The sequence below is a fragment of the Paenalcaligenes sp. Me131 genome (assembly GCF_050487225.1).
Taxonomy (GTDB): domain Bacteria; phylum Pseudomonadota; class Gammaproteobacteria; order Burkholderiales; family Burkholderiaceae_B; genus Paenalcaligenes.
Genome location: NZ_JBKQGY010000005.1, coordinates 1 through 57,251, shown reverse-complemented (window position 1 = coordinate 57,251; position 57,251 = coordinate 1). Strand labels below are relative to the sequence as shown.

Sequence of the window (57,251 nt, the reverse complement as noted above, 5' to 3'; positions counted from 1 at the left end):
AGCGGGCGGAGTTACGGCCAATGGCGGTAAAGATAGAAAGGATAAATCCAAAAAACAGCGATAGCGCAAGTAGCCACAAGGTGACAGCTAGGCCGGACCATTGCCCGTGATTGCTATACAGGTACGCGCGCCAAAATTCGTCAATCACCGTTACCATAGTTCTGCCTTTTTAATGCCCACAGAATAACGACGATTCAGAAGGTAAAACACACTGTTCGACAGGGTGGTCAACGCAAGGTAGATCAAGCCTGTGATGGAAATGAACAGGAACATGTGGAAGGTCACATTACCCGCATTTTGGGCGACTTTTACCAAGTCATTCAGCCCAATAAGTGAGACCAAGGCGGTGGCTTTGAGCAGCACCAGCCAGTTGTTTTCTAAGCCAGGTAGAGCGTGACGCATCATCTGTGGAAAGAGGATGCGGCTAAATACTTGCCAACGCGACATACCATAGGCGATACCGGCCTCTAGTTGCCCGCGTGGCACAGCCATGAAAGCCCCTCTAAAGGTTTCGGTAAAGTAGGCGCCGTAGATGAAGCCTAGCGTGGCCACACCTGCACTGAAAGGCTCAATATCTATATAGGGTAAAGATAGAGCGTCTGTCAGATCGTTAAGGTAGAGTTGTAGGCTGAAGAAAATCAGCAATAACAGAACCAGATCGGGAATGCCACGAATGACGGTGGTATAGACTGCTGCGCCAAAACGCAAAAGGCGGCTAGGTGCAAATAGCTTGCAACTTGCCGCGCACAGTCCAAGCACTAGTGAAACCGCCAAAGACAGAACGGCTAATTGGATGGTTTCCAGTGTGCCTGCCAGCAACTGGGGACCATAGCCCATCAGGAACATAAAAAAGATCGCGCTAAGTACGAAGCAACCATTGTTGCCTCGTACGGGTTAAGAAAGAGTAGGGTTACGGTTGTGTGCTTGGTAGCTCAACGTTACCGGGTTCAAAGTACTTTGCAGTAATGGCAGCAAGTGTACCATCAGCTTGCATGTCGAGGATGGCTTGATCTACTGCATCTTTTAGCTTTTTATTGCCTTTACGCACACCAATAGCGATGGGTTCGTTAAGGATGGCGCTATCTTTAACGGTGTCGCCCATTAGGGTGAAGTTAGCCCCTTCGGGCTTGGTCAAGAAGCCTTGCACGGCATTAGGTGCTTCTTGGAAAGAGGCATCAATACGACCAGAAGCCAAGTCAATATAAGCGTTGGTGTAGCTTGGGTAAGCCACGACTTCTACCCCGTTGGGAGCCCATTCTTTACGTGCGTGGGCTTCCATGGTGGTGCCTTGCTGTACCCCAATGCGTAGGCCTTTCAGCGAATCGGCCGTGGGTTCTAATGTTTTGTCTTTGTTGGCAACCAGACGAGAGGCTACGACGTACAGCGGTGCGCTGAAATCAATGACTTTACGACGAGCGTCGGTGGCAGTCATGGTGGAGTGTGCCAAGTCAAATTTGCGAGCTTGCAAACCAGGGATCAAACTGTCAAAGGATTGATCAACCCATACGCACTCGGCTTGTAGGCGCTTACAGATTTCGTTACCGATCTCGATGTTGTAGCCCACAATTTCGCCAGAGGGATTCAGGTATTCAAACGGGGGGTAGCCCGCTTCGGTAGCGATACGGATTTCGGTAAAATCCTGCGCCGCTGCGGTAGCAGTCGCAGTGCTAAAAATAGCCAGAGCCAGAAAGCGCAGCAAATTCTTTTTCAAGATGCTCTCCTTGTGGGAATAAGCAGTAATAGTCTTAGGATGTAGTAGAAATCATAGCGGTAAGGCTATGTCTGCCAACACGTATAAACCCTGTATTTTACAAGAGGTTATAGAACCGGTTGGCAGAAATTGGTGCTGCACTTTAGTGAGGCAGTGTAGGCTCGCAAGTAGGCTCAATCGCAAACTGTGAGCAGCAGGCGTTAACCACTTGCATCACTTCATCTAAGTCGTCTGTCAGCGTGATCAAGTCTAGGTCGCCGGGGGAGATTAGCTTGTTGCCCAACAGGTGTTCACGTACCCAATCAAGTAGGCCACTCCAGAACGCGGTACCTACGAGTACAATGGGTGCTGCGGGCAGTTTACGTGTTTGTACTAGCGTAATAACTTCAAACAACTCATCCAAGGTGCCAAAACCACCTGGCAACGCAATATAGGCGGAGCTGTGCATGAAGAATGTCGCTTTTCTAGATACAAAGTATTCGAATTGCAGACTGTGTGTTTGGTAAGGATTATTGCTGGTCTCACGTGGTAGGCGTATGTTAAGACCAACGCTGCGACCGCCTGCTTCATAGGCGCCTTTATTGGCGGCTTCCATAATACCTGGGCCACCACCAGCGATCAGCATTAGACCGGCTTCAGCTAAGCGCTTGCCAAGCTCACATGCCATTTCATAATATTTATTGTCGGAAGGGATGCGAGCACTACCGAATACACTGATCCCAAAGCCTACTTCCTGTAGTGTTTCTGCGGCGTTTTTTAGTTCTGCTGATATAACGGGAATCTGCTCTGTGGCGGGTAAATGAACATTTTTAGTGTCAGACATGAAACAAACCTTATTATTAGTTGATGGATCCAGCTATCTGTACAGGGCATTCCATGCCATGCCGGATCTGCGTAACGCTCGAGGTGAGCCAACTGGTGCTCTCTACGGCGTCATCGCGATGATGCGTAAAATTTTGCAGGACTATGAGCCAGATTATATGGCCTGCGTGTTTGATGCTAAAGGTAAAACCTTTAGGGATGATCTATTTAGCGACTATAAAGCTAACCGACCATCCATGCCAACAGATCTGGCGCAGCAAATTGAGCCCATTCACCGTGCCGTGCGCGCATTGGGCTGGCCAGTTATTTGCGTGCCGGGCGTAGAGGCAGACGATATCATTGGCACACTGTCGGTGCAAGCATCTGCACAAGGTATTCATAGCGTTATTTCCACAGGCGACAAAGACTTGGCGCAGTTGGTGAATCCTCATGTTGAGCTCATTAACACCATGAATAATGAGCGTCAGGACATACAAGGAGTGATTGATCGCTATGGTGTACGGCCTGAGCAAATTATCGATTATTTGATGTTGATTGGTGACACCGCAGATAACATTCCGGGTGTACCTAAAGTCGGTCCTAAGACGGCAGCGAAGTGGTTAAATGAATATCAAACCTTAGATACGCTGATTCAACATGCTGACGAGATTAAAGGTGTAGCAGGACAGAACTTGCGCGACTTTATTCCTAGCTTCGACATGACTCGCAAACTGGTCACCGTGAAGCTGGATTGCGATTTGGGTGAGTTGCATGCGTCGTTAGATCAGTTGCGCCCCTTGCCGCTTGATAAAGACACGTTGTTGGATATTTACGAAGATTACGGTTTCAGAACGTGGTTGCGTGAGCTAACAGGTGACGCCACACGCATACCCGCCCAAGACGGCAGAGTCGCGCCACGCAAAGCGGCTACTGAGGTGCCTGCCACCGAGCAAGTCGAGTTGGTATTTCCTGAGGCGCCCGCAACCGTGCAGTATGAAACGGTGACAAACGAAGCAGCGTTGCAACGCTGGGTAGCCAAAATAGAAAAAGCTGAACTGACAGCATTGGATACCGAAACGACATCGTTGGATCCTATGCAGGCCAGATTGGTAGGGTTGTCGCTATCGGTACAGCCCGGTGAGGCGTGTTATATCCCTGTAGGGCATCAAGGTTGCGAGGTGATAGAGCAGCTTAGCCCTGAGGTGGTGCTGAGCGCGTTGAAACCCTGGTTAGAGTCTGAGAAGCACGCCAAGATTTTGCATCATGCTAAGTATGATGCGCATGTGTTGGCGACCGCAGGTATCAACCTGCGCGGTATCGCTGAAGACAGTATGTTGCAGGCCTATGTGCTGGATTCTCATTTGCGTGTCAACATGGATGATGTGGCACAGCGTTGGCTGAATGTACAAACTACGCCCTATGAAAGCATTTGCGGTAAAGGAGCCAAGCAAATTGCGTTTGCTGATGTGGCTCTCGATGTAGCCACAGCTTATGCGTGTGAAGATGCGGATATCACGTTGCGTTTGCATCAGGTGATGCGTCCCTTGATTGCTGCACACAAGGGGTTGGAAGATACCTATCAGTTAGAGCTGGCAACGTCCATCGTACTGACTACCATCGAAGCCAATGGCGTAGCCATCAACGCGGATGTGCTACACAAACAAAGCCACGAATTAGGTCAGCGTTTGTTAGAACTGGAAGCAGAAGCGTACGAATTGGCTGGTCAGCCTTTCAATATGAACTCACCTAAACAAGTGGGCGAGATTCTGTTCGACAAGCTGGGTATACCGGTTGTGAAGAAAACAGCCAGCGGTGCGCCGTCTACTGACGAGGGTGTGCTAACCGAGCTAGCCAATGACTACCCGTTGCCTAAGCTGATGCTTGAGCACCGTGGCATTGCCAAACTCAAGTCTACGTATACCGATAAGCTGCCCAAAATGGTGAACCCACGTACGCATCGCGTACACACCCGTTATGCGCAGGCAGCGGTAGTGACAGGGCGCTTGGCTTCGTCTGACCCTAACTTGCAAAATATCCCTGTGCGCACAGCCGAGGGGCGTAAGGTACGTGATGCCTTTATTTCGTCCTTAGGTAAGGTGGTGTCGGCTGACTATTCGCAGATTGAACTGCGTATCATGGCACACGTTTCTGGCGATAAAAACCTGCAACAGGTATTTATAGACGGTGGTGACGTGCACCGAGCAACTGCCGCCGAGATTTTCAGTGTCACACCCGAAGAAGTCACACCAGACCAACGTTATGCCGCTAAAGCCATTAACTTTGGTTTGATTTACGGCATGGGTGAGTTTGGTTTGGCCAACAACTTGGGTATTACCCGAGCAGCGGCTAAAGCCTATATTGATCGTTACTTCAACCGCTATCCCGGTGTGGCGCAGTACATGGAGAGCATCAAAGAGCAGGCTAAAGAGCAAGGCTATGTAGAAACGGTATTTGGGCGCAGATTGTCATTTCCTGAGCTGAAAACAGCTAAAGGTCCGCGTATGGCAGGTGCGTTACGCGCTGCTATTAATGCTCCTATGCAAGGTACAGCGGCAGACTTGATCAAGAAAGCCATGGTGGCGGTACAGAATTGGTTAGATCAAGAGCAGCTTAAAACCTTGATGGTGATGCAGGTACACGATGAGTTGGTATTTGATGTGCCTTTGGACGAAGTTGAGCGTTTGAAGGCCGCATTGCCAGACTTGATGTGCGGTATTGCGACCCTAGATATACCGCTAGTAGCCGAAGTAGGTGAGGGTGATAACTGGGGGCAAGCGCACTAAGGGAGTGTGACTGTAGTGATAGGCGTAGTACTTGCCATAAAAAAACGCCCGATGATGTCATCGGGCGTTTTTTGTTCAGGCTTAGGCCTGCGTGGGGCGTAGAAAATAGGGTTGCCACATTGTAGTGTGGCAGCCCTACCTGCATTATTGGCCTTGTTGCAGTGCTCGGATACGATCTTCAATAGGTGGGTGAGAGGCAAACAACGCCGCAATGCTTGCGCCGCCAGAAATACCAGAAGCCTCAAAGCTTTTTGGTAATTCACCCGCCTCTACGTTCCCCAAGCGAGCCAAGGCGCGAATCATAGGGGTGCGAGAACCTAGCAAGGAAGCAGAGCCAGCGTCGGCACGGTACTCTCGGCGTCTAGAGAACCAGGCCACAATGATAGAGGCCAAAATGCCGAAAATGATCTCACAGACTATAGAAGCAGCGTAATAGCCCATGCCTAGGCCGCGTTCGTTTTTCATGATGACGCGGTCTACAAAGTAGCCTACTAAACGAGCAAAGAAGATCACAAAGGTGTTCACTACGCCTTGGATTAAGGTCAGTGTCACCATATCGCCATTGGCAATGTGCGCCACCTCGTGGCCCAATACCGCCATGACCTCTTCTTCGTTCATGCTTTGCAGCAGACCTGTAGAAACAGCGACCAAAGAGTCATTTTTAAAGGCACCCGTAGCAAAGGCATTAGGAGCACCATCGTAGATGGCTACTTCAGGTCTACCAATGCCGGCGCGATCAGCCAGTTGGTGGACGGTGTCTACCAACCAGGCTTCTTGGGCATTACGTGGTGCGTGGGGATCAATCACGTGTGCACCCGTGCTGCGCTTTGCCATCCATTTACTGGTAAGCAACGAGATGATGGCTCCGGTAAAACCGATAATGGCAGAGAACACCAGTAAGGCAGTAGGGTCTAGACCTTCAGCGGTCAGGAATCGGCCTATGCCTAGTACGTTCATAGCGATGCTAAGAACCAGCATAACAGCCAAGTTGGTAGCTAGAAAAAGCAGAATACGAGTCATGGTTGATTACCGTGATGATCAGAAAAAATGGATAGACTGCTGCAGCACAGCGAAAGTCTTGATGTGGTTATTTTGCGAGAGTAACACCACATCCTAGTAGTTTACTGTGTTATATGCGGGTGAAGACTGCTATTGCAAGACAGGGGGAGTATAGTTTTAATCTTTGACTATTTTCCCTTCCAGCGGATTTCTGCATGCAATCGTTATGGATGTTGGTGGCCAGTTTCATGTTTGCCATCATGGGGGCAGGTATCAAGATCTCTGCCGAATATGATGCAAGCCTGGCACAAATTGTGTTGTTTAGGGGCTTGCCGTCTGTAATCTGTATTTTTGCGTGGGCGCAGTGGCGTCAACGTAGCTTACGACCAGTAAGCTGGAAAGCGCATATTCTCCGTAATTTGTTTGGCGTGACCTCCATGTGGGCAGGTTTCTTCGCGCTGACCAATCTAAGCTTATCCACAGCCGTTAGTTTGAACTATACCGGGCCGTTGTTTATCGGTATCTGGATGGTGTTCTTGGGCGGTATGCGCCGCGATTTTGTGCGGGTGTTTGCTGTGCTTCTGGGCTTTATTGGTGTGATTGCTGTATTGCGTCCCAGTATCAGTGAAGATCAGTGGTTTGCGGCGGCTGTGGGCCTAAGCTCAGGCGCGTGCTCTGCCGTAGCGATGATGCAGATTCGTCAGCTAGGCAAAATGGGTGAATCGGAGTGGCGCACTGTTTTTTGGTTCTCGGTCTTTGTCTGTGTTTCCAGCATAGGCGGGTTAGGCATACATGGTTGGCATGAACTGCCTTGGCAAGGATGGTTGGCGCTCTTGTGTGTTGGGGTGGCTGGCCTGGGCGGGCAGTTAGCGATGACACGAGCCTTTGGAGCGGGGTCTCCGCTGTTGTCGGCAGCACTGCAATACTCCACAATTATTTTTGCGTCATTACTCAGTATTGTGATCTGGAGCGATATACCAGATCTGCTAGCATGGCTGGGTATGGCGTTGGTGATTGCATCAGGGATGTTGTCATCGTGGCGTACCTACACAGAATCCAAATTGTTGCGTGGTGAGACGGCAGCAAAAAGTAAGTAAGGGAAGGAGTGGCTATGTATACCTATTTGATTAGCGCAGCAGAGCTAGAGCAAGAGCACCGTTCTGATTGGTTAGTATTTGATGTACGCCATGATTTGATGAATCCGCAGGCTGGGCGTAGTGCGTATCTGCAAGGGCATATTCCGGGTGCTAGATTTTTGGATAATGACTCAGACTTAGTTGGCAAACTTACCGGTAAAAATGGCAGACACCCGTTACCTGAGCGCGACAAGTTTGCCGACTTGATGCGTCAGCAAGGCTTAGAAAGTCAGACTCAGGTCGTGATCTACGATGCAGGTAATAGCATGTTTGCGGCGCGCTTGTGGTGGATGTTGCGCTGGTTGGGGCACGAAAAAGTCGCCATTTTGGATGGTGGTTGGCAAGCGTGGGTAGCCGAAAACGGTAAAGTGGAGACCGACGTATCGCAAGCTAGCGCTGAGCCGAGTCAGTGGGAAGAAAGTGCTAATCCCGATATGCCTACTGTTCAAGCTGCAGAGATATTGACCAACATAGAGCAGCCGCATTTTGTGGTGGTGGATGCACGTGCCGGTGAACGGTTTAGGGGCGAGGTAGAGCCTATAGATCCGGTGGCTGGCCATATTCCCGGCGCTATAAATAGGCCAAACAGTGCCAACCTACAAGCGGATGGTCGTTTTAAGCCTGTATTGGCATTGCGTGCAGAGTTCGCCTCGTTGTTGGCTGGTCGTCCTGCTGATCAAGTGGTGCATCAGTGTGGTTCTGGTATTACGGCATGTCATAACCTGTTTGCGATGGAATTGGCAGGGATGAACGGCTCTAAGCTGTATCCAGGTTCGTGGAGTGAGTGGGTTAGTGATCCATCCAGACCGGTGGCGGTAGGTGACGCCTAAGAGCAGAAGCGTTAGCACCCCAAAAAGCCTGATCTCGTAGGAGTTCAGGCTTTTTTTATGGCTGGCAGTGGTGCTGTGTTAGCGCTAGTAACTGCTCTGGAAGTGGCCTGTGCTGTGCGTAGAATGAAGGTTAAAGATGAGGGTACACCCCTAAAACCCTCTAGATTTAGCGCAGAGTAGTTACCCTTTAGGCATATGCCGTTAAAATGGCGAGGTTTGCCATGAATAAGGCAGGTTGGCTGGGGCGGTCAGACCGTCAAGCCTCAAAGGAAAATGCGATGAGTGATACACAAAACACAGATGCTGCGGGTGCACCGCTACCGGAAGATTACGAAGGGGCATTAGCCGAGTTGGAACAGTTGGTTCAACATTTGGAAAGTGGCGCGTTATCGCTAGAGCAATCCATTAACGCGTATCAGCGTGGTGTGGAGTTGGCTAAGGTTTGTCAGCAGCGCTTAGAAAAAGCGGAACAACAGGTAAAAGTGCTGCAGGGACAACTGCTCAAACCCCTTGGCGATAACGGCATAGAGGATTGATATGGGTGTAGAGAAAAGTGTAGGTGACGAGTGGTTGCAAGAGCGCGTGCAGCATATGGAGCAAGTGCTGGCAAGCATGTTGCCCGCCGAGGACGTAAAGCCTCAGCGTTTGCATCAAGCTATGCGTTATGCCGTTTTAGGCGGTGGTAAGCGTGTACGCGCTGCCTTGGTCTACGCGGCGGGTGAGGCAGTGTTGCAAGGCGCAGCCCCCACTGCTGCACAAGAAAAAGCCTTAGATCTGGCAGCTGCAGCCGTAGAGCTAATTCATGCATACTCGTTGGTGCATGATGATTTGCCCTGCATGGATGACGATACCTTGCGCCGTGGCCGTCCTACCGTACACGTGCAGTTTGATGAGGCCACCGCTATGTTGGCGGGCGATGCACTGCAACCGCTGGCGTTTGAGTTGCTAGCATCCATGCCAGTTGCGCCAGCACTGACCGTGCAGGCCGTAACGCTGTTGGCCAAAGCGGCTGGTTCGTTGGGTATGGCTGGCGGTCAAGCGATTGACTGTGAGAGCGTAGGCGTAGCGCTGACGTTAGAGCAACTGCAAGAAATGCATAGGCTGAAAACGGGCGCCATGCTGAAAACCAGCATTTTATTGGGTGGTATTGTCGCTGGGGCCAGTTCTACGCAACGCCAGATGCTAAATGATTACGGTAGTGCCATGGGCTTGGGTTTTCAGGTGATGGATGACATCCTTGATGTCACTGCTGATACTCAGACGCTGGGTAAAACAGCGGGTAAAGACGCCGAAGATAATAAGCCTACCTATGTGTCTATCATGGGGCTGGAAGAGGCCAAAGCCTTCTTGGCTTCCCTGCACGAGCAATCACGTATGGCGATTAGAGCGCTAGGTAATGGTGGTCAATATCTGAGCTATATGGCAGATTACATTGTTGGGCGGGCGTATTGATTGTTGAAAACGGGCGGCTGTGCTGCTCGCTATTTACGTCTACAATGATCAATTACCTGCAATTTGTATCAAGGCTTGCATAAGTCTTCGTACTGGATCAGTATTTTTTTATGACTACCGTTTCACTTGAACAAATTCAGTCCCCTAAGGATTTACGTGCTCTAAGCCGGGGTGATCTGGACACGCTGACGGCAGAGCTTCGTCAGTTTATCTTGCACTCTGTGTCGCGCACGGGCGGCCACTTGTCGTCCAACTTAGGAACCGTAGAACTGACGGTAGCCTTGCACTATGTATTCAATACGCCACATGACCGCATTGTGTGGGATGTGGGCCATCAGTCTTATGCGCACAAAATTCTGACTGGCCGACGTGAGCAGATGAGTGGTCTGCGTCAGGCGGATGGCATATCCGGTTTTCCTAAGCGTAGCGAATCTGAGTACGACGATTTCGGTACGGCGCACTCATCCACGTCTATTTCTGCTGTGCTAGGCATGGCGGTGGCATCTCGTAACCAAGGCATTTCGCGTCAACATATCGCGGTGATTGGTGATGGTGCGATGACGGCAGGGATGGCGTTCGAGGCATTGAACAACGCGGGTGTAACGCCTGGTGTGAATGTGCTGGTGATATTGAATGACAACGATATGTCGATTTCGCCACCTGTGGGGGCGTTGAATCGTTATTTTGCTCGTTTGATGTCTGGCCGTTTTTATGCGGCAGCTAAACATATGGGCAAAGCCGTGTTGCAACACGTGCCGCCTGTACTAGAGTTAGCGCGACGCTTTGAAGGGCATGCGAAAAGCGTCTTGGCGCCCGCTACCCTGTTTGAAGAGCTGGGGTTTAACTATATTGGCCCTATAGATGGCCATGATCTGGATTCGTTGATTCCTACCCTAGAAAACCTGCAAGAGCGCGGTGGTCTGCAGTTCTTACATGTGGTGACTCGAAAAGGGCAGGGGTACAAGTTGGCCGAAGCTGACCCTGTGCTGTATCACGGCCCAGGTAAGTTCGATCCAAAAGTCGGTATACGTCAAGGCAAAGCACCTAGCTCGCCAACGTACACTCAAGTATTTGGTAAATGGCTCTGTGACATGGCCGCTCACGATAAACGTTTGTACGGTATTACACCGGCCATGCGTGAGGGCAGCGGCATGGTAGAGTTTGAGTCACGTTTTCCTGAGCGCTATTTTGATGTGGGTATTGCAGAGCAGCATGCTGTGACGTTTGCTGCGGGTATAGCCTGTGAGAAGCAAAAGCCCGTCGTGGCGATTTATTCCACCTTTTTGCAGCGTGGCTACGATCAACTGATACATGATGTGGCGTTGCAAGACTTGGATGTGACCTTTGCTTTGGACCGTGCGGGCCTAGTGGGGGCGGATGGCGCTACCCATGCGGGTAATTACGACATCGCCTTTTTGCGATGTGTGCCCAACATGGTGATTGCGACACCTTCCGACGAGAATGAAACCCGTCTACTGTTAAACAGTTGCTATTTGCATGAAGGCCCATCTTCTGTTCGCTACCCTCGTGGCACGGGGGTAGGGGCAGCAGTTAGTGAGAGTTTGGAAGGCGTAGAAATCGGTAAGGCAGTGGTACGTCGACAAGGTAAAAATACAGCTATTTTGGTGTTTGGTACGTTGTTGCCAGCAGCCATGCAAGCTGCCGAGGCCTGTGATGCTACGGTAGTGGATATGCGCTTTGTGAAACCCTTGGATGAGGCCTTGTTGCTACAACTGGCGCCTGATCACACGCATTTTGTCACTGTTGAAGATGCCGCCATCATGGGTGGTGCGGGTAGTGCTGTAGGTGAATTCTTCGCCAGTCAGCGCTTGGTACGGCCTATGTTGCACTTGGGATACCCTGACGTATTTATTGACCATGGTGATCAGAAAGTCTTGCATGCGCAGTTGGGCTTGGATGCCGCCGGCATTCAGCAGTCTGTGAACACCTTTGTGGAAAATAAATAGCCTAATTCTTAGCTGTGCTCTCTTATACGCCTGATGATAGTGGGGTTATAGTGAGAGCGCAGCGTGTATCTATTTCATAATTAAAGCATTACGATTTTCTCAGCTATGTCCAGATGGGCATATTTGGACAATTATCATGACGAGTATTACTAAAACGGCTGGAACAATGCCGGACGTGCAAAGCAGTGTGGACACCCGCCACGTTGCCATTCAAAAGGTTGGTGTGCGCGGTGTGCGTTACCCCTTATTTGTGCAAATGGCAGGCGATGCTGCACCTACCGTGGGCGAGTGGGAACTAACCGTTGCGTTGCCGCCTGAAGAAAAAGGCACGCACATGTCCAGATTCATGGAGCTGTTGGAAAAATACCGCCAGACTCCAATTTCTTCGACGCTGTACTGTCAGATCGCTGCAGAAATGCTAGATCTCTTGAAAGCCGAAGCAGGCGAAATGACCGTTTCTTTCCCTTACTTCATCAACAAGGCTGCCCCCGTATCTGGCGTGCAAAGCTTGTTGGATTACGAGTTGGGTTGGTCTGCGAGTGTGATGCGTACTGCCGATGGCGGCGTCGATACCGAGTTTGAGCTCAGCGTATTGGTGCCAGTAACCAGCTTGTGCCCATGCTCCAAAGCAATTTCTAAATACGGTGCGCATAACCAGCGCTCCCACGTTACCGTTAATTTGGTATTGGAAGACCCTGCGGCGATAGATATCAATGCGCTGATCCAACAAGTGGAAGAGCAAGCCTCTTGCCAGTTGTGGGGGTTGTTGAAGCGTACGGATGAAAAATACGTGACTGAACAAGCCTACGAAAACCCCAAGTTTGTAGAAGACTTGGTGCGTGATGTAGCCGTGTTGGTACGTGATATGCCATCGGTATTGAACTACCGCATCGAGGCAGAAAACTTCGAGTCCATCCATAACCACTCAGCCTATGCTGTGGTGGAAGGCTAACGCGACTCAGCATTTATTTGCGATAAGGCTTGTGTAGACGCCTTATCGCGAGGTAGAATACTTGGTTTCTTGCTCACCTAGCTGTATAGGGTGGGCTGTCGTGTCTGAAAACGTTTTTTCAGGCGATATCCACAAGGAGTTGTTTCATGCGTCACTACGAAGTAGTGTTTATTGTGCACCCCGACCAAAGCGAGCAAGTGCCCGCCATGGTTGAGCGCTATCAGGCGATCATCACTTCCGAAGGCGGTAAAATCCACCGTCACGAAGACTGGGGTCGTCGCCAATTGGCTTACCCTATCCAGAAACTGGTCAAGGCTCACTACGTTTGCCTGAACATCGAAATCGGCCAGAGCACTTTGGATGAACTAGAGCACTCGTTCCGTTACAACGATGCTATTCTGCGTTACCTGATCGCCAAAACTGATGATGCTCCTGAAGGCGCATCCGTCATGATGAAGTCCGTAGAGCGTGAAGACAGCCGTCGCGCTAGCGCCGACAGCCAAGCTGACGACGAGGACGAAGTTGACGAGCAGGACGAAGAAGTCTCCGAGTCCTAATTAGGTTCCAACAGCGTACGTGAATCACCTGTCATTTACAGCTGTTGTTGCAAGTCCCGGGGAGCTACGTTACACCCCAGCAGGATTACCAGCGATAGAGCTGACATTGCAACACCAGTCTGAAGTAATGGAAGCCGGTCTTAAACGCCGTCTTGATTTTCAGGTTGATGCCGTGGCGCTTGGTGATACAGCCTTGTTGCTAGTCGATGTACCGTTAGGGGCAACACTAGAAATTACAGGTTTTATCGCCCCGTTGCGAAAAGCGTCGGTAAGAATGATTGTGCACATACAAGATGTACGAATTCTTTATCCAGGCAGCGCAGCGGTTGTTGTGTAAGTCAAGGTGCGGGTTGTACCGCACGAAATAAATTTCCGGCTAACCCGGAACAATACAGAGGTATATCATGGCTTTTGGTCGTAAAGGCGGCAAAGATAAACGCCGCAGATTTGGTCAGCAGAATCCGTTGTTCAAACGTCGTAAATTCTGCCGCTTCACAGTAGCTGAAGTTAAAGAAATCGATTACAAAGATTTGGACACATTGCGTGATTTCATCCAAGAAAACGGCAAGATCATTCCTGCACGTTTGACTGGTACTAAGGCTCATTATCAGCGTCAGCTTGACACCGCTATTAAGCGTGCTCGCTTCTTGGCGTTGTTGCCATACACCGATAATCACAAATAATTCGGGAGCTAAGTCATGCAAATTATTCTGCTAGAGAAAGTTGTAAATTTGGGCGATTTGGGCGACGTAGTACGTGTACGCAACGGTTACGCTCGTAACTTCTTGCTGCCACGTAAAATGGCCCGTCGTGCTACTGACAGTGCTATCCAAGAATTCGAAGCACGTCGTGCTGAATTGGAAAAAGCACAAGCCGACCGTCTGGCTACTGCTCAAACAGTAGGCGCTAAATTGGCTGAGCACAGTGTGAAACTGACTCAAAAAGCTGGCGTTGATGGTCGTTTGTTTGGTTCCGTGACAAACATGGACATCGCTGGTGCGCTGGTAGCTTCTGGCTTCGCAGACATCGTGCGCTCGCAAATTCGTTTGGCTGATGGCCCACTGAAAGCAGTTGGTGAGTACACCGTTGCTGTGGTTCTGCACCCAGACGTAGTTGTTGATTTGACCGTTATCGTTGAAGGCGATATCGACTAATCAGCACGCAGACATGGTACATTTTATATTGGTGTACCACGTGTGAAAAAAGCCGGCACCTAGCCGGCTTTTTCTTTTGCTTTTCATGGGGTTTAGCGTTGGCTGAAGACATTCCTAATACGGATACTAAACTAGATTATTTGCGTGTTCCGCCGCATTCCATCGAGGCCGAGCAATCGGTATTGGGTGGTTTGTTATTGGACAATGCAGCCTGGGATCGTATCGCTGATATTTTGGTAGACGAAGACTTTTACCGTTTCGATCACCGTATTATTTGGCAGCATATTACGCGTCTCATTGGCTTGGGTAGACCTGCCGACGTGGTGACCGTATATGAATCGTTATCCACAGCCGGAAAAGCAGAAGAGGTAGGTGGTCTACAGTATTTAAACGCGCTGGCGCACAACACGCCATCGGCCGCGAATATTCGTCGCTATGCCGAGATCGTGCGCGAACGCTCCATGTTGCGTAAGCTGGTAACAGTAGCGGATGAAATTTCGTCGGCAGCTTTTAACCCGCAAGGTAAAGAAGCACGCCAAATTCTGGATGATGCCGAATCGCGCGTCTTCCAAATTGCCCAAGAAGGTTCCAGAGGTAGTGCTGGTTTTCTAGAAATTCAGCCCTTGCTGACTCAGGTAGTAGAGCGTATTGACGAACTCTATCACCGTGAAGGCGATTCCGAAATCACGGGTATTCCCACGGGTTTTGTAGACTTAGACCGCATGACATCAGGCCTGCAAGCAGGTGACTTGGTGATTGTAGCAGGGCGTCCTTCCATGGGTAAAACCTCGCTCTCCATGAATATCGGTGAGCACGTAGCGATTGAGCAAGGCTTGCCTGTTGCCGTGTTCTCCATGGAGATGGGGGCCGTACAGTTGGCGATGCGTATGGTGGGTTCTGTGGGCTTGCTGGATCAGCACCGTATGCGTACGGGTAAGCTGGTGGCCGAAGATTGGCCTAAGCTCACGCACGCTGTACAGAAAGTACAAGAAGCACAGATTTATATTGATGAAACCCCCGGTTTGTCGGGGATGGAAGTGCGTGCACGCGCACGACGCTTGGCCAGACAGTGCGGCAAGCTGGGTTTAATCATCATCGATTACTTGCAGTTGATGTCAGGTAATTCCGGTAGTGAAAACCGTGCAACAGAGATTTCAGAGATCAGTCGATCCCTAAAAGGTTTGGCTAAAGAGCTAGATTGCCCGTTGATTGCGCTGTCACAGTTGAACCGAAGTCTGGAGCAACGCCCCAACAAACGTCCGGTAATGAGTGACTTGCGTGAATCAGGTGCTATTGAGCAGGATGCGGACTTGATTCTGTTTATTTACCGTGACGAGGTGTACAACCCCGATTCACCCGATAAGGGCACGGCAGAGCTGATTATTGGTAAGCAGCGTAATGGTCCTATTGGAACCGTGCGTGTCGCCTTCCAAGGGGCCAGTACGCGCTTTCTTAACTACACTAGTGGTAACGCCTACGTCGATAACGAATAAGGCGTATCAAGCGACTGGTGCTGCGCTCATGCGCAGTGCCATGTCAAAAGCTTCACGCAAGGATGAGGGGTCTGCAATCCCTTTACCTGCGATATCAAAAGCGGTGCCGTGGTCTACACTGGTACGCACAAAGGGCAGACCTACGGTCACGTTAACCCCTTCATCCACACCCAAATACTTCACTGGGATCAGGCCTTGATCGTGGTATTGAGCAACCACCACATCAAACTCCCCTTTACGAGCACGCATGAAGATGGTGTCACCCGGCCATGGGCCAGTGACTTGCATGCCTTCAGCGCAGGCCGCTTGTATGGCAGGTGTAATCACCTGCTGCTCTTCCTGACCAAACTTCCCGTCTTCCCCGGCATGAGGGTTTAAACCTGCCACAGCAATGCGTGGAACGGCAATGCCGGCTTGCTTACAGGCTAGGTGTGCTAAACGTATAGCGCGTAGCTCAGCGTCAAAGGTGATATGACGAGGTACGTCGGCCAGTGCCATATGTATGGTGACTAACAATACGCGTAGTTCGTGATTGGCGAGCATCATGGCAAAGTCTTGGGTGTTTGATCGCTCGGCCAAAATTTCGGTATGGCCAGGGGCATCAATGCCACCGGCTTGCATGGCTTTTTTGTGTAAAGGAGCCGTCACAATGCCGCGTATACGCCCAGCTTGTGCATCATCAATGGCGTGGCACAGGTATTCGTATGCGCCACGTCCAGCTTGCGCATTGATTTCACCAAAGGGGAGGTCAGCGGGTAGGGCTTGCCAGCGATTGCGTACGGCAATGGTGTGTTCAGGTATGGCTTGGTCTGCAGGCAAGGTGTCAGCGTCGACGATAGTAACGTGCTGCGCTACGCCTAATGCTTTGGCTGCACGACGCAAAATGCCGCTATCGCCATACACCACAGTAGGGTGAGGAAGCCCTTGGTGTATCAGGGACACAATCAGTTCGGGGCCAATGCCAGCAGCGTCACCCATGGTGATGCCCAAGGGAAGTGAGCTAAGGTCAGTCATAGTGCAAAAAACAAAAAAGCCCCGGCGTGATGCCGGGGCGGGATTGGGACGTTAGAGTGCGTCGTTGGCGTAATCGGCCAGTCTGGAGCGTTCGCCTCGTTGTAGGGTGATATGACCAGAATGTGGCCAGCCCATAAAACGATCTACCACGTAGGTCAGACCAGAGCTACCTTCGGTGAGGTATGGCGTATCGATTTGCGACAAGTTACCCAAGCAAACGATTTTGGTACCTGGGCCCGCACGGGTTACCAGTGTTTTCATTTGTTTGGGGGTTAAGTTCTGCGCTTCATCAATAATCAGGAATTTATTGAGGAAAGTACGACCACGCATAAAGCTCATGGATTTGATTTGAATCTTAGAGCGAATCAATTCCATGGTGCTATTACGACTGTTCTCGGTAGAGCTGTTGTTTGAACCACCTTTTTGGTTGTTAGAGCCAAGGTGCAGCACTTCCAAGTTATCTTCCAGCGCACCCATCCACGGCGCCATTTTCTCTTCTTCGGTTCCGGGCAAGAAACCAATATCATCACCTACGGGCACCGTGGCTCGCGTGATAATAATGTCGCTATACAAGCGAGTTTCTAGCGTTTGCGTTAGAGCAGTGGCAATTGCGAGCAAGGTTTTACCTGTACCAGCAGGGCCGAGTAATGACACAAAATCACAGTCAGGGTTCATGAGCAGATTCAGTGCGAAGTTTTGCTCACGGTTACGTGCGGTAATGCCCCAGACATTGTTTTTGTGATGGCTGTAATCACGGATAGTCGCTAATACAGCGGTGCTGGTAGTTACTTCTTTTACCTGTGCATACAGCGGTTGCTCGCCTTCGGTATACACGAATTCGTTAACGTGCAGCTGATTGCAGATTGGGCCGTGGATGCGGTAATAGGTCGCGCCGGCTTGCTGCCATGACTCCAGCTTCTTGCCATGCTTGCGCCAGAAGTCGTCGGGCAGGGCGCGAGCGCCTTCGTACAGCAGGTCAGAGTCATCTAATACTTGGTCGTGCAGGTAATCTTCAGCCAGCAGACCCAATGACTTGGCCTTTAGGCGCATGTTGATGTCTTTAGACACCATCACCACATCTTTATCGGTGATAGTCTGCTTCAACGCACTGACTACATTCAAGATGAGGTTGTCAGCTTTACCCAGTGGCAGCTTGACGTTTAAGTCGGCATCCATGGCTTCGGTTTGGAAAAACAACAGCCCTTTGGCTTCGATGTTTCCTAACGCGTTTAGCGGCAAACCATGATCTAGTGTGTTATCGCCCACTAAGCCATCAAGGTTGCGGCTCACCTGCCGTGCATTACGAGCGACCTCAGACATGCCTTTTTTCTGATGGTCTAGCTCTTCTAGCACCATCATGGGCAAGTAGATATCGTGCTCTTCAAACTTAAATAGTGAGTTCGAGTCGTGCAGTAAGACGTTGGTATCCAGCACAAACAGTTTATGTGCTTGGTTACGTTTGCTGCTGCGAATCGGTTTTTTCGCTGCGCTAGTAGGCGGTGTGCTGCGACGTTCAGTGCGCTTCGCCGGTGCAGGGGTTGTGGTCTGAACCTCGGCTGTTGCCACAGCTGAGGGTTGAGAAACCGGAACTGAAGGGGCGGCCACTGACGCTGGTTTGGGGGCTGGAGCTGCTTTCTTGGCAGCGCTAGCTGTTTTTTTACTAGAGTTGGTAGCACGGACGCTTTGTGCATCCAGAGTGCTACCGAGGCGTTTGGGCAGCGGAGGTAGAGGCATGTATTCAGTGCTCCTGACTGAGTCAGTCCAAGTAGAACAGTCTGCTTAGGACTAAAGTTGTTGGGCGGCTTCTAGTACATTTTGAACATGGCCGGGGACGCGCAGACCACGCCATTCCTGTACCAGTTTGCCTTCGGCATTCACTAAAAAAGTACTGCGTTCAATACCACGTACCTGTTTACCGTACATGTTTTTCATTTTCATGACAGCAAATAATTCACACAGTGTTTCATCGGGGTCACTGATTAATGCAAAAGGTAGCATCTGTTTCTCGATGAAACGTTCGTGCGAGCTCATGCTGTCGCGTGACACGCCAATAATGCGTACACCCAGCTTTTCAAAATCAGCACTAGCGTCTCTAAAGCCTTGCGCTTCTGTGGTGCAACCAGGTGTGTTGTCGCGTGGGTAAAAATACAGCACATAGGCATGGCCTTTCAGCGAGTCTGCAGAAATAGTGCCTTGTGTGCTTTCAGCGGTAAAAGCGGGGATGGGTTGGCCAACAGCCAAGGTAGTCATAGGTGCTCCTTAGAGTAGTAAGGCGGCCACAACCCTGCGGCCTTCAGACATCAAAATATTGTAGGTACGAGCGGCAGCGGGCGTATCCATAACTTCCACGCCTATGCGTAAACGCAGTAACTCTACGGTAAGCGAAGGGTGTAGCATTTGTTGACGCAGTCCAGTGCCCACCAGTAATACTTCGGGGGCATCATCGGGCAGAGTTTGTGGCGCACCTTCTAAGAACGCCATCGGGTCTTGCTTAACGTTATCAAGGCCTGCCAGCATGCGCAGCGTATCTGGCGTAATCTGACTGACTGATGTGATGGCCAAGGGCTGTACAGCACCTTCAGGCATAAACCAGATGCTTTGGTGATGTTTTTCGCGGTTGATTTCCACGTAATCATCGCCATAAGCGGTAATCGTATTTAGGTGAGGATTGTTTTCTTTTTGCAATAGCACAGCGCATCTCCAGAGAACAATTATGATCATAGCGCAAACTAGGGTGTTGCCAATATTTTGCAGATGTTTTCCTCTTTGCCAGCGATAGATTAAACTTGTTGGTTTAGCACGTATTCCTTCTAGGCTTTTGTTGATCTCAAGGACGATCATGACCAGTTTTCCCCGTATTGAACGCTTACCGCCCTATGTATTTAACATCACTGGCGAATTGAAAATGGCGGCGCGCCGTCGCGGTGAGGATATTATCGATATGTCGATGGGGAACCCCGATGGGGCCACACCACAGCATATTGTGGATAAGCTGGTTGAAGCAGCCGCCCGTCCAGACACTCACGGCTACTCTGTTTCCCGCGGTATTCCTCGTTTGCGTAAGGCAATCTCTGATTGGTACGGCCGTCGTTACGACGTGCAAATCGACCCAGATGATGAAGCCATCGTGACTATTGGCTCCAAAGAAGGTTTGGCTCACTTGATGCTGGCTACGCTAGATCAAGGTGACACCGTTTTGGTTCCTAACCCTAGCTACCCTATCCATATTTATGGTGCGGTGATTGCGGGTGCCAATATTCGTTCCGTTCCCGTTATTCCTGGTACAGACTTCTTTGAAGAAGTAGAACGTGCGGTTCGCGAAACTATTCCTAAGCCAAAAATGATGATTTTGGGCTTCCCAAGCAACCCTACCGCGCAATGTGTGGACTTGTCCTTCTTTGAGCGTATTGTGGCTTTGGCGAAAGAACACAACATTTTGGTGGTGCACGATTTGGCCTATGCCGATATCACGTTTGACGGCTATGAAGCGCCTTCCATCATGCAAGTAGAAGGTGCTCGTGATGTAGCGGTGGAGTTCTTCACCATGAGTAAAAGCTACAACATGGCAGGCTGGCGTATTGGTTTCATGGTAGGGAACAAAGAATTGGTTTCCGCCTTGGCTCGTATCAAAAGCTACCATGACTATGGCACGTTTACACCGCTGCAGGTGGCAGCGATTGCCGCACTAGATGGTCCACAAGATTGCGTTAAAGAAGTGGTGGAGCAATACCGTAGCCGCCGCGATGTATTAGCTAAAGGTTTGAAAGAAATTGGTTGGGATGTAGATGTGCCAAAAGCATCTATGTACATCTGGGCTCGTATTCCTGAGTTTTACCGTGCTCAAGGTTCATTAGAGTTTTCCAAACGCCTGCTGGCAGACGCCAAAGTAGCGGTATCCCCCGGTATTGGTTTCGGTGAGTACGGCGATGAGTATGTGCGTTTTGCACTGATAGAAAATGAGCAGCGTACACGACAAGCGGTACGCGGTATCAAAGATATGTTCCGAAAGGACGGGTTGTTGAAATGAGTCCAATAAAAGTTGGTTTGCTAGGTTTAGGTGTAGTAGGTGGTGGCACCTGGAAAGTCCTGACACAGAACGCAGATGAAATCGCTAGACGTGCAGGGAGACGAATTGAAGTGGTCGCTGTAGCCGTACGTGACGTGCAAAAAGCACGTGACTTGTTGGGTGACAGCGTCAGTATCAGCACCAATGGTATGGATGTGGTTAACAATCCAGACATTGATGTGGTGGTGGAATTGGTTGGGGGTGAAACCCTGGCTAAAGACTGGATCATGCGTGCCATTGAATTAGGCAAACATGTGGTCACGGCAAACAAAGCCTTGTTGGCTGTGCACGGCAACGAAATTTTCGCCGCTGCACATAACAAAGGTGTGATGGTAGCGTTTGAAGCTGCTGTAGCCGGTGGTATTCCTATCATCAAAGCAATTCGTGAAGGGTTAAGCGCTAACCGTATTCAATGGGTAGCGGGCATCATCAACGGCACAACCAACTTTATTCTGTCCGAAATGCGTTCGCGTGGTCTGTCTTTCGAGGCAGCGTTGGCGGACGCACAGAAATTGGGCTATGCCGAAGCCGACCCTACTTTTGACATCGAAGGTGTAGATGCCGCGCACAAACTGACATTGCTGTCGGCGTTGGCGTTTGGTATTCCGGTGCAGTTCAGCACGGCGCACATCGAAGGTATTACCAAATTGGCGGCAGAAGACATTCGTCACGCTGAGCGCTTAGGTTATACCGTCAAACTGTTGGGCATTACTCGTCATCGCGAAGAAGGTATTGAACTGCGCGTGCATCCTACTTTGGTGCCCGCAGACTCCTTGTTGGCTAACGTACAAGGTGCCATGAACGCCGTGATGGTGCATGGTGATGCTGTAGGCTCTACGGTGTACTACGGTGCAGGCGCAGGCGAGTTGCCAACAGCATCGGCGGTAGTGGCTGACTTGGTGGATGTGGCGCGTTTGATGACCGCAGACCCAGGGCACCGTGTGCCGTACTTGGCTTTCCAACAAGACGCGATGGCTGATACGCCAATTCTGCCTATGGCAGATGTGCGTTCCGCTTACTACCTGCGTTTGCGCGTGGCTGACCAGCCTGGCGTATTGGCAGATGTGGCACGTATTTTGGCACAAGGCAGTATCTCTATTGAGTCCATGTTCCAAGAGCCGGCTCAAGATGGTGAAGCCGATATTATCTTCCTGACACACGTTGCTCGTGAAGGCGATATCGATCAAGCTACAGCACAAATTCAACAGTTGCCATTTGTACGCTCCAACTTGATCCGCTTGCGCGTGGAGAGCTTGTAATGAACTATATATCTACTCGCGGGGGCATGGCCCCCCAAGCGTTCTCGGATATCTTGCTAGAAGGCTTGGCTCCCGATGGTGGCTTGGCCATTCCTGAGCAATATCCTCAGATTGATAGCGCCACACTAGAAAGCTGGCGTGCACTGCCTTACAACGAGTTGGCGCTAGAAATTCTGTCGCGTTTCGTGACTGATATTCCCCGTGCCGATTTGGCAGCGTTGACAGCCGCAGCGTACAACCCAGAGCTGTACGATGGCGGTGTGATGGTGCCTCTGAAGCCATTGAAAGGCCAAATCAGCTTGGTGGGCTTGTCTCAAGGTCCAACCTTGGCCTTCAAAGACATGGCCATGCAATTCTTGGGCCAAGTGTTTGAGTACGTGCTGACCAAACGTGGCACTACCATCAACATTCTGGGGGCTACCTCTGGTGATACCGGCTCTGCAGCCGAGTACGCGCTTAAAGGCAAGAAAGGGGTGAACGTATTCATGCTGTCACCATTTGGCCGCATGAGCGAATTCCAGCGCGCACAGATGTACAGCTTGCAAGACGAAAACATCCATAACCTGTCAGTTAAAGGTGTGTTTGACGATTGCCAAGACATCGTTAAAACCTTGGCAGGCGATTTAGATTTCAAATCGCGTTGGCACTTGGGTGCGGTGAACTCCATTAACTGGGCGCGTATTGCGGCTCAGGTGGTGTACTACTTCTGGGCGTGGTTGCGTGCGACTGAGAAACCCGGCCAAGAGGTATCTTTTGCCGTACCTTCAGGTAACTTCGGCAACATTCTGGCGGGTCACATCGCTAGACAAATGGGCTTGCCTGTACGCAAACTGGTATTGGCGACTAACGAAAACAACGTATTGGAAGAGTTCTTCCGTACTGGTGTGTACAAGCCTCGTAGTTCTGCAAACACCTATGCGACATCCAGTCCATCCATGGATATTTCCAAAGCCTCTAACTTTGAGCGCTTTGTGTTTGACCTGCTGGGCCGTGATCCTAAAGCGTTGGCCGCATTGTGGGAGCAATTGAGTACACAAGGTTATTTCGATCTTAGCGATAAAAAAGCGGAGTTCGAAACTACTTACGGCTTTGTTGCAGGTACTAGCTCACACGCCGACCGTTTGGAAACCATTCGTTCCGTACACCAAGAAACGGGTGTGCTGATTGATCCGCATACTGCAGATGGCGTGAAAGTAGCTGCTCAGTACGTGGAAGATGGCATCCCTATGTTGGTATTGGAAACTGCACTGCCAGCCAAGTTCTCTGAAACTATTGAAGAGGCTATTGGCCAACCTGCACCAGTGCCTGCACACCTGCAACACTTGGCTGCATTGCCACAGAAAGTTGAAGTGCTGGATGCTGATGTAGAGCAAATCCGTCGTTATGTGGAAACACACGCGGCTATTTAATTATCACGCCACGAATCAAGGAGCACAGCGTGAGTATTCAACGTTTTGAACCAAACGCCAGAATGAGTGAAGCTGTGGTGCACGGTAATACCGTGTACTTGGCTGGCCAGATTGGTAACGAAGGCCAAGATATCACAGAGCAAACTCGTACCGCATTGGCCGAGGTTGATCGTGCTTTGGCCTTGGCTGGCACCAACAAGTCCAACATTTTGCAAGCCACGATCTGGCTTAGCGACATGAAGGATTTCGCTGCCATGAATGCTGTGTGGGATGCGTGGATTGATCCACAAAATCCACCTGCACGTGCAACGGGTAAAGTCGAATTGGCGAACCCTAAGTTGGGCGTGGAAATTGTAGTGATTGCTGCATTGCCTCAGTAAGTAGGGGTAAGTAGGCATAAAAAAGCTGAAACGTTTTTGCGTTTCAGCTTTTTTTATGTGTGCTGTGATTGCAGTATGGCGTGGGCACTTTTAATGCCACTGCGTACGGCACCCTCTAATACCCCAGGGTAGGGGTTTAGCAACCAGTCACCGGCTAATTTAATCGCTGGCCAGAAGGTGTTTTCTTCTGGTCTAAACGTACTGGGTGTGGCTTCAAAGGTGGCACGTTTTTCAATAATCAACTCGTGTTGTTCAAACGCCGGTAGAGGGCTACGCGAGTGTGTTTGCGTGCGTAGCTGTTCTTCCGTTTTTTGAACCAGCGCTTCACGGCCTAACAAACTGGCATCATCCGCATTGCTGATCACCACACTAATCAGGTTGCGTGCAAAGCTATTGGGAATAGCATGGTGATTGAACAACCATTGGCCGTAGTGTTGTTTGTGTGGTTGTTCGTGCAGCATCAACAAGGGTTCAGGCTCTAGCCAGGGGCTACGTGGTTGCCAGTACAGGGTAGCGATAGGGCGATGGCGTATGGCTTGAATGTGTTGCAGCCATGACTGCTCAGCCGCTGAGTGCACTAAGTGCCCCAGCAGTCGGGCACAGTCATAGGATGCTACGGCCACGATGCAGGCATCAAAGTGCTGGCCATCGATGAGCACTCCCGTTGTATCGGGCGTGATGTGCTGAACACGATGGCCCAGTAGTAGCTCACAGTGTTTGAGCGCGTGGCTTGCCCATAGCGTAGACAAATCTTGCTTTGGAATCAGCATTTGGCTGTCAGCACGACTGCCCCCTAAGCTGTCGCGCAGTACGTTGGCAAACAGTTGTGCGCAGGCTATGTCTATGGGGGTGTTCATGGCCGCCAAGCAGAGGGGCTGCCAGAAGTGCTCAATCAGTGTGTGGCTTTGCTGATGCTGTTGCAGAAGCTGCAAGACGGTTTGTTGGGCGGGTACTTGCCAGTGCTGTCGTTGCAAAGCGAGTTGCAACTGAATAAGGGTGTATTTGTCTGACCAACTGTAGCCCTTAGCCATCAGTAAGCCCGCAGCCATATGAAAGGGGGCGGGTAGGGCTTTGGCGCGTAATTGGTAGCGAGCGTCGGCACTGATAATGCCAAGCTCGGTGCGGTGAAAAGCCTGTTCCGTATCCAACCCTAAGGTGCGCATCAACTGTAGGGTTTGGGTGTAGGCCCCTAGCATTAAATGTTGGCCATTATCTATAGGATGGCCAAATACGCTGTGTGGGACGCAGCGGGCTCTACCGCCTAACTGGCGTGCTGCTTCAAAAACAGTGACGTGGTGTTGAGCTCTGAGTTGGCTGGCTGCTGCTGCGCCAGCCCAACCTGCACCAACAATGGCAATATTCATCGGGCAAAAAGGCGTTTCAGATTACGTCCGCCGCGTACCCAAGTTTTCCACGCTAGCCAGAATTTGCGTATGGGGGTGAGCGAAATACGCTGATCCAACACAGGCCATTTGTCGCGGGCGATTTCTACCAGTAATGCATGGTAAATAGCCGCCATTAAGAGGCCGGGGCGCTGGGAGCGTCGGTCTTGCTCGGGCAGGCTTTGCAGTGCATCACGGTACAAGCCGTAGGCGCGTTCTGTTTGAAACGCCATCAATGCTTCAAAGTTGCTGCTGTGACGACGATCTAAAATATCTACGCCTTTAACCGAGAATTTTTCCAATTCGTTAATGGGCAGATAAATACGTCCACGGCGGGCATCATCACCTACATCACGAATAATGTTGGTGAGCTGGAAAGCGAGCCCAAGTTTTTGTGCGTACTCAGTAGTTTCAGGGCAGGTCTGACCAAAAATCTTGGCTGACATCACCCCAACAACGCCAGCTGCATGCCAACAGTAACGTTGTAGGTCTTCCCAAGTTTCATAACGCACTTCGTCCAGATCCATTTCCATGCCATCAATCACGGCTAACAACTCTTCAGCCTGAATGTCGTAGACGGTTACATGCTCTGACAGTGCTTTCATGACGGGATGAGTAGCTTGCCCTTGGTAAAGCGCATCTACTTGTTCGCGCCACCAGACCAGTTTCATGCGTGCTACAGAAGCTTCGCGTATTTCATCTACTACATCATCTACTTCTCGGCAAAATGCATAAAGAGCAGTAATGGCGCGACGCCGCTCCTGTGGCAAAAACAGGAAAGCATAATAAAAGCTGGAGCCACTCTGGGCGGCTTTGTTTTGGCAATATTCGTCAGGACTCATGCTGCGTAGCGGGCATCTATCAAAGAGTAGGGGAAGGCAGTGGTTGTAGGCTACGCCATATCAAACGGGCCCAATCGGCTTTGGCCAGAACGGGGCGTTGATGGAACATATCAAAGCCTACTTGCTCAAGGCGTTCAAGTATACGCAAGCCACCCAAGATTACCAACTTTAGCTCTAAGGCCATACGCCCTGGAAGTTGTTTGACTAAGGGTGAACCGCTTACTAATAAGTGACGGGCATGGTTCACAAGAAACTGCATAAGTTGCTGCCAGGCAGGGTGTAAATAGGCATCAGGGTTGTGCAAGCACTGACTAGGGAAATCCTCAGGCAACCCATAGTGGCGCATGAGTGCTTGTGGCAAATAGGCTCTATCTTTTTGCCAATCAATCGCCACGTCTTGCCAAAAGTTCGTGAGTTGCAGGCCTGTACAGATGGCATCCGACCAATGTAGGTTTTCAGCGTTATCCGCACGATATAAACCCAGCATTAATCGCCCAACAGGGTTAGCAGAGCGACTGCTGTAATCCAGTAGCTCTTGTAGCTCGTTGTAGCGGCTTTGTTGCACATCTTGGCAAAAGGCCGATAACAAATCATGAAAGGGTTGATACGACAACTGATGTTGCTGTATTTGTGCCACCAACGGCATAAAAATAGGGCGCAGCTCAGCGAGCTCGGCTGATAACGGCAGCCCATTTTCTAGCTGTTGCAATGCCTTTTCATAGTTGTGTAAGGCTGTCAAGCGTTCTTCGGTGCTCGCATCGCCTTCATCCGCAATATCATCGGCACTGCGCGCAAACCTATAGATGGCATGTACGGCCGGGCGCAAAGCTTTAGGCAGTAAAACAGAGGCGACGGGGAAGTTTTCATAGTGATCTACAGACATGTAGCAAGTATAAAGCACAGTGTGGCGCAAGGTACTCACCCCTTAGTGTATTGCCACGTTCTGGTTTAGACTTTCAAGCAGAATAATCGCGAGGTCTACAATGAAAAATAAATGTGTACTGGTAACAGGTGCCACCAAAGGTATAGGTTGGGCGATCAGTCAGCGTTTGGCCGATGCGGGGGCGCATGTGGTGGGGTTGGCGCGTAATACGCAAGATATAGACTTTCCGGGCTATCTCTATGCATGCGATCTGACCAATGCAGGTGAAACCGAAGAAATGTTGCGATTGATTCGCGAAAAATACCCTGTAGATGCCATCGTCAATAATGTAGGGATTGTGCGACCCAGCCCGTTGGGTGAAGTAGACCTTGCTGCACTATACGAAGTGTTTGATTTGAATGTGCGTGTGGCGGTACAGGTAACACAAGCTTTTGTGCCGTCCATGAAAGCGCGCCGAGAAGGGCGTATCGTGAACATTTGTAGCCGTGCCGTGAATGGTGCTTATGATCGCACCAGTTACTCGGCAGCCAAAAGCGCCTTGTTAGGTTGTTCACGCACATGGGCGTTAGAGCTTGCGCCTTTTGGCATTACGGTTAATGCGGTGTCTCCAGGGCCTGTGGAAACAGAGCTTTTCCGTGCAGGACACCCTCATGGTGGCGAAGCCGAGAAAAAAACCTTGGCCTCTATTCCTATGGGGCGTATTGCTGAAGCCAGTGAAGTGGCCGCAGTGGTGGCATTTTTATTAAGTGATGAAGCTGGCTACATCACGGGGCAGGAAATTGGTGTAGATGGTGGAAGCAGTTTGGCAGGACGGTAAACCCTTATGGTGACACAGCGCCGCGCGGCAAAAAAAGCAAAGATTACCTTTGTGTGTACAGAGTGCGGGGGTGAAAGCCCGCGCTGGGAAGGCAAGTGCCCGCATTGTAATGAGTGGAACACTCTGCAAGAGTTTAAAGACAGCTCGGGCGGCGCAGGGGAAACCAACCGGTTTGCGGCGTTAGCGGGTGCAAGTCCAGTACAAAAACTCACGGAAGTACAAGCACGAGAACTACCACGCCAACCTAGCGGCATAGAAGAGTTCGATAGGGTGCTGGGTGGTGGTTTAGTGCCCGGCGGTGTGATTTTGCTGGGTGGTGATCCAGGTATAGGGAAGTCCACCTTGTTGCTGCAAGCCATGACGGCCTTAGCTAAGGTCGCTCCGGTGTTGTACGTAACCGGTGAGGAGTCTGCCGAACAGGTTGCATTGCGTGCGAGACGGTTGGCCGTAGATACCGAAGGCGTAGACCTTTTAGCAGAAATACGCTTAGAGTCCATTATCGAAACGTTAATAGAACGCCGTCCGTTGGTGGCGGTGATTGATTCTATTCAAACGTTGTACTCAGGCGAGCTAAGCGCAGCTCCCGGTTCGGTTTCGCAAGTACGTGAATGCGCGGCGCAACTCACGCGGGTTGCCAAGCAGCATGGCATTTCCATCGTTTTCGTCGGCCACGTGACCAAAGATGGTTCGTTGGCTGGTCCACGAGTGTTAGAACATATTGTGGATACCGTGCTGTATTTTGAGGGCGATACACACTCTTCATACCGATTGATACGTGCGTTCAAAAACCGTTTTGGTGCGGTGAATGAACTGGGTGTGTTTGCCATGACCGACAGAGGCTTGCGTGGGGTGAGTAACCCATCAGCCTTGTTTTTGTCGCAGCATCAGCAAAAAGTACCAGGCTCGTGTGTGATGGCTACTCAAGAGGGTACTCGCCCATTATTGGTAGAGATACAAGCCTTGGTGGATACAGCGCACGTTCCTAACCCGCGTCGCTTATCGGTAGGCTTGGAAGGTAACCGTTTGGCCATGTTGTTGGCAGTTATGAATCGCCATGCGGGTATCGTGACATATGACCAAGACGTGTTTGTAAACGCGGTAGGGGGCGTACGTATTACCGAACCAGCAGCCGACTTGGCCGTGTTGTTGGCGATTATGTCGTCACTGAATAATAAAGCGTTGCCTGAAGGCTTGGTGGCCTTTGGTGAAGTGGGGTTGTCGGGTGAAATTCGTCCAGCACCACGCGGGCAAGAACGTTTGAAAGAGGCTGCGAAACTGGGCTTTAGTATTGCATTGATTCCGCAAGCGAATGCGCCACGTCAGGCCATCGAGGGCTTAGAGGTGTGGCCTGTATCGCGTATTGAAGAGGCTGTAGACCGCGTAAGGTCCAGATAAACCATGGACATAGTGCTGCAAATTATGCTGTTCATGGTCATTGGTGCTGCCATTGGTTTTATCGGTGGCATCTTAGGTATTGGGGGCGGTTTGCTCGCGATTCCACTGCTGGTGCTGCTGCAGAATATGGATCAGCAATTGGCGCAGGGAACGGCACTGATTATGGTGTTGCCAGCAGTCATATTGACCATACGAAAATATAACCAATATGCACGTATAGATAGAGGTTCTGCGATAGCGGGCGCGGCCAGTGCCAGTTTGTTTACGTGGATAGGGGCTTTTTTCGCGCTGAGTTTACCCTCATCTACCTTGCGTTTGATCTATGCCATGTTTGTATTGGCGGTGGCGCTATACTATTTTCAACAGAGCGCTGCATTACGTCGTCGTCGAGCACCGGCGACTAAACAAGCCGCAGATTATCCACGATGGATATTTGCTGTAGTGGGCGTACTAGCAGGGCTTGCTGGCGGTATTTTTGGTGTGGGTGGTTCGGTGATTGCGGTCCCTGTACTCACACGATTTTTGAAACTCTCACAATTCAATGCACAAGCGCTGGGCTTGACCATGGTGCTGCCAGGGCTGATGGTGGCGCTGCTGACGTATGCGTCTCACGGGCAGGTAGACTGGAGCATTGGTATTCCCATGGCACTGGGTAGTATTTGTTTAGTACCGGTAGGTGTGCGGTTGGCACATGGTATGCCGGAGCCACGGTTGAAACTGATTTTTGCCTGCATGCTATTGTTAATCATGGTGCTTTTGCTTCTAAAGATTTGATATGACATTGCTGGATTCACGTACCTTCCATGTGCATCATGGTCAGTATCACACCTTGTACGCCAACCCTTTGGGGCGGGTGTTCGACGAAACGCTATTCGATCCTGAAAACCCCGATTTGCGTGCAGAGAAAGTGAGCAAAGGTGGGCGTCAGGCAGCATGGTTCATTGATTTGCCCATAGACATGCAAGGCGTGCTGCGTTTTTATAGGCGCGGTGGCTTAGTGGGCAAAGTGGTGCATCAACGTTATGCGTGGATGGGGGCAGGCAATACGCGTTCATGGGCAGAATTCGTGGTGATGCAGTATTTGCAGTCACGTATTCCTCAACACGTACCCATGCCATTGGCCGCTATGTACCAGCGTTTTGGGTGGTCTTACGAAGCAGCCATCATTGTAGAGCGCGTGCCTAATGTGCAGCCGTTGGCGACTTGTTTAGATCAGGTGGATCCGCAGGCGGTGGCTACAGCGATTTTGGCGATGCACGAAGTTGGCGTGTGGCACGCCGATCTCAATGCTTACAATATTTTGGTCGATGCGTTTGATCAAGTTTGGCTTATCGATTTTGACCGAGCCAGACGCGTCAGCATGGATGATAAAAAGCGGCAAGGTAACCTGCTGCGCCTACAGCGATCGCTGCAAAAAGTGTGTGGTCCTGCTGGAGGCTTATGGTGGGAAGACGTAAATCGGGCTTATCTGCAACAATGGCCAAATAAACGATGACCTTGCCATAGTAAAACCGCTATCATCACGGTTTTTGGTTTGTACGTTTTCAAAAAAGGGGTTCGCCAATGAACTTCGGTTATGCAAAACACACCCTGTTGGGTGCCGCGCTGGTTTTTTCAGCTACTTCTGTTTTGGCCCAAGAAAAAGTTGTGAATGTGTACAACTGGGCGGAATACACGGCTCCAGATACCTTATCGGGTTTTGAAGAAAAAACCGGCATTAAGGTTCGATATGATGTGTATGACAGTAATGATACGTTGCAAGCCAAACTGCTAACGGGTAAATCCGGTTATGACGTAGTGGTGCCTTCTACCCACTACGCAGCACGTCAAATTGAAGGTGGGTTGTTCCAAAAACTGGACAAAAGCAAGTTGCCCAACTGGGAGCACTTGGACCCCGATATCATGGCTGTGCTGGCTGATGTAGACCCTGGTAATGAGTACTTGATCCCATGGGGCTACGGCACCAATGGTTTGGGCTATAACGTCGACAAAGTACGCGAAATTTTTGGTGACGATGTAGAGCTGGGCAACTGGGATATGTTGTTCAAGCCTGAAAACGCCGAAAAACTAAAAGCCTGCGGTATCTCTGTTCTGGATGAAGCCGCACAGGTGTTCCCAGCCGTACTGCACTACTTGGGCAAAGATCCCAACAGTTCAGACCCAGAAGACTACAAAGAGGCGTTGGCGCTGTTGAAGCAAATACGTCCGTACATCCGTCAGTTCAGTTCCTCCGGGTTTATTGATGAGCTGGCAACGGGCGATCTGTGTATGGTGTATGCCTTCTCTGGCGACGTCATGATTGCAGCCAACCGTGCTAAAGAAGCCGGTAAAACCTACAAAGTGGATTACTACATTCCTGAGGGCGGCGCACCGGTGTGGTTTGACACCATGGCTATCCCTAAAGATGCCGCTAACGTAGAAGCTGCACACGCATTTATCAATTACATTGAAACGCCTGAAGTGCATGCGGCAATTACGAACACCATGTTCTACCCCAATGCGAACAAATCAGCGCGTGAGTTTGTGGTGAAAGAAGTGGCGGACAACGTCATGATTTACCCACCCGCCGATGTTGCACAAACCTTGTTTGTGATTAAGCCTCAACCACTGCCTGTACAGCGTTTGCAAACGCGTATGTGGGCGGAACTGAAATCAGGACGCTAGCCCGATGTTGGAGAACCGTTCAGCCGCATCGTGGGCGGGAGCAGAGGATGAGTTCGTAAAAGTAGAAAACGTCGTCAAAATTTTTGGCGATACTGTGGCTGTGAAATCCGTCAATTTGTCGGTGCAGCGTCACGAGTTTTTTGCTTTGTTGGGAAGCTCAGGTTGTGGGAAGTCCACGCTGTTACGTATGTTGGCAGGCTTCGAGGAAGTGACCTCTGGCCGCATTTATCTGGATAACGAAGACATCACTGACCTGCCGCCTTATAAGCGGCCGGTCAATATGATGTTCCAGTCCTATGCGTTGTTTCCCCATATGACGGTGGAAGCCAACGTAGCTTTTGGTTTGAAGCAAGAAGGCGTGCCCAAGCATGAAATCCATGAGCGCGTGTTTGAAGCGCTGGATTTGGTGCAAATGGCCGGTTATGCACGTCGTAAGCCTAATCAGTTATCAGGTGGTCAGCAACAGCGTGTGGCGTTAGCCCGTAGTTTGGTGAAACGTCCTAAATTGCTGTTGCTAGACGAGCCTATGTCGGCGCTAGATAAACAGATTCGTACCAAAACACAGGTAGAGCTGGTCAAAATCTTGGAGCAAGTGGGTGTGACCTGCATTATGGTGACTCACGACCAAGAAGAAGCCATGACCATGGCACATCGTATTGCCGTGATGACAGCTGGCCAGATAGAGCAGTGTGGTACGCCTTACGATGTGTATGCTTTCCCGAACTCGCGTTTTGTGGCGGGCTTTATTGGCTCTACGAATTTGTTCACAGGTGAAATCGTTGTAGATGAGCCTGATCATGTAGAAATAGGCAGTGATGAGTTGTCCCGCGTGCTGCATGTGAACCACGGTATTAGTGAGCCGCTAGGTATGGAAGTATATGTGTCCATACGCCCAGAGCAGATATCAGTGTCTCATGTACAACCTGAGCAGGAGAAAAACTGGGGCCACGGCGTGGTCAGTCATATGGCCTGGATGGGCAGCTATGTGCGCTACCAGGTACGCCTAGATTCAGGCAAGGTTGTGGAATCTCACATGCCTAGCCTGACGCTAGCACAGGCTGATGCTCCCGGCGTGGAAGACGAGGTTTACGTCAGTTGGTCTGACGACAGCGCGATTGTGTTGCCATCATGAAACTCTTTAGTTGGCGCCGCTACATGCCATCAGGCAGGTCGTTAGTCATAGGCCTGCCTTTTGTCTGGCTATTCTTATTTTTATTCATTCCGTTTCTGCTGGTATTTAAGATCAGTTTTGCTGACCTTAAATTTGGCGTGCCGCCTTATACGCCACTGGCAGAAATGCAAGACGATACCTTATCGCTGTTGCTGCACTTGCGCAGTTATGTGCTGCTGTTTAGCGATAACTTGTATCTGGATACCTACTTTAGTTCGGTAAAAATAGCCGCTGTCTCTACCTTTTTCTGTGTATTGATTGGCTATCCCATGGCGTATTACATCGCCAGAGCAAAGCCCGGTATTCGACACTACTTGTTGTTAGCTGTGATTTTGCCATTCTGGACATCACTGTTATTGCGGGTTTACGCATGGGTAGGACTGCTGCGTACGGATGGTGTGATCAATAACGTGTTGATGTGGCTAGGGGTTATTGATAGTCCCTTAACGCTATATCGTACTGAATTAGCGGTATACATAGGGTTGGTCTATGCCTATCTGCCGTTCTTTATCCTGCCTTTGTACGCCAACTTGGTGAAGTTAGATGTGCGCTTGCTAGAGGCGGCATCTGACTTGGGCGCGCGCCCGTGGTCTACCTTTTTGCATGTGACCTTACCGCTTTCTATGCCCGGAGTCATCGCGGGTGCCATGCTGGTCTTTATTCCCTCTGTAGGGGAGTACGTGATCCCTGAAATGCTAGGTGGTGCTGACACCTTGATGATGGGGCGCATTATGTGGAATGAGTTCTTCAATAATGCGGATTGGCCTATGGCCGCAGCAGTGACGTGCGTCATGGTGTTGCTGTTGATTATCCCGTTGGTGCTGTTCCAGTACAGCCAGATACGCAACCTACAGAATGAGAGGAAATAGCTATGGTGCGTCCTAATCCTTGGTTGCGTGGCATTACTCTCTTCATTGGGTTTGGCTTTTTGTACCTGCCCATTTTGTTTTTGATGGTGTTTTCATTTAATGACTCCACCTTGATGACATCGTGGTCTGGTTTTTCATTGCGCTGGTACAAGTCGCTCATGAACGACCATGCGTTATTGGATGCCGCCAAGCTGTCTTTTCTCATTGCTGGCATGACCGCTACTGCAGCGGTTATTTTGGGTACGTGGGCCGGCTATGTGTTGGCACGCATGGGCAAGTTTCGTGGCTTTGCCATGTATGTGGGTATGCTAAGCGCACCACTGGTTATTCCAGAAGTGGTGCTGGGGATTTCGCTGCTGTTGATGTTTGTAGAGTTTTCTAAGCTCTTTGGCTGGCCCGAGAGCAACGGTATCTTCACCATTTGGGTGGGGCATGTGTTGCTGTGTATGGCGTATGTAGCGGTGGTCGTGCAATCGCGCATTCGTGATTTTGATCGTTCATTAGAAGAAGCAGCCATGGATTTGGGTGCTACCCCCATCAAAGTGTTTTTCCAGATTACCTTGCCACTGATTGCGCCTGCTTTGATGGCGGCATGGTTGCTCGCCTTTACTTTATCGCTAGACGATGTGGTGATTGCGTCCTTCTTGTCTGGCCCGGGTTATACCACTTTGCCGGTAGAGGTGTTTTCGCGTGTGCGTTTAGGCTTGAAGCCAGAAATCAATGCACTTGCTACACTGTTTATCTTGGTGGTGGGATTGCTTGTTATTGTGGCGAACCGACTGCAGCATCAAGTTAATAAAGCAGAACAGTAAGGAGTAATTATGCTACGCGTTTATGGCATTAAGAATTGCAGCACATGTGTGAAAGCACTGAAATGGTTGGAAGCACAAGGTCAAAAATTTGAGTTTATTGACTACCGTGCGAACCCGGTTGATCCCAGCTTGTTGCAAGATTGGGCTAAGCAATTGGGTGAGTGGCCAAAACTGGTGAATCGCGCTTCCATGACATGGCGTAATTTGGATGAGTCGTTGAAATCCCCAGAAACCGATGCCGACTGGCTGGCAATTATTGCTGCCCATCCTACGGTGGTGCGTCGTCCAGTAACCGTTAAAGCGGATGGCACTGCTATCGCCGGCTTCAACGAAAAGAAAATGATAGAGTTTTTAGGCTAAGCCTATCACTCAACACGTAGGTCATGCGTTTTGGCATGATCGTGGTTGTAACAAGTAAAGTGATTATGTATACCCAAACAGAACTTAAGGCTCAGGTTGCTCAGGCAGCCGTGGATTTCGTCGTACCTCAATTGCGTGCAGATAGCATTCTGGGCGTAGGTACCGGCTCCACCGTAGATTTATTCATTGATGCGTTGGCTGCACACAAAGGTGCATTCAAAGGGGCGGTTTCCAGCTCTGAGCGTTCTACTCGCCGCATGCGCGATTTGGGTATTACCGTATTTGACCTGAACGACGTAGAGTCGTTGGTGTGGTACGTAGACGGGGCAGATGAACTAGACCCTAGCCTAGCCATGACCAAAGGTGGTGGCGGAGCATTGACCCGCGAGAAAATCGTAGCCTCGGTGGCTCAAAACTTCTTATGCATCGCGGATGCCTCTAAAGAGGTTGCCGTGCTGGGCGCTTTTCCATTGCCTGTAGAAGTGATTCCTATGGCACGCGAAGCGGTTGCCCGCCAATTAGCTACTTTGGGTGGTAAGCCTGTATTGCGTGCTGATTTCATCACGGATAACGGCTGCCAAATTTTGGATGTGCACGGTTTGCAGATTCATGATCCTCAAGCTTTGGAACAACGCATCAACAATATTCCTGGCGTAGTGTGTTGTGGTTTGTTTGCCCTGTCTGGCGCGACAATTGCCATGATTGCTACCCAAGAAGGCGTACTACGCAGAGAGCTATCGGACTCGTAACACCTCTGTCATAATGAGACGGTATTCTAAGGTTTATTTTTATTCAGTAGCGTCTATCAAGGGTAGTATCCATGATTGAACACACCAACAAACAATTTCACAGCGATTTAGAAAACACACGCTCCCTTTTCCTGAAAATGGGTGGCATCGTGGAGTCTATGGTGCGTGAAGCAATGGAAGCCTTGTTCAGCGGTGACCTCACTTTGGTTGAAAAAGTGCGTGAGCGTGAAAAAGAGGTGAATGCGCTAGAAGTCGACATCGACAGTCGCATTACTCACTTGATCGCTCGTAATCAGCCTACCGCTATCGATTTGCGTATGCTGCTGTCTATCTCCAAAATGCTGACCGATATGGAACGCTGTGGTGATGAGGCCGAACGCATTGCTAAAATGGTGCGCCGACTTTACGAAAACGAATCTGGCTACGAGCCAGTCGTAGAACTGCGCCACATGAGCATGTCTGTTATTAGCATGATTAAAAACGCTTTGGATGCGTTTGCCAGACAAGATGCAATTCGTGCGGCAGAAATTGTGCGTAGCGACAAAGAAGTGGACCGCGAGTGGAAAGCTTCTTTACGCCACATCAGTACGTTCATGATCGAAGATCCACGTACTATCTCTCGCTCTATTGACCTGATCTTCTTGGCCCGTGCGCTAGAGCGTATTGGTGACCATGCGAAGAACATGGCTGAGCGTGTGATTTACATGGTGCACGGTGATGATGTGCGTCATGCTGGCGTTAAAACAGCAGAGCGTGTGGCTAGAGGGGAAAGCATGGATGCGATTCCTGAAGCAACGGCTGATGCCGCCGCAACGGATAGTGCAGCATCTGAACAAGCCTAAGGGGTTGTAAGGCTGTACTAGCAAGCTCCGTGAAAGCGAGGTGAGGATAAAAAGCTCTGGTGTATTGCCAGAGCTTTTTTGTTTTTGCAGCCTTAAGTTACGGTAGCCAGTTACGGACGTCTAGAACGATGTCTATGTTGCTATGTGGTTTAAGAATAGATCCACAGTTCAACAGTACAACTGACACTGCATTCATCGCACACGCCGGGGAACTGCAGGAATACTTTTTGTGATTTGTACACCAAATCAAAAAAGTTTCCTCTCCGTCCCCCGGTGGTTATGAAGGTGGTTAGGCTTACTGCCTTTTCTTTAGCTGTGGTGTTTTCTGCTACAGCACACATAAAAAATCCCGCCAAAGCGGGACTTTTTATGTGTTGAAGCGAGAGTGTTAGCCTAGCAGCGCATGCACACCAAAGTTAATGAGCAAGCCCCCACCCAGCAACCAACCAAACAACATCAACGCTAACAGTAACGGACGCATTCCTGCACGACGCAAGACAGAAACGTGTGTGCTTAAACCTAATGCACCCATTGCCATGGCCAGCAGCAAGTTATCCAGCACGATGCCATTTTCAACTACCGCACTAGGCAGTACCGATGTGGAGTGAATGGCAATCACCAAGATAAAGCCTAATGCGAACCAAGGGATAACAATTTTTTTACCGGATTGTTCGGCTTGTGGATTGTGTTTGCGCTCGTAGCGCAGCAAGCCCCAAGCCAACAGCATCAAGAATGGAGCCAGCATGATCACGCGTACCATTTTGCTGATCACGGCTGCACCTGCGGCTTCTTCACCCGCTGCACGACCTGCCACCACCACTTGAGCGACTTCGTGTACGGTAGAGCCAACGAATACACCGTACTGTTGTGCATCCATGGCTAGCCAGCCTTTTTGGAAAAAGAGGTTATAGAGCACTGGCCACAAGAACATGGCGATAGTACCGAAAATCACTACGGTCGCAATAGCAACGGTGACGTGTTCGGCTCGGCCTTTCACAATGGGTTCTGCTGCCATTACCGCCGCTGCACCACAAATGGACGCGCCCGTACCAATCAGCAATGTTGTGTGTCTATCCAGTTTGAATAGGCGCATACCCAAGAAGCAGGCAATGGCAAAGGTAGAGCCTAAAACCAGCGCATCAATCACCACACCTGTTACGCCTACTTGGGCGATGTCCTGAAAGGTCAGGCGCAGGCCGTACAGCACAATACCGGTACGCAGTAAACGGGTTTTGGAAAAATCCACCCCTGCAGAGGTATAGGGTTGAACGCTAGGGTAAAAGGTATGACCACAGATCATCCCCAGCACAATAGCAATGGTCAAAGGGCTTAAGCCATTGGCCATAAACCAAGGCTGTTGCCCTAACCACATGGATACTAGCCCCAGTGAACCGGTAAGCAGTAAGCCTGTGAACATAGAAAACGACTTGGGCCAGGTCGTAACCTGATGAGAAGAAGAGTGTGATGTGGCCATGATAGTACTCGCAATACAACAGTGATAGACATCATGACGGTCTTTGTCTTATTTGTTAAATTGGTTATATAGTTATAGTTGATCTAATCTATAGGTATAGAGCCTCATGAAAATTACCTTGCGTCAGTTGCAGATCTTTGTTGCTATTGCCGAGCATGGCAGTACCACGGCGGCAGCTGAGCAAATTCCCTTGTCGCAATCGGCCACCAGTGCTGCGTTAGCAGAGCTGGAGTTATTGCTGGGCACTAGTCTCTTTGACCGCATAGGTAAACGCTTATCGTTAAACGAGACAGGGCGTAGCTTGTTGGAAGCGGCACGCGGCACCTTAAACGGTGTAGAAGAGATAGAGCGTAATTTTGGTATGGGCGAGGGGCATAGTTTGCCGGCGTGGATACGTCTAGGGGCCAGTACTACGTTGGGTAATTACGTGATGCCTGAACGTATAGCGAAGTTGTTACGTACCGAGCCGCTTACCCAAGTGCAGATGCGTATAGGCAACACACAAGAAATTATTAGCGCGGTGCAGCGTTTGGATGTAGATGCAGGGGTGATTGAAGGCCCTTGTCATGCGGATGATCTGGATGTGCAGCCATGGGGGGTAGATGCTTTAGTTGTTGTGGCATCACCCGAGCATAAGCTGGGCAGAGATGCTCAGTGTTGCTCTATAGAGGCATTGCGTGCGCAGCGTTGGTTGGTTCGAGAAGCAGGCTCTGGAACGCGAGAGTCTGTAGATAATGTGTTATTGCCGCATTTGGGTGGCTTTTCCAGCAGTATGCAACTGGGCAGTACAGAAGCCATTAAACAGGCGGTAGGGGCAGGGTTAGGGATTGCGTGTCTATCCAGTTGTTCAGTGCAAGATCTTTTAGCACTGGGGCGGCTGACTGTATTGACTACAGCATTACCGCCCCTAGAACGCATGTTGTATCGCATTGCTCATCGTAGTAAGTGTTTTTCGCCCAGCTTAATGCGTTTGCTGGAGCCACTGATGAGCGAATCTACGCGTTAATCGTTGTGCGGTACGAAGCCTTGGGCTTCTACGTCTTTATCGTCGAACAAGTAGTTTTGCATTTGTTCAGACAAGTATTGGCGAGCACGTGCATCGGCCAAGTTCAGGCGGTTTTCATTTACTAAACGGGTTTGAATGCCCATCCAGTTATTCCATGCTTCTTTGGAAATAGAACGCCAGATTTTGACGCCTACCTCACCGGGGTAAGGTGGGAAATCAAGCCCTTCGGCTTGGCGTTTGAGTTTGATACAGTCAACCATACGGGTCATGAAAATTCCTCGTCAAAGTTTTTTGATGAATACTAGGCTATTGCGCGAGCGGTTATACAAAGCCTGTTTTTCTTTGGGAAGATCGGATACGCCACCTTGCACAAAACCGCGCTTGATAAACCAGTGCGATGTGCGAGTGGTGAGTACGAATAGACGTTTAGCACCCATGGCGCGGGCGCGACTTTCAGCGTGGCGCAGCAAGAGCTCACCCTCGCCACTGCCTTGCCATTCCGAATGGACGATCAAACAGGCCATTTCAACCATGCCATCGTCCAGATACGGAGTGACCGACACACAACCGTAAATAATGCCATCGTGCTCAAGTACGGTGAAGCGTTCTACTTCACGTTCTACTACAGCGCGACCACGAGGCACTAAAGTACCATCGGCTTCTAACGGCTCAATTAACTGCAAGATAGAGGCCACATCATCCAACGTGGCTGGGCGCAGGTCATCCAGTGTGTCTTCTACCACCATGGTGCCTACACCATCGTGGGTAAAGATTTCTAGCAAAATACTGCCATCCAGTGGGTACGGCACGATGTGCGCACGTGCAATGCCGCGTTTAACCGCTTGAGAGGCACTGCGTAGAAAGACACTGGAGTCTTCACTTAATGCGTTGGCATTCAGCAACTGATCTGCATCAGCGCGTGCCAACTCACCATCAATAGTTTGGTCGGCGTCTAGGTTAGCCAGAGGGGCTGGTGTCAGGTAGATAAGCTTTTCTGCACGCAAAGCCACAGCAGCATTTAAGGCTACTTCTTCCATGCCCAGGTCAAACGCATCACCAGTAGGCGAGAAGCCTAAGGGCGACAGCAGTACAATGGCGCCTTGGTCCAGAATCTTACGCATGGATTCGGTATCCATTTTGCGTACAGCACCCGCGTGTTGGTAATCAATACCGTCAATCACACCAACTGGTCTAGCTGTCACAAAGTTACCGGAAATCACGCGTATTTGCGCATGGGACATAGGGGTATTAGGCAGCCCTTGGCTAAAAGCCGCTTCAATGTCCAAGCGTATTTCACCGGCCGCTTCTTTGGCACACTCTAAGGCAGCAGGGCTGGTGGGCGATGTGCCGCGACCAAAGGTGTTTTTCTCACCTTTGAGCAAGAGTTGTTCATTGACTTGTGGTCGTGATCCATGCACAAGCACCAAGCGTATGCCCAGTGCGGACAGCAAGGATAAATCGGGGATCAGCGTAGACAAAAAGTCGTCAGCGATGAGTTCTCCGCCAAAGCCGACTACAAAGGTCTTGCCACGAAAGCGGTGCACATACGGAGCGACTTCCCTGAACCAGCGTACAAACTGCGCGGGAGCGAATTCTGGTGCATCATGGGCGGAAAGGGTATCGCTGTCATTGTTGCTCATAAGCCTGCCTGAAAGGGTCAGTGATCAAAACCAAAACAAAATTATAATGAGGGACTATTTAGAGAAGCGAGTTTCATGCAAGAGCCTGTAGACGTTGCGGGAAAGCCAACATTTCCCCTAGTAATTGAGTACCCAGAAGAGTTGCCGGTTAGTGCCCGCCGCGAGGAAATCGCGCGTGCCATACAAAAGCATCAAGTGGTTATTGTAAGCGGTGAAACCGGTTCAGGGAAAACCACGCAGCTACCAAAAATCTGTCTAGAGCTGGGACGCGGCCATAAAAAAATGATAGGCCATACCCAGCCGCGCCGTTTAGCGGCGACTTCAGTGGCCCAGCGTATTGCAGAGGAGCTGAATACCGAGATAGGCGAGTGGGTTGGTTACCAAATTCGTTTTGCCGATCGTAGTGGCCCAAACTCAGCCATTAAGCTGATGACGGATGGTATTTTGCTGGCGGAAAGCCAGCGTGATCCTTTGCTGCGCCGCTACGATACCCTGATTATCGATGAGGCGCACGAGCGCAGTTTGAATATCGATTTTTTACTGGGGTTTTTGAAGCAGTTGTTGCAACGACGCAAAGATCTAAAACTGATCATCACGTCAGCAACGATTGATGCCGAAAAATTCGCCGAACACTTCGCCATTAATGGTGAGCCTGCGCCTGTTATCGAGGTGTCAGGGCGATTGTACCCAGTCGAGGTGCTGTACCGTCCGGTGCTACAAGATAAGAAAACCGAAGAAGGTAGCAAGGACAAAGAGAAAGACGATGAGCGTGACTTAAATGACGCCATTGTCGATGCGGTGAACGAATGCAGTCGCTATGGCGAAGGCGATATTTTGGTGTTCTTGCCCGGTGAGCGAGAAATTCGCGATGCAGCAGAAAGTCTGCGTAAGGCGCAATTGCGTGGTACCGAAATTTTGCCCTTGTACGCACGATTAAGTAATGCCGAACAAAGCCGTATTTTCCATCCCCAAGGTAACGCACGCCGGGTGGTGTTAGCGACCAACGTGGCCGAAACCTCGCTAACCGTACCGGGCATACGCTATGTGGTTGATAGTGGCCTAGCGCGTATCAAACGCTACTCGTGGCGTAATAAAGTAGAGCAGTTACGCATTGAGCCTATTAGCCAAGCCTCGGCAAATCAGCGCGCAGGTAGGTGTGGACGTATAGGCCCAGGTGTGTGTATTCGCCTCTATGCGGAACAAGACTATGCCCAACGCCCGGCCTTTGGCGACCCAGAAATTCTGCGTTCGTCCTTAGCAGGGGTGATTTTGCGTATGAAGGTGCTGAAGCTGGATGATGTTGAGCACTTTCCTTTTGTGGATAAACCTACGGGTAGGGCTATTGCCGATGGCTATCAGCTCTTGCACGAGTTGGGGGCGTTAGATGATGAGCGTCACTTAACCAAAGTAGGTAAGTCGCTGGCGCATTTGCCGGTGGATCCACGCGTGGCACGCATGATTTTGGCGGCGCAAGACCAGCAGTGCCTACACGAAATGCTGATCATTGCTTCGGGGTTATCGGTACAAGACCCGCGCGAACGCCCCATGAACGATAGGGAAGGGGCAGAGCGCGCGCACCAGCGTTTTGTGGATGCACAGTCCGAGTTCATGTCTTTCCTGAAAATGTGGGAATGGTATGGCGAGCAGGTGAGAAGCCGCTTGTCGCAGCGCAAACTCAGCAAGGCGCTTAAGGATCAATTCTTGTCGCCCATGCGTTTTAGAGAATGGCGCGAAGTGCACAAACAATTGTTGAACTTGGTTCGCGAAGCCGAGTGGCGATTAAATACCGAGCCAGCAACCTACGAACAAATTCACTGCGCCTTATTAACGGGGTTGGTGGCGAACGTAGGCTATAAGGCAGAAGAGGGTGCAATTTACCAAGGTACACGCGATATACGCTTTGTGCTGCACCCCGGCTCTACGTTAGGTAAAAAGGCTGGACGTTGGGTGTTAGCAGGCGAACTGGTAGAAACCACACGTTTGTTTGCTCGTTGTTTGGCGCGTATAGAGCCACAGTGGATTGAGAAAGTTGCGGATCATTTACTGAAAAAGCTGTGGTCTGACCCACGCTGGGATAAACGCAGTGGCCGAGTTGTGGCCAATGAGCGAGCGACGTTGTATGGCTTACAAATCTACAATGGTAGACGTGTGCACTATGGCCGTATTAATCCGGAAGAGTCTCGCGAAATATTTATTCGTGATGCCTTAGTGGCCGGGGAAATCCAATCTACCTTGCCCTTTTTGCGCCATAACAAGCAACAGGTGCAAGCGATCGAAAAGCTGGAGCATCAAGCAAGACGCCCCGATATCTTGGTGGACGACAGCTTAATTCAAGCTTTTTATGAGCGCCATATTCCAGCGCATATACACCAGACTGCCACACTAGAGAAATGGTACAAGGGGCTGGATAAACAGCAAGCGGCCGCTTTATTGCTGAATCGTGATGAACTGATGCGTCACGACGCAGCAGGGATCACTACCGATGTTTTTCCGCGTAGCGTCACGTGGGAAGGCGTGACGATGGCGTTGGATTACCACTTTGAGCCAGGCTCATTGCGCGATGGCGTCACCATGACTGTGCCGGTGTTTCAGTTAAACCGTCTGCACAACCAGCGTTGTGAATGGTTGGTGCCGGGCATGTTGAAGGAAAAGGTACAGTGGTTGCTGCGTTCATTGCCACAACGCATGCGCCGGCATTGTGTGCCCATACCTGAATACGCTGAGGGCTTTCATGAGCGGTGGTTTGAGCAAGCACAAGACCCCAAAATGTCGCTGATTCAGGCGTTGATTGATGACGTGTGGCAGGAGCGTAGACAGCGCTTGCAATCCACCGACTTTAAATCGGAAACACTGCCGGCTCACTTGTTCATGAATTTCAAAGTAGTGGATGAGCATGGGCGCATGCTGGCGGGTGGTAGAAATCTGGATAAGCTCAAAGCTGAGCACGGCAAAAAAGCCCAAGAGTCCTTCCAGCGTTTAGCAGCAGAAGACACCGAAGTTGCCAAAGCCTTAGATCACGAGAAAATTACAGAGTGGTCATTTGGTGAGTTGCCAGAGCTGCTAGAAATACGCAGAAACCAGCGTAGTGTAGTGGGTTATCCCGCGTTGATAGATCAAGGCGAGTACTGTGAGCTAGATGTATTTGACGAGCCAGAGCAAGCGATGCGCCAACACCGCGCCGGTTTGCGTAGGCTATTTAGAATTGCGTTGCGTGAGCCGTTGAAATTTCAGGAAAAAAACATTCCTGATCTCACCAAGATGAGCATGTTGTTCATGCCCTTGGGCACGCAAAATGTGTTGCGTGATCAAATTCTGGATGCGGCCATTGATAGCGTATGTTTGATGGACCCCTTGCCCGTGAATGCTGAGCAGTTCGCGGCGCGTGTGGAACAAGCGCGGCCACGCCTAGGATTGATTGTGCGCGAGATCGCTAGACAAAGCTTGGCCGTACTCACCGAGTGGACGGCATTGCAGCGCAAAATCGTAGGCATTAAGAGTCATACCCAAACGTATGAAGACATGCAAGCGCACCAATCTCGTTTGATGCATAAGGCCTTTATCAGCGACAATAGCCCTCAGCGGTTAGCGCACTTTACGCGCTACCTGAAAGCAGCACAGGTGCGTATAGATAAGTTACGTACTGATCCTGCGCGTGATGCGCGTTGGATGGCGGAATTACTACCGTTGCAAACAAAGTTTTTGCGTGCGGTTGCGGCGGCTAAAGGGACGGAAGACCAGCAGTTGGACGAGTTTCGTTGGATGCTGGAAGAGTTGCGAGTCTCCCTGTTTGCGCAGGAATTACGCACTCCTATGCCTATTTCCGCTAAGCGTTTGGAAAAAGCATGGGCAGCCATGCAGCGCTAAATACGAATTGAATACAGGTTGGCACTATAACGATGACGAGTTTTCCTTTTGTGCATTTACGTAGTCACTCCGAGTTTTCGGTGGTGGATGGTATTGCACGTATACCAAACCTGGTATCTAGAGCAGTGGCTTCTGAGCAGCCTGCTATGGCGCTTACCGACTTATGTAACTTGTTTGGGTTGATCAAGTTCTATAAAGAGGCACGCAAAAAAGGTATCAAGGCGATTGCTGGTTCTGATTTGTGGGTGGAAAACGAGCACGACCGAGAAAAACCCTTCCGTCTGTTAGTGTTGGTGATGAATCATCAAGGCTATTTGGATTTGTGTGATCTGCTGACCAAAGCATGGTTGGAAAACCAATATAAAGGGCGTGGCGAAGTACGTCGTGAATGGTTAGAGAACCAACAAAACCTGATTTTGTTGTCTGGCGGACGCATGGGCGATATTGGTCAGGCGATTGATGCGGGTAATGCCGATTTGGCGCGTGAGTATGCCAACTTCTGGGCAGAGCATTATCCCAATCGTTTCTACATTGAACTGCAACGCGCTGGCCACGAAGGCGATGACGCCTATGTGCATGCTGCGTGTGGTTTGGCAGCGGAGCTCACACTCCCTGTAGTGGCTACACACCCCATTCAGTTCATGGAGCCAGAAGACTTCCGTGCACATGAAGTACGAGTGTGTATTGCCGAAGGTGAGCAGTTGGCGAACCCTCGCCGCGTAAAACGCTTCACTACTGAGCAGTACTTTTTAGATTCTGAGGCGATGTACAGCAAGTTTGCTGACATCCCTTCAGCGTTGGCGAACACTATAGAGATTGCTAAGCGTTGTAACTTGACGCTGACTTTGGGTAAAGCATGCTTGCCCGACTTCCCCACACCAGATGGTATGAGTCTGGATGACTTCTTGGTGCAAGAAGCCATAGCGGGGCTGGATGTGCGCATGAAGCAGTTGTATCCCAACGAGGAGGAGCGCAATGCGCAGTACCCTGAATACCGTAAGCGCTTGGATTGGGAGTGCAACACCATCGTGACGATGGGGTTCCCGGGTTACTTCCTAATCGTGGCGGACTTTATTAACTGGGGTAAAAATAACGGCGTGCCTGTAGGGCCGGGCCGTGGTTCTGGTGCGGGTTCGTTGGTGGCCTACAGTTTGGGTATTACTGATCTGGACCCCTTGCGTTATGACTTACTGTTCGAGCGATTCCTGAATCCAGAACGTGTATCCATGCCTGACTTTGATATCGACTTTTGCCAGGATAATCGCGAGCGAGTCATTGATTACGTTAAGCAAAAATACGGTCCACAGGCGGTAAGTCAGATTGCGACCTTTGGTACCTTGGGTGCGAAGGCGGTGGTGCGTGACGTGGGGCGTGTGTTAGAGCTGCCCTACAGTATGTGTGATGGCTTATCTAAGCTGATTCCTTTTAGCCCGGCTGACCCATGGACGTTGTCGCGCGCCTTGTCCGACGAACCAGCGTTCAAAGATCGTTACGAAAACGATGAAGAAGTACGGGCACTGATTGACTTGGCTAAACCGCTAGAAGGTTTGACGCGAAGTGTGGGGATGCACGCGGGGGGCGTATTGATTGCTCCGGGTAAACTGGTGGATTTCTGCCCGTTGTACCGACAGCCTGGCATTGATACCAATGCGGTATCCCAATACGATAAAGACGACGTTGAACAAGCTGGCTTGGTGAAGTTTGACTTCTTGGGCCTACGCAATTTGACCATTTTGGACTGGGCTGAAAAGTACGTACGTGCTTTTAACCCTTCCAGAACCGATTTCAATTTAATGTCCCTGTCCTTAGACGACCCAGATGCATACCGCATCTTGTGCGAGGGCAATACTACCGCCGTGTTCCAGCTGGAATCGCGCGGGATGAAAGAGTTACTGCGCAGTTTGCGCCCGAGTAACTTTGAAGACATTATCGCGATGTTGGCGCTGTATCGTCCCGGCCCGTTAGAGTCTGGGATGGTGGTGGACTTTGTGAACCGTAAGCACGGTAGGGCAGAAGTAGATTACTTCCACCCTGATCTGGAAGCTGTACTGACCAGCACCTATGGGGTGATTGTGTATCAGGAACAGGTGATGCTGATTTCACAGATCATCGGTGGGTACTCGCTGGGCGGCGCTGACTTGCTGCGTCGTGCAATGGGTAAGAAAAAACCCGAAGAGATGGCCAAGCACCGTGAGATTTTTGAAAAAGGTGCTGTAGCGAAGGGCTACGACGGTGATCTCGCGGTGAAGCTGTTTGACCTGATGGAGAAATTCGCAGGCTACGGTTTTAACAAGAGTCACTCGGCAGCCTATGCGCTGATCGCGTATCACACCGCTTGGTTGAAAGCGCACCATCCTGCTGAGTTTTTGGCGGCGACCATGTTGTCCGATATGGACGATACCGACAAAGTACAGATTTTCTGGCAAGACGCGCTTGCCAATGGCATCGAGGTGTTGCCGCCAGACATTAACGCATCTAATTACCGCTTCGAGCCAGTACGAGATCGTTACACCAAAGAAGGCAAACCGCCGCGCACGATTCGATATGGTTTGGGTGCAGTCAAAGGTACGGGCCAATCAGCGGTGGAGTCTATTGTTGAGGCACGTAAAGCAGGCGGTAATTTTACGAGCTTGTTTGATTTCTGCCGCAGGGTAGACCGACAGGTGGTGAATAAACGCACCATCGAAGCGTTGATTCGTGCTGGTGCTTTTGACAGCGTAGAGGAAAACCGTGCTGCGCTACTAACCTCGCTGGGGCACGCGGTAGAAGCGGCAGAACAAGTGGCACGCAATGCGAACCAAGCTAGCCTCTTTGATGACAGCGGTACCGATGAAATTGTAGAAAGCGAATTGGCGCGTGTGCGTCCATGGGATCTACAAACCAAACTGCGCGAAGAAAAAACGGCGATTGGTTTTTATTTCAGCGCTCACTTGTTTGACGCGTGGCGTGATGAGGTACGACGCTTTGCTCCTCGCCCATTGGCCAAACTGGAGCCGTCACGTTCACCGCAATGGTTTGCGGGGGTATTAGCTTCGGTGCGTGTGCGCATGACTCGTAGAGGGAAAATGCTCTATGCCTTATTGGATGATGGTTCTGCGCAAGTGGAAGTGTCTATCTTTAATGAGGTGTTCGAGGCGAACAAGCAGCATCTACGCGAAGACCAACTGGTGATCATTCAAGGCAAAGTAAGTCACGATGATTACACAGGCGGGTTGCGTGTCACGGCGGACGAGATTCTTAGCTTGCAGGGCGCGCGCGAGGCAAGGGCACGTAGCCTAAGTTTGGTGTTGCGCGACAATCAAGATGTACAGCGCTTACGCCAAGTGTTGAATCCTTTTAGGGCAGAACCCGAGAATAATATCCCGGGTGTGTGGGTAGATGTACAGATACATAATCCCGACTACTCTTGTACCGTGCGTTTAGGGGAAGAATGGCGTGTACGTTTGGCGGATGCTATGTTTGTGCAAATTGCCGATTGGCTTGGTGAAGAGGCCATGGAGATAGAGTACTAAATCATGCGTAAATTAAGCATTTTGTTTGCTGAAGCAGCCACCAGTTATGGTGGTCAAGAACGCTATGTACATCGCTTGATGCTAGAGCTTCGTGGTAAAGGCCACACGGTGGAAATGCTGTGCCAGCCTCAGGCCCAATTGCGTCAACTGTTGGAGCAAGATGGGTTTGTGGTGCATACCGTCCGAATGAAAAAAGGCATGGATTTTTGGCGTAACCTGTTTCGTCTGCGTAAGTTTTTTAAAACACATCGCTACGATGTGGTGAATACGGCCAGTCGCATTGATAGCGTGCAAGTAGGTATTCCAGCGAGGTTGGCTGGGATACCGTTGGTGGTACGCAGTCGACACTTGGCCAGACCGATCGGGTCGTTGCTCACCTATAAATGGATTCCCCACCGCTTAATTACGGTGAGCGAATTTGTACGCAAGCAGATTACAGACCGAGGCATAGATCCCGATCACGTAGACATTGCACCGCCTGCGGTGAATCTCCCCGACCCCTTACCACCACAGAAGTTGCGTGCAGAGCTAGGGCTACAAGCGGATGATGTAATCGTAGGAAGTATTGCCGTACTGCGTAAGCCTAAAGGCATGGATACGCTGATTGAAGCGATGAAGCCTTTACTGGAGGCTAATAGCAAGGCGCATTTAGTGATTGTGGGCGACGGTGGGGAAATGCAGCGTTTGCAAGAGCAAGCCAAGCAATCAGGCATAACTTCGCAAGTACACTTTCTGGGAACTCGCAACGATGTGGCTGAGTTGATTGGTGATTTTGATGTGTTCGCGTTAGCAACGCATATAGAAGCATCTGGTACGGCGTTTGCTGAAGCCGCTGCAGCACGTATCCCTGTCGTGGGGACTGATGTGGGTGGAGTATCAGAAATGATGGTGCCTGGTAAAAGTGGTTTTGTGGTGCCGTTTGGTGATACACCGGCCTTAACCAATGCAATTGCACAATTGCTGGATAATCCAGAGTTGCGTCAGAAAATGGGCGAAATTGGTTATCAATACGGCATTGTAGAAAATCGATTCACCTTAAAAGCGCTGTGCGATCAAACAGAGCGCAGTTATTACCGTTGGTTGGAGCAACTACAACATGTTTAAGTCTTCAGTCCCTGTGTTGATGTACCACCACGTACGCCCCGGTGGTGGCATGATTGGTTGCACCCCAGAAAATTTCGAAGACCAACTACGTTGGCTACAAAAAGAGGGCTACAAATCACTGACTCTGGATGAGTTTGCTCAGCATCTAGACGGTAAGGATCAAGGTAAAGCAGTACTGATTACTTTTGATGATGGCTACTTGGATAACTGGGTGTATGCATTTCCACTACTACAGAAATACCAGTTTAAGGCCACCATATTTTTGGTGACTTCGTGGTTGCATCATGGTCCTATGCGTCCTGTCATGGGGCAAGACAATGTGCCAAACTGCCCCGAGCATCGAGAGTGCGAAGAGCTGATTGATGCAGGCCGTAGTGATGAGGTGATTGCTCGCTGGAGCGAAGTAGAAGCAATGCGCGAAAGTGGCCTGATTGAGTTTCATAGCCACACCCATACGCACACGCGTTGGGACTTAATGCCTGCAGAAGACAAAAATGATCGTATGCAGTGGGAACTAGAGCAATCTCGTTTGTGCTTACAAAACGAACTAGGTGAAGTCTCTCAGCACTTGTGCTGGCCACAAGGTTACTTTGATGAAGACTACATTGCCATTGCTCAGAAAAATGGCTTTAGTCATCTGTACACAACCATGGCGTTTGGTAGAAATACCTCAGATACTGATAGCGCTCGCATCCACAGGTTTGCGGTACGTAATCGCCCCGCTAAAACTTTGGCAAAACGTATACGCGCCAGTCACCATCCGTTGATAGCACCAGTATTTAATAATTGGAAATTGCTGAGCAGAAAGCTGAAAAAACGCTAATATCAGAGGTTCAAGAGGGAAGTGTCAGGCGCTCTAAGGTGCTAATCCACATCAGCGCGGCTTCCCTTGAGTTACCGCACATTTCTTCAGAGGGCTGTAGGCCCGCACAACAGCTAGGACGTTCTGGCTGACCAAAAATCTTGCAGCGTAATTGATCATCTAACTGTATACAGGGTATGCCGGCTGGTTTGCCTTGCGGCATACCTGGTATAGGGCTGCTAATAGAGGGGGCGGTACAGCACGCCCCACACTGTGGTCTGCACTGCATTAAATCCAGCCTCTAGCCCAATAGACGATCAAGCCAACGTACTCTTTGATAATAGAGCGGCTGGCGTGTAGCGTGCGCCAAGAAGGTATCCAAAGATCCACGTCACTGTGTTCGGGCAGTAGGATTTGCGGGGCTACCGGGGCAGGAATCACCTCAATGCCTCGGTTCTCAAATGTTGCCATCGAGCGTGGCATGTGCAGTGACGATGTCACCAGCAAGACCTTGGTGATGCCATTAGTACGCAGCTTGTTAATGCTGAAAAGGGCATTCTCACGGGTATTCTGGCTTTCGCGTTCTAGCAAGATTTTTTTACTAGGCACATGTAATTGCTCTAACGAACGAGCCATCATTTGTGCTTCGCTCATGCCGCCATCAAAGGCAGCCCCCGACACAATGATTTGTGGTGCTTTACCTGCCGCATAGAGTGCAGCGGCATAGTCCACGCGCGACAGTGTGTTGTTGGGGTCTAACTCTTCAAACCAGTTCTTACGGTTATTGGCCGTGTGTCCCCCCAACACAATAATGGCTTGTGCATCAGGGATTTTTTCTAAGGCTTGGTGGGGATAGCGTTGTTCTAAATACCCTCCCGACCATAAGGTCACGCCTGGTAAGGACCAGCCCACCACCCATGCCACTGCCGTTAAGGTTAATAGGGCGGCGAGTTTGCGCCATCTAATCAGGAAAAACAACAGAGCTACGACGAGTAGGGCGCCGGCTAGGTTTACTGGAATAACGAGTTGGGGAAGCCAGGAGGTCAGGTTCATACTACGACTTTCTCGTGTGCGTTTAATAATGCTTGGCTTGCTTGCACTACTTCATCCAAAGTAGGCCATTTGCCTTGTTCACCCAGCGTATGGGCAACGGGAGACCATGGGCCCGTGCGAGAAGGAGATGTCACACCAAATAGACTGAGCTGTTGAGCGCCCACAGCGGCGGCTAAGTGGGAGACGCCAGAATCATTACACACCACAAGGGCGGCATGTTGGCACAGTGCTGCAAAACTATCTAATGGTAAAGCAGGCAGGATAGGAATGGTAGGGGCTTGTTGATGTGCAGCGTCCACTTCATTGGCGGGTGGGCACATCACAATAGGTAATCCTAAGGGGATGAGTGCCGCATACAACTGTTCATAAGAGGCCCAGGTTTTAATTTGGCCCTTATGTATGCCTTTAGCTGTAGGGGCGAGCAATACAAAGCGACCAGACTCTAGCCCCGATTCGTGCATTGTTTGTAAGCACAGGGCTTCGGCGTCGGGGCGTAGTTGTAATGCTAAGGTCCTAGCGGGCTGCTCGGGTAAGGTGATCTGCCACTGTTGGCAGGCGCGGCGCGCTAAGTTATACCAGAACTCTACCGCATGCATGGGGGCTTCGGGTTTGTGTTCAGGCCATTTTAGTAAGATGGCACGGCCTTCATCGCGGTAACCTGCACAGCGTAGTCCAGCGAGTTTGAAGACCAAAGCGCTAGATAATGAGTCAGGTAGAATGAGGCCATATGCTGCCGAGTGGCCATGTTGCTGACGGAATTGGCGTACCCGAGTCGCATCAGCAACGGTTTTGCCTTCCATAATCACTATGCCTTCTAACTGCGGGGCATAGGCAGACAATAAATTTTTAGCCCACGGGCGAGCACACACTACAATTCGTGCACGCTGTTGCAGCAGTGCATGCAGTATGGGTAAGCACATGAGGCAGTCCCCCACCCAATTGGGCATCCGTAGGTAAATAACAGGGGGTTCAGTAGTGGTGGAAACAGGCATACAAACAGCATCAAGTCATGGGTTGAGTACTGGGTGCATATCAGCGTTAAAATGCACGCAGACTCTTAGTATAAAGTGAGCCACAGTTGAAGACACAAAAACTATCATCGGATCTTAAAAAGCAGTTATTTGATGCCGACGTTTGGCCGCGTATTTATAGGCGCGTAGCCCCATACTGGAAACTCACCGTTGTAGCACTGATCTTGGTGGTAATTGTTGCCGCTACTAAACCTGTGCTGGCCCTGATTATGGAGCCGCTGCTGGATGAAGGTTTTTCTGGTGTTAAGCCTCATTATGTGTGGAGTATCCCGCTCGTCATTGTGATACTGATGTTGGTGCGTGGTATTGCGTCATTTGGGAGTGATTATTTATTGGCGCTGATTGCTAATAATATGCTGCGCACCATGCGTGCAGATATGTTTTCCAAATTGCTAACCTTGCCTGACTCGTACTTTAAGCGTGGTGACACGGGCAGGTTGTTAAATCGCTTCACTATTGATGCCAATACGATGGCTACGGTAGCCACCGAAGTTATTACGGTATTAGTGCGTGAAAGTATTGCGATCGTAGCGTTGATTGCCGTGCTGCTCTATATGTCGTGGCAGCTCACTCTGATCGTGTTCATTATGCTGCCCATCTCGTTTATCACGGCCCGTATCGTGGCGTTGCGTTTGAAGAAAATCAACCGTGACACCATCAATATGAACGCCGAGATGGTGCGAGTAGTAAGTGAAACGATTGAAGGTGAGCGTGTTGTTAAGCTGTTTGATGGCTATGAGCACGAAACTGAGCGCTTTGTGTACGTGAACGGCAGACTGCGTAGGTTTGCAATGCGTGCCGCTACCGCTAACTCCGCTTTGTCACCCATTACTCAGTTTTTTATCTCATTAGCCGTTGCTGGTGTAGTGGCAATGGCGTTGTATCAGTCGTCTGTGGACGGTTTAACCGTAGGTAGTTTTGCTGCCTTTTTGGGCGCGTTAGCTCAGTTGTTTGACCCTATTCGTCGTATCACGGGTATGGCCGGGACTACGCAGCGCATGTTGGTGGCAGCAGAAAGTGTGTTCTCGCTGATTGATGCTGAGATAGAGCCAGAGGGGTCTAAAACCACATTACCTACTCCAGTGAAAGGCAATGTGGAATACCGTCAGGTGACACACGCCTTTGATGGTTCGGATAACCCTGTGGTAAGTAACCTAAGCTTTAGCGCTAAATCGGGTCAAACTATTGCGTTAGTCGGGCGTTCAGGCAGTGGTAAAACCACCTTGGCAAACATGTTGCCACGTTTTATTGTGCCAGACAGCGGTCAGGTATTGATTGATGGCATTGATATCCAAGATATAGATTTGCGCGCATTGCGAGCTCAGATTTCTATGGTTAGCCAAGATGTAGTGTTGTTCGAGGGAAGTATCCGTGACAACGTTGCCTATGGTGGCTACTCAGGGAAAACAGACGAAGAGGTATGGGCGGCTTTAGAAGCAGCGAGTTTGGCGGATTTCGTACGCTCTTTGCCTGAAGGCCTCAATGCCCCAGTAGGTGAAAAAGCCAATATGTTGTCGGGTGGTCAGCGTCAGCGCTTAGCCATTGCTAGAGCATTGATTAAAGATAGTCCTATTTTGATTTTGGACGAAGCAACTTCCGCTTTGGATAATGAGTCTGAATGGCAGATTCAGAATGCACTAGATAAGCTGATGGAAAATCGTACGACGTTGGTGATTGCTCATAGGCTCACAACCATCCAAAATGCCAACTCAATTTTGGTATTGGAAAAAGGCCAAATTGCAGAGCAAGGTACACATCAAGAGTTGCTGGATTTAGGTGGTATGTATGCCTCGCTCTATAACATGGAGTTCACCGAGAAAACGGACGGTGAGCAACAACTCTCGTAAGACCAAATAAACCGCAGAGAACTTCTAGAAAGGAAAGCAGGTATGAAAGTGTTGGGGAAAATCGTGGCATTGGCCGCAGTGGGGTTGGCTGGTTGTGTAGCAACTGCACCAGCGAATCAAGATCAGTCCACATTGCGCCAAGAGCAGTATCAGCGAGATAGCTATCGCTTCTACGGCACTCTGGCTGAAGTTCAGCAAAACCTATTTGCAAACCAACGTCTTTGTGGTTCAGAGTTTGAGTGGTCGTTGGATCCATATCAAATTCATTATGCGACCGTCGTGTATAAGCCTACGCCAGGCTTAGAAACCAAAGAAAGTATCTTGTTTGATTTGACGTCGTACGGCACAGGCTATGTAGAAGCCACGGTTTACAGTTATTTCACGATGTCGGGCAAAGAAGCAACAAGGGCCTTGCGCATCTTGCAAGACCCTAAAGTGTGCTGGGGCGCAGAAGGTTAAGTTGTGCGATTAGAACAGTATGATGTCGTACTGTTCTTGAGCGTGTTGGGGGTCTACTTCCAGGGAAATAGGTTTACCGATGAAGTCCCCCGTTTGTGCTAAGTGTTCACTTTCTTCTTCTAGAAATAAATCCACAACCTCTTGTGAAGCTAGAACCCTAAACTCTTTGGGATTGAACTGTCTGGCTTCACGTAGTACTTCACGTAAAATGTCATAACAAATAGTACGCGAGGTTTTTACGCTACCGCGTGATTGGCAAGTAGGGCAGGGCTCACACAGCAAATTATTCAGGGATTCTCGGGTGCGTTTGCGTGTCATCTCAACCAAACCAAGTTGGCTGAAATTGCTGACAGTGATACGGGTACGGTCTTTGCTCAGTGCTGTTTGCAATTCGTTTAATACGCTTTGGCGGTGTTCATCGTTATCCATATCGATGAAGTCCAGCACAATAATGCCACCCAAGTTTCTTAATCGCAGTTGACGAGCAATGGCGCCTGCGGCTTCTAGGTTGGTTTTGAAAATTGTGTCACCAAAGTTGCGACCGCCTACATAGCCGCCTGTATTCACGTCTACCGTAGTCAGTGCTTCGGTTTGGTCAATAATTAAATAGCCACCCGATTTCAGATCCACACGTCTAGATAGAGCGCGAGAAATTTCTTCATCTACGTGTACGGTGTCGAAAAGGGGGCGGGTGCCGGTATAGAGTTGAATCCTATCTAACACCGAAGGCGTATAAATCTCAGCCCACTCTTTCATTTGTTGAGTGGCGGTGCGCGAATCCACAATAATGTTGTGCGTTTCTGGCGTAACCATATCGCGCAACACGCGTTGGGTAAGATCTAAATCGGTATATAGCGTAGATGGGCAGGGTTGTGTACGTAAACGCTGCTGGATAATGCTCCACAGTTTTCGTAAGTACTCGCAGTCAGCACGCAACTCTTCATCGCTGGCCTGTTCCGCTTGCGTGCGAACAATGAAACCGCCTTTTTCATCGGGGCTATTTAGTGCTTCGATTTTTTCCCTAAGCGAAATGCGTAGCGCTTCGTTCTCTATACGTTGTGACACACCGATATGCGGGTCAAAAGGTAAATAGACCAACATACGGCCCGCAATACTAACCTGTGTAGAAACACGAGCGCCTTTTGTGCCTAGTGGGTCTTTGGTTACCTGAACAATTAACGACTGTCCCTCAAACAGTAGTTTTTCTATGGGGGTGGGGTTACTGCCGTTTAAGCGCTCAGTCCGGTTTTGGCGTAAATCTGAAATGTGTACGAATGCCGCGCGTTCTTGCCCTATATCTATAAATGCACTTTGCATACCCGGCAGCACGCGAGCTACTTTGCCTAGATAAATATTACCTACGAAGCCACGTTGGATACTACGTTCTATGTGCAGTTCTTGCACAGCCCCTTGCTCTACGACGACCGCACGAGTTTCAAAGGGGGTAATGTTGATCAGAATGTCTTCAGGCATGTTGGTAGTGACTAAGTTGCAATCAACCCAGTGTAGGGCGAAGTTTAGGAAGGTGCTAGTGCTCTATTCTATATAGTAAGAACACTAAGAGCCTCTTGAGTCCGTAGAAATATTTCAGAAAATTTCTGAGAGATAGCTCTGGCTAAGCTGAGCCTGTGTGTTTTGTTATATAGATGGGGCTTGTGGACTCTCTTATATAGAGCTGTTCATATGAGAGTGGAAAAAAACATGCTTTATAGAGGATGAGCGAATCGCTCCGAATGTTATAGGTAGTTTGCTGCTTCAGAAGAACCCTGTTGTTCGTGGTGTGCCTGCGAAAGTTTCGCGACCTGACATGCTTTGATTATGTTGTTGGTGCCGAGGGACGAGCATACCTATATAGAGAGTACGGGGGGAGTGCAGTTATTTACTAGTGACAAGAGAGTTCACTTAGTTGATGGTGCGTGTGGAGTAGATAAGCAAAGATGGCTTTGCTTTCCTAAAGAACTATTACTGCAGTTATTTTTGGCTAGAGCACAGCGGTGCGCAGTGTGCTCTATATGAGAGGCGGTTAGCTGGCAAGAAACGGCCATGCCTATAGTGTGCTTGCAGAGACTAGCTGCTTAGGTGCTGTTGCCAATAAGGAAAACAGCTAAGCGTGTTCATAGGGCAAGTCAGCATAGCCATGCAAAATATGCTCCTACTTTAGAAAGTGATGTTGGTTAGTAGTTGGGTGGTGGCTAGATGAACTACCACCATACTCCTATATAGATAGTCATGAGCGGATTGCAGCTCATAATAGGTCTGAGCTTTTCCCAATAGCTTGGAGGTATCGTGTTAATGATAGATCTTCTGCAGAAGTCATAGGTATATAAGAGGGGAAGAGGAGAGTGTTCTATGATTTGCTCATTAATGTGAGTAGTCATGATCAGAGCGATGCGCATCTACTAGCTCTATAGAACACACTTGTGGTTCTAGGGGTATCAATCGAAGAGATGTTAGGTGTGGCATGTACAGATGGCTACTGTTAGTTAGTTAGTTAGTTAGTTAGTTAGTTAGTTAGTTAGTTAGTTAGTTAGTTAGTTAGTTAGTTAGTTAGTTAGTTAGTTAGTTAGTTAGTTAGTTAGTTAGAGGTAGGTAGGTAGGTAGGTAGGTAGGTAGGTAGGTAGGTAGGTAGGTAGGTAGGTAGGTAGGTAGGTAGGTAGGTAGGTAGGTAGGTAGGTAGGTAGGTAGGTAGGTAGGTAGGTAGGTAGGTAGG

At 50.1% G+C, this 57,251-nt stretch carries 53 protein-coding genes (1 of these 53 running past the window's edge); 34 read left to right on the top strand and 19 right to left on the bottom strand.

Going from position 1 to position 57,251, the window contains the following annotated elements; all coding sequences use genetic code 11:
* The 4 genes from hisM to ACLPHM_RS16620 all read right to left on the bottom strand — a co-directional run.
* A protein-coding gene (gene hisM / locus ACLPHM_RS16635) for a histidine ABC transporter permease HisM (protein ID WP_430222330.1) crosses the window boundary here: on the bottom strand, positions 1-157 show its 5' end (the start). It extends 557 nt beyond the left edge of the window; the window shows 157 of its 714 coding nt (coding positions 1-157); the start codon lies at positions 155-157; its stop codon lies off the left edge, out of view.
* Positions 151-846, bottom strand: a complete 696-nt coding sequence (locus tag ACLPHM_RS16630) for an ABC transporter permease (protein ID WP_430222329.1) — start codon at positions 844-846, stop codon at positions 151-153. The genes hisM and ACLPHM_RS16630 overlap by 7 nt, the downstream gene beginning before the upstream one ends.
* Before the next feature lie 64 nt (positions 847-910).
* On the bottom strand, positions 911-1,711 hold the full coding sequence (locus tag ACLPHM_RS16625) for a transporter substrate-binding domain-containing protein (RefSeq protein ID WP_430222328.1): 801 nt from the start codon (positions 1,709-1,711) through the stop codon (positions 911-913).
* A 142-nt stretch (positions 1,712-1,853) separates the two neighbouring features.
* Positions 1,854-2,534, bottom strand: coding sequence for an LOG family protein (locus tag ACLPHM_RS16620; RefSeq protein WP_430222327.1), 681 nt, complete (start codon positions 2,532-2,534; stop codon positions 1,854-1,856).
* Between ACLPHM_RS16620 and polA the strand changes: the two genes are divergently transcribed.
* Positions 2,533-5,295 (top strand): DNA polymerase I, encoded by a 2,763-nt coding sequence (gene polA / locus ACLPHM_RS16615; protein ID WP_430222326.1) that lies wholly within the window; start codon positions 2,533-2,535, stop codon positions 5,293-5,295. The genes ACLPHM_RS16620 and polA overlap by 2 nt on opposite strands.
* 144 nt (positions 5,296-5,439) lie before the next feature.
* On the opposite strand, the gene htpX is transcribed toward polA, so the two are convergent.
* Positions 5,440-6,315 (bottom strand): protease HtpX, encoded by an 876-nt coding sequence (htpX, locus tag ACLPHM_RS16610; RefSeq protein WP_430222325.1) that lies wholly within the window; start codon positions 6,313-6,315, stop codon positions 5,440-5,442.
* A gap of 194 nt (positions 6,316-6,509) precedes the next feature.
* Between htpX and ACLPHM_RS16605 the strand changes: the two genes are divergently transcribed.
* The 11 genes from ACLPHM_RS16605 to ACLPHM_RS16555 all read left to right on the top strand — a co-directional run bounded on the left by ACLPHM_RS16605 (position 6,510) and on the right by ACLPHM_RS16555 (position 15,835).
* The gene (locus ACLPHM_RS16605; RefSeq protein WP_135862659.1) at positions 6,510-7,391 is read left to right on the top strand and encodes a DMT family transporter; all 882 of its coding nucleotides are present in this window, start codon (positions 6,510-6,512) and stop codon (positions 7,389-7,391) included.
* A gap of 14 nt (positions 7,392-7,405) precedes the next feature.
* The gene (locus ACLPHM_RS16600; RefSeq protein WP_430222324.1) at positions 7,406-8,260 is read left to right on the top strand and encodes a sulfurtransferase; all 855 of its coding nucleotides are present in this window, start codon (positions 7,406-7,408) and stop codon (positions 8,258-8,260) included.
* Between the two features lie 278 nt (positions 8,261-8,538).
* A complete protein-coding gene (locus tag ACLPHM_RS16595; RefSeq protein ID WP_430222323.1) occupies positions 8,539-8,796 on the top strand; it encodes an exodeoxyribonuclease VII small subunit in 258 nt (85 codons plus the stop codon).
* Position 8,797: 1 nt separating this feature from the next.
* Complete coding sequence (locus tag ACLPHM_RS16590; RefSeq protein WP_430222322.1) at positions 8,798-9,712, top strand: polyprenyl synthetase family protein; 915 nt, start codon at positions 8,798-8,800, stop codon at positions 9,710-9,712.
* A gap of 110 nt (positions 9,713-9,822) precedes the next feature.
* Entirely contained in the window at positions 9,823-11,679 is a 1,857-nt protein-coding gene (dxs, locus tag ACLPHM_RS16585) for a 1-deoxy-D-xylulose-5-phosphate synthase (RefSeq protein ID WP_430222321.1), read from the top strand.
* Positions 11,680-11,815: 136 nt separating this feature from the next.
* Positions 11,816-12,631 (top strand): GTP cyclohydrolase FolE2, encoded by an 816-nt coding sequence (gene folE2 / locus ACLPHM_RS16580; RefSeq protein ID WP_430222320.1) that lies wholly within the window; start codon positions 11,816-11,818, stop codon positions 12,629-12,631.
* Between the two features lie 146 nt (positions 12,632-12,777).
* Positions 12,778-13,188: a 30S ribosomal protein S6 gene (rpsF, locus tag ACLPHM_RS16575; protein WP_430222319.1), complete on the top strand. Its 411-nt coding sequence runs from the start codon at positions 12,778-12,780 to the stop codon at positions 13,186-13,188.
* 19 nt (positions 13,189-13,207) lie between these two features.
* The gene (gene priB, locus ACLPHM_RS16570; RefSeq protein ID WP_430222318.1) at positions 13,208-13,525 is read left to right on the top strand and encodes a primosomal replication protein N; all 318 of its coding nucleotides are present in this window, start codon (positions 13,208-13,210) and stop codon (positions 13,523-13,525) included.
* A gap of 67 nt (positions 13,526-13,592) precedes the next feature.
* Positions 13,593-13,871 (top strand): 30S ribosomal protein S18, encoded by a 279-nt coding sequence (gene rpsR, locus ACLPHM_RS16565; protein WP_135862647.1) that lies wholly within the window; start codon positions 13,593-13,595, stop codon positions 13,869-13,871.
* Positions 13,872-13,886: 15 nt separating this feature from the next.
* Positions 13,887-14,342, top strand: coding sequence for a 50S ribosomal protein L9 (rplI, locus tag ACLPHM_RS16560; protein WP_430222317.1), 456 nt, complete (start codon positions 13,887-13,889; stop codon positions 14,340-14,342).
* A gap of 98 nt (positions 14,343-14,440) precedes the next feature.
* Positions 14,441-15,835 (top strand): replicative DNA helicase, encoded by a 1,395-nt coding sequence (locus ACLPHM_RS16555; RefSeq protein ID WP_430222316.1) that lies wholly within the window; start codon positions 14,441-14,443, stop codon positions 15,833-15,835.
* Positions 15,836-15,841: 6 nt separating this feature from the next.
* Here the strand turns inward: ACLPHM_RS16555 and pdxA are convergent, their stop codons facing one another.
* The 4 genes from pdxA to ACLPHM_RS16535 are packed head-to-tail and all read right to left on the bottom strand — an operon-like array spanning position 15,842 to position 19,540.
* The gene (pdxA, locus tag ACLPHM_RS16550; RefSeq protein WP_430222315.1) at positions 15,842-16,849 is read right to left on the bottom strand and encodes a 4-hydroxythreonine-4-phosphate dehydrogenase PdxA; all 1,008 of its coding nucleotides are present in this window, start codon (positions 16,847-16,849) and stop codon (positions 15,842-15,844) included.
* Positions 16,850-16,900: 51 nt separating this feature from the next.
* Positions 16,901-18,583 carry a PhoH family protein gene (locus tag ACLPHM_RS16545; protein WP_430222314.1) on the bottom strand — a complete coding sequence of 561 codons (1,683 nt, stop codon included), beginning with the start codon at positions 18,581-18,583 and terminating at the stop codon, positions 16,901-16,903.
* A gap of 51 nt (positions 18,584-18,634) precedes the next feature.
* The gene (locus tag ACLPHM_RS16540) at positions 18,635-19,099 is read right to left on the bottom strand and encodes a peroxiredoxin (protein WP_430222313.1); all 465 of its coding nucleotides are present in this window, start codon (positions 19,097-19,099) and stop codon (positions 18,635-18,637) included.
* 9 nt (positions 19,100-19,108) lie between these two features.
* Positions 19,109-19,540, bottom strand: a complete 432-nt coding sequence (locus ACLPHM_RS16535) for an Mth938-like domain-containing protein (RefSeq protein WP_430222312.1) — start codon at positions 19,538-19,540, stop codon at positions 19,109-19,111.
* Between the two features lie 148 nt (positions 19,541-19,688).
* On the opposite strand from ACLPHM_RS16535, the gene alaC reads away from it, so the two are divergent.
* Genes alaC through ACLPHM_RS16515 form a run of 4 tightly spaced genes read left to right on the top strand, consistent with a single transcriptional unit; the run spans position 19,689 to position 23,963 of the window.
* Positions 19,689-20,876 carry an alanine transaminase gene (gene alaC / locus ACLPHM_RS16530; protein ID WP_430222311.1) on the top strand — a complete coding sequence of 396 codons (1,188 nt, stop codon included), beginning with the start codon at positions 19,689-19,691 and terminating at the stop codon, positions 20,874-20,876.
* The gene (locus ACLPHM_RS16525; RefSeq protein WP_430222310.1) at positions 20,873-22,174 is read left to right on the top strand and encodes a homoserine dehydrogenase; all 1,302 of its coding nucleotides are present in this window, start codon (positions 20,873-20,875) and stop codon (positions 22,172-22,174) included. Before alaC ends, ACLPHM_RS16525 begins: the two co-directional genes overlap by 4 nt.
* Positions 22,174-23,583 carry a threonine synthase gene (gene thrC, locus ACLPHM_RS16520; RefSeq protein ID WP_430222309.1) on the top strand — a complete coding sequence of 470 codons (1,410 nt, stop codon included), beginning with the start codon at positions 22,174-22,176 and terminating at the stop codon, positions 23,581-23,583. The genes ACLPHM_RS16525 and thrC overlap by 1 nt, the downstream gene beginning before the upstream one ends.
* 29 nt (positions 23,584-23,612) lie before the next feature.
* Positions 23,613-23,963: a RidA family protein gene (locus ACLPHM_RS16515; protein WP_135866178.1), complete on the top strand. Its 351-nt coding sequence runs from the start codon at positions 23,613-23,615 to the stop codon at positions 23,961-23,963.
* Between the two features lie 53 nt (positions 23,964-24,016).
* On the opposite strand, the gene hpnE is transcribed toward ACLPHM_RS16515, so the two are convergent.
* Genes hpnE through hpnC form a run of 3 tightly spaced genes read right to left on the bottom strand, consistent with a single transcriptional unit; the run spans position 24,017 to position 27,070 of the window.
* A complete protein-coding gene (hpnE, locus tag ACLPHM_RS16510; protein WP_430222308.1) occupies positions 24,017-25,327 on the bottom strand; it encodes a hydroxysqualene dehydroxylase HpnE in 1,311 nt (436 codons plus the stop codon).
* Positions 25,324-26,187, bottom strand: coding sequence for a presqualene diphosphate synthase HpnD (hpnD, locus tag ACLPHM_RS16505; protein WP_430222307.1), 864 nt, complete (start codon positions 26,185-26,187; stop codon positions 25,324-25,326). Before hpnD ends, hpnE begins: the two co-directional genes overlap by 4 nt.
* 19 nt (positions 26,188-26,206) lie before the next feature.
* Complete coding sequence (hpnC, locus tag ACLPHM_RS16500) at positions 26,207-27,070, bottom strand: squalene synthase HpnC (protein WP_430222306.1); 864 nt, start codon at positions 27,068-27,070, stop codon at positions 26,207-26,209.
* 100 nt (positions 27,071-27,170) lie between these two features.
* Between hpnC and ACLPHM_RS16495 the strand changes: the two genes are divergently transcribed.
* The 11 genes from ACLPHM_RS16495 (at position 27,171) to phoU (ending at position 36,749) form a co-directional block, all read left to right on the top strand.
* Positions 27,171-27,887 (top strand): SDR family oxidoreductase, encoded by a 717-nt coding sequence (locus ACLPHM_RS16495; RefSeq protein WP_430222305.1) that lies wholly within the window; start codon positions 27,171-27,173, stop codon positions 27,885-27,887.
* A 6-nt stretch (positions 27,888-27,893) separates the two neighbouring features.
* Positions 27,894-29,282, top strand: coding sequence for a DNA repair protein RadA (gene radA / locus ACLPHM_RS16490; RefSeq protein ID WP_430222303.1), 1,389 nt, complete (start codon positions 27,894-27,896; stop codon positions 29,280-29,282).
* A gap of 3 nt (positions 29,283-29,285) precedes the next feature.
* Positions 29,286-30,056, top strand: coding sequence for a sulfite exporter TauE/SafE family protein (locus ACLPHM_RS16485; protein ID WP_430222302.1), 771 nt, complete (start codon positions 29,286-29,288; stop codon positions 30,054-30,056).
* 1 nt (position 30,057) lies between these two features.
* Positions 30,058-30,777 carry a 3-deoxy-D-manno-octulosonic acid kinase gene (locus ACLPHM_RS16480; RefSeq protein ID WP_430222301.1) on the top strand — a complete coding sequence of 240 codons (720 nt, stop codon included), beginning with the start codon at positions 30,058-30,060 and terminating at the stop codon, positions 30,775-30,777.
* A 68-nt stretch (positions 30,778-30,845) separates the two neighbouring features.
* Complete coding sequence (locus tag ACLPHM_RS16475; protein ID WP_430222300.1) at positions 30,846-31,946, top strand: polyamine ABC transporter substrate-binding protein; 1,101 nt, start codon at positions 30,846-30,848, stop codon at positions 31,944-31,946.
* 4 nt (positions 31,947-31,950) lie between these two features.
* Entirely contained in the window at positions 31,951-33,078 is a 1,128-nt protein-coding gene (locus tag ACLPHM_RS16470) for an ABC transporter ATP-binding protein (protein WP_430222299.1), read from the top strand.
* Positions 33,075-33,986: an ABC transporter permease subunit gene (locus ACLPHM_RS16465; protein ID WP_430222298.1), complete on the top strand. Its 912-nt coding sequence runs from the start codon at positions 33,075-33,077 to the stop codon at positions 33,984-33,986. Before ACLPHM_RS16470 ends, ACLPHM_RS16465 begins: the two co-directional genes overlap by 4 nt.
* Positions 33,987-33,988: 2 nt before the next feature.
* Complete coding sequence (locus ACLPHM_RS16460; RefSeq protein WP_430222297.1) at positions 33,989-34,798, top strand: ABC transporter permease subunit; 810 nt, start codon at positions 33,989-33,991, stop codon at positions 34,796-34,798.
* A 9-nt stretch (positions 34,799-34,807) separates the two neighbouring features.
* Positions 34,808-35,158 carry a Spx/MgsR family RNA polymerase-binding regulatory protein gene (locus tag ACLPHM_RS16455; RefSeq protein WP_430222296.1) on the top strand — a complete coding sequence of 117 codons (351 nt, stop codon included), beginning with the start codon at positions 34,808-34,810 and terminating at the stop codon, positions 35,156-35,158.
* Between the two features lie 65 nt (positions 35,159-35,223).
* Positions 35,224-35,907, top strand: a complete 684-nt coding sequence (gene rpiA, locus ACLPHM_RS16450) for a ribose-5-phosphate isomerase RpiA (protein WP_430222295.1) — start codon at positions 35,224-35,226, stop codon at positions 35,905-35,907.
* Between the two features lie 71 nt (positions 35,908-35,978).
* Complete coding sequence (gene phoU / locus ACLPHM_RS16445) at positions 35,979-36,749, top strand: phosphate signaling complex protein PhoU (RefSeq protein ID WP_430222294.1); 771 nt, start codon at positions 35,979-35,981, stop codon at positions 36,747-36,749.
* A gap of 388 nt (positions 36,750-37,137) precedes the next feature.
* On the opposite strand, the gene ACLPHM_RS16440 is transcribed toward phoU, so the two are convergent.
* Complete coding sequence (locus ACLPHM_RS16440) at positions 37,138-38,223, bottom strand: YeiH family protein (protein WP_430222293.1); 1,086 nt, start codon at positions 38,221-38,223, stop codon at positions 37,138-37,140.
* Between the two features lie 106 nt (positions 38,224-38,329).
* On the opposite strand from ACLPHM_RS16440, the gene ACLPHM_RS16435 reads away from it, so the two are divergent.
* Positions 38,330-39,229: a LysR family transcriptional regulator gene (locus ACLPHM_RS16435; RefSeq protein WP_430222292.1), complete on the top strand. Its 900-nt coding sequence runs from the start codon at positions 38,330-38,332 to the stop codon at positions 39,227-39,229.
* On the opposite strand, the gene ACLPHM_RS16430 is transcribed toward ACLPHM_RS16435, so the two are convergent.
* A complete protein-coding gene (locus ACLPHM_RS16430; protein WP_135866842.1) occupies positions 39,226-39,498 on the bottom strand; it encodes an oxidative damage protection protein in 273 nt (90 codons plus the stop codon). The genes ACLPHM_RS16435 and ACLPHM_RS16430 overlap by 4 nt on opposite strands.
* Before the next feature lie 12 nt (positions 39,499-39,510).
* Positions 39,511-40,869 carry an amino-acid N-acetyltransferase gene (gene argA / locus ACLPHM_RS16425; protein WP_430222291.1) on the bottom strand — a complete coding sequence of 453 codons (1,359 nt, stop codon included), beginning with the start codon at positions 40,867-40,869 and terminating at the stop codon, positions 39,511-39,513.
* A gap of 75 nt (positions 40,870-40,944) precedes the next feature.
* Here argA and hrpA point away from each other — a divergent pair, with 75 nt between their 5' ends.
* The 4 genes from hrpA to ACLPHM_RS16405 are packed head-to-tail and all read left to right on the top strand — an operon-like array spanning position 40,945 to position 50,172.
* Positions 40,945-44,733, top strand: coding sequence for an ATP-dependent RNA helicase HrpA (hrpA, locus tag ACLPHM_RS16420; RefSeq protein ID WP_430222290.1), 3,789 nt, complete (start codon positions 40,945-40,947; stop codon positions 44,731-44,733).
* A gap of 32 nt (positions 44,734-44,765) precedes the next feature.
* Complete coding sequence (gene dnaE / locus ACLPHM_RS16415) at positions 44,766-48,245, top strand: DNA polymerase III subunit alpha (RefSeq protein WP_430222289.1); 3,480 nt, start codon at positions 44,766-44,768, stop codon at positions 48,243-48,245.
* 3 nt (positions 48,246-48,248) lie between these two features.
* Positions 48,249-49,349 (top strand): glycosyltransferase family 4 protein, encoded by a 1,101-nt coding sequence (locus ACLPHM_RS16410; RefSeq protein ID WP_430222288.1) that lies wholly within the window; start codon positions 48,249-48,251, stop codon positions 49,347-49,349.
* Positions 49,342-50,172: a polysaccharide deacetylase family protein gene (locus ACLPHM_RS16405; RefSeq protein ID WP_430222287.1), complete on the top strand. Its 831-nt coding sequence runs from the start codon at positions 49,342-49,344 to the stop codon at positions 50,170-50,172. The genes ACLPHM_RS16410 and ACLPHM_RS16405 overlap by 8 nt, the downstream gene beginning before the upstream one ends.
* A gap of 10 nt (positions 50,173-50,182) precedes the next feature.
* Here the strand turns inward: ACLPHM_RS16405 and ACLPHM_RS16400 are convergent, their stop codons facing one another.
* The 3 genes from ACLPHM_RS16400 to ACLPHM_RS16390 are packed head-to-tail and all read right to left on the bottom strand — an operon-like array spanning position 50,183 to position 52,124.
* On the bottom strand, positions 50,183-50,440 hold the full coding sequence (locus tag ACLPHM_RS16400) for a YkgJ family cysteine cluster protein (RefSeq protein WP_430222286.1): 258 nt from the start codon (positions 50,438-50,440) through the stop codon (positions 50,183-50,185).
* Positions 50,440-51,204: a YdcF family protein gene (locus ACLPHM_RS16395; protein ID WP_430222285.1), complete on the bottom strand. Its 765-nt coding sequence runs from the start codon at positions 51,202-51,204 to the stop codon at positions 50,440-50,442. The genes ACLPHM_RS16400 and ACLPHM_RS16395 overlap by 1 nt, the downstream gene beginning before the upstream one ends.
* Entirely contained in the window at positions 51,201-52,124 is a 924-nt protein-coding gene (locus ACLPHM_RS16390) for a glycosyltransferase family 9 protein (RefSeq protein ID WP_430222284.1), read from the bottom strand. Before ACLPHM_RS16390 ends, ACLPHM_RS16395 begins: the two co-directional genes overlap by 4 nt.
* A 158-nt stretch (positions 52,125-52,282) precedes the next feature.
* On the opposite strand from ACLPHM_RS16390, the gene msbA reads away from it, so the two are divergent.
* Together msbA and ACLPHM_RS16380 are read left to right on the top strand one after the other, a co-directional pair.
* Positions 52,283-54,082: a lipid A export permease/ATP-binding protein MsbA gene (gene msbA, locus ACLPHM_RS16385; protein WP_430222283.1), complete on the top strand. Its 1,800-nt coding sequence runs from the start codon at positions 52,283-52,285 to the stop codon at positions 54,080-54,082.
* 42 nt (positions 54,083-54,124) lie between these two features.
* Positions 54,125-54,541: a hypothetical protein gene (locus tag ACLPHM_RS16380; protein WP_430222282.1), complete on the top strand. Its 417-nt coding sequence runs from the start codon at positions 54,125-54,127 to the stop codon at positions 54,539-54,541.
* A 9-nt stretch (positions 54,542-54,550) separates the two neighbouring features.
* Here the strand turns inward: ACLPHM_RS16380 and rng are convergent, their stop codons facing one another.
* On the bottom strand, positions 54,551-56,014 hold the full coding sequence (gene rng / locus ACLPHM_RS16375) for a ribonuclease G (protein ID WP_430222281.1): 1,464 nt from the start codon (positions 56,012-56,014) through the stop codon (positions 54,551-54,553).
* Between the last annotated feature and the right edge of the window lie 1,237 nt (positions 56,015-57,251).

What these genes read in the sequence shown, in the direction of transcription:
- folE2 (WP_430222320.1), top strand. Translation starts at nt 11,816, where the DNA reads ATGACGAGTATTACTAAAACGGCTGGAACAATGCCGGACGTGCAAAGC.
- ACLPHM_RS16390 (WP_430222284.1), bottom strand. Translation starts at nt 52,124, where the DNA reads ATGTGCTTACCCATACTGCATGCACTGCTGCAACAGCGTGCACGAATT.
- ACLPHM_RS16460 (WP_430222297.1), top strand. Translation starts at nt 33,989, where the DNA reads ATGGTGCGTCCTAATCCTTGGTTGCGTGGCATTACTCTCTTCATTGGG.
- hpnC (WP_430222306.1), bottom strand. Translation starts at nt 27,070, where the DNA reads ATGTCTGTAGATCACTATGAAAACTTCCCCGTCGCCTCTGTTTTACTG.
- ACLPHM_RS16455 (WP_430222296.1), top strand. Translation starts at nt 34,808, where the DNA reads ATGCTACGCGTTTATGGCATTAAGAATTGCAGCACATGTGTGAAAGCA.
- rpsF (WP_430222319.1), top strand. Translation starts at nt 12,778, where the DNA reads ATGCGTCACTACGAAGTAGTGTTTATTGTGCACCCCGACCAAAGCGAG.
- ACLPHM_RS16525 (WP_430222310.1), top strand. Translation starts at nt 20,873, where the DNA reads ATGAGTCCAATAAAAGTTGGTTTGCTAGGTTTAGGTGTAGTAGGTGGT.
- ACLPHM_RS16485 (WP_430222302.1), top strand. Translation starts at nt 29,286, where the DNA reads ATGGACATAGTGCTGCAAATTATGCTGTTCATGGTCATTGGTGCTGCC.
- thrC (WP_430222309.1), top strand. Translation starts at nt 22,174, where the DNA reads ATGAACTATATATCTACTCGCGGGGGCATGGCCCCCCAAGCGTTCTCG.
- ACLPHM_RS16380 (WP_430222282.1), top strand. Translation starts at nt 54,125, where the DNA reads ATGAAAGTGTTGGGGAAAATCGTGGCATTGGCCGCAGTGGGGTTGGCT.
- hpnE (WP_430222308.1), bottom strand. Translation starts at nt 25,327, where the DNA reads ATGAATATTGCCATTGTTGGTGCAGGTTGGGCTGGCGCAGCAGCAGCC.
- ACLPHM_RS16475 (WP_430222300.1), top strand. Translation starts at nt 30,846, where the DNA reads ATGAACTTCGGTTATGCAAAACACACCCTGTTGGGTGCCGCGCTGGTT.
- ACLPHM_RS16590 (WP_430222322.1), top strand. Translation starts at nt 8,798, where the DNA reads ATGGGTGTAGAGAAAAGTGTAGGTGACGAGTGGTTGCAAGAGCGCGTG.
- ACLPHM_RS16405 (WP_430222287.1), top strand. Translation starts at nt 49,342, where the DNA reads ATGTTTAAGTCTTCAGTCCCTGTGTTGATGTACCACCACGTACGCCCC.
- dxs (WP_430222321.1), top strand. Translation starts at nt 9,823, where the DNA reads ATGACTACCGTTTCACTTGAACAAATTCAGTCCCCTAAGGATTTACGT.
- ACLPHM_RS16480 (WP_430222301.1), top strand. Translation starts at nt 30,058, where the DNA reads ATGACATTGCTGGATTCACGTACCTTCCATGTGCATCATGGTCAGTAT.
- radA (WP_430222303.1), top strand. Translation starts at nt 27,894, where the DNA reads ATGGTGACACAGCGCCGCGCGGCAAAAAAAGCAAAGATTACCTTTGTG.
- ACLPHM_RS16540 (WP_430222313.1), bottom strand. Translation starts at nt 19,099, where the DNA reads ATGACTACCTTGGCTGTTGGCCAACCCATCCCCGCTTTTACCGCTGAA.
- rplI (WP_430222317.1), top strand. Translation starts at nt 13,887, where the DNA reads ATGCAAATTATTCTGCTAGAGAAAGTTGTAAATTTGGGCGATTTGGGC.
- ACLPHM_RS16470 (WP_430222299.1), top strand. Translation starts at nt 31,951, where the DNA reads ATGTTGGAGAACCGTTCAGCCGCATCGTGGGCGGGAGCAGAGGATGAG.
- ACLPHM_RS16400 (WP_430222286.1), bottom strand. Translation starts at nt 50,440, where the DNA reads ATGCAGTGCAGACCACAGTGTGGGGCGTGCTGTACCGCCCCCTCTATT.
- ACLPHM_RS16395 (WP_430222285.1), bottom strand. Translation starts at nt 51,204, where the DNA reads ATGAACCTGACCTCCTGGCTTCCCCAACTCGTTATTCCAGTAAACCTA.
- rpsR (WP_135862647.1), top strand. Translation starts at nt 13,593, where the DNA reads ATGGCTTTTGGTCGTAAAGGCGGCAAAGATAAACGCCGCAGATTTGGT.
- rpiA (WP_430222295.1), top strand. Translation starts at nt 35,224, where the DNA reads ATGTATACCCAAACAGAACTTAAGGCTCAGGTTGCTCAGGCAGCCGTG.
- ACLPHM_RS16440 (WP_430222293.1), bottom strand. Translation starts at nt 38,223, where the DNA reads ATGGCCACATCACACTCTTCTTCTCATCAGGTTACGACCTGGCCCAAG.
- dnaE (WP_430222289.1), top strand. Translation starts at nt 44,766, where the DNA reads ATGACGAGTTTTCCTTTTGTGCATTTACGTAGTCACTCCGAGTTTTCG.
- ACLPHM_RS16410 (WP_430222288.1), top strand. Translation starts at nt 48,249, where the DNA reads ATGCGTAAATTAAGCATTTTGTTTGCTGAAGCAGCCACCAGTTATGGT.
- polA (WP_430222326.1), top strand. Translation starts at nt 2,533, where the DNA reads ATGAAACAAACCTTATTATTAGTTGATGGATCCAGCTATCTGTACAGG.
- hpnD (WP_430222307.1), bottom strand. Translation starts at nt 26,187, where the DNA reads ATGAGTCCTGACGAATATTGCCAAAACAAAGCCGCCCAGAGTGGCTCC.
- pdxA (WP_430222315.1), bottom strand. Translation starts at nt 16,849, where the DNA reads ATGACTGACCTTAGCTCACTTCCCTTGGGCATCACCATGGGTGACGCT.
- ACLPHM_RS16595 (WP_430222323.1), top strand. Translation starts at nt 8,539, where the DNA reads ATGAGTGATACACAAAACACAGATGCTGCGGGTGCACCGCTACCGGAA.
- rng (WP_430222281.1), bottom strand. Translation starts at nt 56,014, where the DNA reads ATGCCTGAAGACATTCTGATCAACATTACCCCCTTTGAAACTCGTGCG.
- ACLPHM_RS16630 (WP_430222329.1), bottom strand. Translation starts at nt 846, where the DNA reads ATGTTCCTGATGGGCTATGGTCCCCAGTTGCTGGCAGGCACACTGGAA.
- ACLPHM_RS16430 (WP_135866842.1), bottom strand. Translation starts at nt 39,498, where the DNA reads ATGACCCGTATGGTTGACTGTATCAAACTCAAACGCCAAGCCGAAGGG.
- alaC (WP_430222311.1), top strand. Translation starts at nt 19,689, where the DNA reads ATGACCAGTTTTCCCCGTATTGAACGCTTACCGCCCTATGTATTTAAC.
- hrpA (WP_430222290.1), top strand. Translation starts at nt 40,945, where the DNA reads ATGCAAGAGCCTGTAGACGTTGCGGGAAAGCCAACATTTCCCCTAGTA.
- ACLPHM_RS16620 (WP_430222327.1), bottom strand. Translation starts at nt 2,534, where the DNA reads ATGTCTGACACTAAAAATGTTCATTTACCCGCCACAGAGCAGATTCCC.
- ACLPHM_RS16600 (WP_430222324.1), top strand. Translation starts at nt 7,406, where the DNA reads ATGTATACCTATTTGATTAGCGCAGCAGAGCTAGAGCAAGAGCACCGT.
- ACLPHM_RS16465 (WP_430222298.1), top strand. Translation starts at nt 33,075, where the DNA reads ATGAAACTCTTTAGTTGGCGCCGCTACATGCCATCAGGCAGGTCGTTA.
- phoU (WP_430222294.1), top strand. Translation starts at nt 35,979, where the DNA reads ATGATTGAACACACCAACAAACAATTTCACAGCGATTTAGAAAACACA.
- ACLPHM_RS16545 (WP_430222314.1), bottom strand. Translation starts at nt 18,583, where the DNA reads ATGCCTCTACCTCCGCTGCCCAAACGCCTCGGTAGCACTCTGGATGCA.
- ACLPHM_RS16605 (WP_135862659.1), top strand. Translation starts at nt 6,510, where the DNA reads ATGCAATCGTTATGGATGTTGGTGGCCAGTTTCATGTTTGCCATCATG.
- htpX (WP_430222325.1), bottom strand. Translation starts at nt 6,315, where the DNA reads ATGACTCGTATTCTGCTTTTTCTAGCTACCAACTTGGCTGTTATGCTG.
- argA (WP_430222291.1), bottom strand. Translation starts at nt 40,869, where the DNA reads ATGAGCAACAATGACAGCGATACCCTTTCCGCCCATGATGCACCAGAA.
- ACLPHM_RS16495 (WP_430222305.1), top strand. Translation starts at nt 27,171, where the DNA reads ATGAAAAATAAATGTGTACTGGTAACAGGTGCCACCAAAGGTATAGGT.
- ACLPHM_RS16435 (WP_430222292.1), top strand. Translation starts at nt 38,330, where the DNA reads ATGAAAATTACCTTGCGTCAGTTGCAGATCTTTGTTGCTATTGCCGAG.